The sequence below is a fragment of the Stenotrophomonas sp. YJH_SMC_94-11 genome, from assembly GCF_059370435.1.
Genome location: NZ_JCAFTR010000004.1, coordinates 170279 through 225302 on the forward strand (window position 1 = coordinate 170279; position 55024 = coordinate 225302).

General features: G+C 64.1%; 58 protein-coding genes and 1 pseudogene (2 of these 59 cut by a window edge). 36 read left to right on the forward strand and 23 right to left on the reverse strand.

All coding sequences use genetic code 11. The annotated features are described in order from the left end of the window. Positions 1-153, reverse strand: the beginning of a protein-coding gene (locus AC5P74_RS09625) for a 1-phosphofructokinase family hexose kinase (protein ID WP_206620273.1). Its footprint begins 804 nt before the window's first position; only the first 153 of its 957 coding nucleotides appear in the window; its start codon is at positions 151-153; its stop codon lies off the left edge, out of view. Beyond that, positions 150-2663 carry a phosphoenolpyruvate--protein phosphotransferase gene (gene ptsP / locus AC5P74_RS09630; protein ID WP_495204888.1) on the reverse strand — a complete coding sequence of 838 codons (2514 nt, stop codon included), beginning with the start codon at positions 2661-2663 and terminating at the stop codon, positions 150-152. Before ptsP ends, AC5P74_RS09625 begins: the two co-directional genes overlap by 4 nt. Before the next feature lie 157 nt (positions 2664-2820). Between ptsP and AC5P74_RS09635 the strand changes: the two genes are divergently transcribed. The 4 genes from AC5P74_RS09635 (at position 2821) to AC5P74_RS09650 (ending at position 5424) form a co-directional block, all read left to right on the forward strand. Then, entirely contained in the window at positions 2821-3804 is a 984-nt protein-coding gene (locus tag AC5P74_RS09635) for a LacI family DNA-binding transcriptional regulator (RefSeq protein ID WP_053496588.1), read from the forward strand. Between the two features lie 126 nt (positions 3805-3930). Then, on the forward strand, positions 3931-4551 hold the full coding sequence (locus AC5P74_RS09640; protein WP_306672574.1) for a hypothetical protein: 621 nt from the start codon (positions 3931-3933) through the stop codon (positions 4549-4551). Positions 4552-4596: 45 nt separating this feature from the next. Then, positions 4597-5043, forward strand: a complete 447-nt coding sequence (locus tag AC5P74_RS09645; protein ID WP_306672585.1) for a Rap1a/Tai family immunity protein — start codon at positions 4597-4599, stop codon at positions 5041-5043. 147 nt (positions 5044-5190) lie between these two features. Further along, a complete protein-coding gene (locus tag AC5P74_RS09650; protein WP_005416583.1) occupies positions 5191-5424 on the forward strand; it encodes a metallothionein in 234 nt (77 codons plus the stop codon). Positions 5425-5439: 15 nt separating this feature from the next. Here the strand turns inward: AC5P74_RS09650 and AC5P74_RS09655 are convergent, their stop codons facing one another. The 3 genes from AC5P74_RS09655 to AC5P74_RS09665 all read right to left on the reverse strand — a co-directional run bounded on the left by AC5P74_RS09655 (position 5440) and on the right by AC5P74_RS09665 (position 6921). Then, positions 5440-5991: a cysteine hydrolase family protein gene (locus AC5P74_RS09655; RefSeq protein WP_346607235.1), complete on the reverse strand. Its 552-nt coding sequence runs from the start codon at positions 5989-5991 to the stop codon at positions 5440-5442. A 3-nt stretch (positions 5992-5994) separates the two neighbouring features. Further along, positions 5995-6633 carry a DUF6766 family protein gene (locus AC5P74_RS09660; protein ID WP_346607234.1) on the reverse strand — a complete coding sequence of 213 codons (639 nt, stop codon included), beginning with the start codon at positions 6631-6633 and terminating at the stop codon, positions 5995-5997. 99 nt (positions 6634-6732) lie between these two features. Further along, a complete protein-coding gene (locus tag AC5P74_RS09665) occupies positions 6733-6921 on the reverse strand; it encodes a hypothetical protein (RefSeq protein ID WP_053496592.1) in 189 nt (62 codons plus the stop codon). A gap of 148 nt (positions 6922-7069) precedes the next feature. Between AC5P74_RS09665 and AC5P74_RS09670 the strand changes: the two genes are divergently transcribed. The 7 genes from AC5P74_RS09670 (at position 7070) to AC5P74_RS09700 (ending at position 12415) form a co-directional block, all read left to right on the forward strand. Next, complete coding sequence (locus AC5P74_RS09670) at positions 7070-8233, forward strand: zinc-dependent alcohol dehydrogenase (RefSeq protein WP_346607293.1); 1164 nt, start codon at positions 7070-7072, stop codon at positions 8231-8233. A gap of 10 nt (positions 8234-8243) precedes the next feature. Continuing rightward, positions 8244-8741 carry a hypothetical protein gene (locus tag AC5P74_RS09675; protein ID WP_053496594.1) on the forward strand — a complete coding sequence of 166 codons (498 nt, stop codon included), beginning with the start codon at positions 8244-8246 and terminating at the stop codon, positions 8739-8741. A gap of 109 nt (positions 8742-8850) precedes the next feature. Next, positions 8851-9792 carry an acyl-CoA dehydrogenase gene (locus AC5P74_RS09680; protein WP_053496595.1) on the forward strand — a complete coding sequence of 314 codons (942 nt, stop codon included), beginning with the start codon at positions 8851-8853 and terminating at the stop codon, positions 9790-9792. Beyond that, positions 9780-10538, forward strand: a complete 759-nt coding sequence (locus AC5P74_RS09685) for a PIG-L deacetylase family protein (RefSeq protein WP_346607233.1) — start codon at positions 9780-9782, stop codon at positions 10536-10538. Before AC5P74_RS09680 ends, AC5P74_RS09685 begins: the two co-directional genes overlap by 13 nt. Then, positions 10535-11122, forward strand: coding sequence for a class I SAM-dependent DNA methyltransferase (locus tag AC5P74_RS09690; protein ID WP_070489180.1), 588 nt, complete (start codon positions 10535-10537; stop codon positions 11120-11122). The genes AC5P74_RS09685 and AC5P74_RS09690 overlap by 4 nt, the downstream gene beginning before the upstream one ends. Further along, entirely contained in the window at positions 11119-11808 is a 690-nt protein-coding gene (locus AC5P74_RS09695; RefSeq protein WP_070489184.1) for a glycosyltransferase family 2 protein, read from the forward strand. Before AC5P74_RS09690 ends, AC5P74_RS09695 begins: the two co-directional genes overlap by 4 nt. A 178-nt stretch (positions 11809-11986) precedes the next feature. Further along, entirely contained in the window at positions 11987-12415 is a 429-nt protein-coding gene (locus tag AC5P74_RS09700; protein ID WP_070489187.1) for a BLUF domain-containing protein, read from the forward strand. Positions 12416-12430: 15 nt separating this feature from the next. Here the strand turns inward: AC5P74_RS09700 and AC5P74_RS09705 are convergent, their stop codons facing one another. Continuing rightward, the gene (locus tag AC5P74_RS09705; RefSeq protein WP_053496599.1) at positions 12431-12808 is read right to left on the reverse strand and encodes a response regulator; all 378 of its coding nucleotides are present in this window, start codon (positions 12806-12808) and stop codon (positions 12431-12433) included. Positions 12809-12974: 166 nt separating this feature from the next. Between AC5P74_RS09705 and AC5P74_RS09710 the strand changes: the two genes are divergently transcribed. The 4 genes from AC5P74_RS09710 (at position 12975) to AC5P74_RS09725 (ending at position 15591) form a co-directional block, all read left to right on the forward strand. After that, positions 12975-13355 (forward strand): hypothetical protein, encoded by a 381-nt coding sequence (locus AC5P74_RS09710; protein WP_229765966.1) that lies wholly within the window; start codon positions 12975-12977, stop codon positions 13353-13355. A 277-nt stretch (positions 13356-13632) separates the two neighbouring features. Next, positions 13633-14100, forward strand: a complete 468-nt coding sequence (locus AC5P74_RS09715) for a BLUF domain-containing protein (protein WP_346607292.1) — start codon at positions 13633-13635, stop codon at positions 14098-14100. After that, the gene (locus AC5P74_RS09720) at positions 14097-14864 is read left to right on the forward strand and encodes a DUF72 domain-containing protein (RefSeq protein WP_346607232.1); all 768 of its coding nucleotides are present in this window, start codon (positions 14097-14099) and stop codon (positions 14862-14864) included. Before AC5P74_RS09715 ends, AC5P74_RS09720 begins: the two co-directional genes overlap by 4 nt. Beyond that, on the forward strand, positions 14857-15591 hold the full coding sequence (locus AC5P74_RS09725; RefSeq protein ID WP_346607231.1) for a DNA-formamidopyrimidine glycosylase family protein: 735 nt from the start codon (positions 14857-14859) through the stop codon (positions 15589-15591). Before AC5P74_RS09720 ends, AC5P74_RS09725 begins: the two co-directional genes overlap by 8 nt. Positions 15592-15630: 39 nt before the next feature. On the opposite strand, the gene AC5P74_RS09730 is transcribed toward AC5P74_RS09725, so the two are convergent. From AC5P74_RS09730 to AC5P74_RS09740, 3 genes and pseudogenes are all read right to left on the reverse strand, one after another. After that, positions 15631-16128 carry a YciE/YciF ferroxidase family protein gene (locus tag AC5P74_RS09730; protein ID WP_005416567.1) on the reverse strand — a complete coding sequence of 166 codons (498 nt, stop codon included), beginning with the start codon at positions 16126-16128 and terminating at the stop codon, positions 15631-15633. 112 nt (positions 16129-16240) lie between these two features. Then, positions 16241-16658: pseudogene (locus AC5P74_RS09735) on the reverse strand (low affinity iron permease family protein). Further along, positions 16655-16909 (reverse strand): hypothetical protein, encoded by a 255-nt coding sequence (locus AC5P74_RS09740; RefSeq protein WP_053496604.1) that lies wholly within the window; start codon positions 16907-16909, stop codon positions 16655-16657. The pseudogene AC5P74_RS09735 and the gene AC5P74_RS09740 overlap by 4 nt, the downstream one beginning before the upstream one ends. Before the next feature lie 271 nt (positions 16910-17180). Here AC5P74_RS09740 and AC5P74_RS09745 point away from each other — a divergent pair, with 271 nt between their 5' ends. Then, entirely contained in the window at positions 17181-19829 is a 2649-nt protein-coding gene (locus AC5P74_RS09745; RefSeq protein ID WP_495204889.1) for an excinuclease ABC subunit UvrA, read from the forward strand. Positions 19830-19935: 106 nt separating this feature from the next. Here AC5P74_RS09745 and AC5P74_RS09750 read toward each other — a convergent pair whose 3' ends face one another. Continuing rightward, positions 19936-20889 (reverse strand): alpha/beta fold hydrolase, encoded by a 954-nt coding sequence (locus AC5P74_RS09750; RefSeq protein ID WP_372486413.1) that lies wholly within the window; start codon positions 20887-20889, stop codon positions 19936-19938. Positions 20890-21370: 481 nt separating this feature from the next. On the opposite strand from AC5P74_RS09750, the gene AC5P74_RS09755 reads away from it, so the two are divergent. Then, positions 21371-22291 (forward strand): MBL fold metallo-hydrolase, encoded by a 921-nt coding sequence (locus AC5P74_RS09755; RefSeq protein WP_346607228.1) that lies wholly within the window; start codon positions 21371-21373, stop codon positions 22289-22291. Positions 22292-22400: 109 nt separating this feature from the next. Here the strand turns inward: AC5P74_RS09755 and AC5P74_RS09760 are convergent, their stop codons facing one another. The 3 genes from AC5P74_RS09760 to AC5P74_RS09770 all read right to left on the reverse strand — a co-directional run bounded on the left by AC5P74_RS09760 (position 22401) and on the right by AC5P74_RS09770 (position 24297). Next, positions 22401-23282: an RNA polymerase sigma-70 factor gene (locus AC5P74_RS09760; RefSeq protein ID WP_053496607.1), complete on the reverse strand. Its 882-nt coding sequence runs from the start codon at positions 23280-23282 to the stop codon at positions 22401-22403. A 75-nt stretch (positions 23283-23357) separates the two neighbouring features. Then, positions 23358-23762, reverse strand: coding sequence for a cupin domain-containing protein (locus tag AC5P74_RS09765; protein WP_206620261.1), 405 nt, complete (start codon positions 23760-23762; stop codon positions 23358-23360). 55 nt (positions 23763-23817) lie between these two features. Further along, positions 23818-24297, reverse strand: a complete 480-nt coding sequence (locus tag AC5P74_RS09770) for a carboxymuconolactone decarboxylase family protein (protein ID WP_053496609.1) — start codon at positions 24295-24297, stop codon at positions 23818-23820. 89 nt (positions 24298-24386) lie between these two features. Here AC5P74_RS09770 and AC5P74_RS09775 point away from each other — a divergent pair, with 89 nt between their 5' ends. The 11 genes from AC5P74_RS09775 to AC5P74_RS09825 all read left to right on the forward strand — a co-directional run bounded on the left by AC5P74_RS09775 (position 24387) and on the right by AC5P74_RS09825 (position 34414). Further along, positions 24387-24695: a sigma factor-like helix-turn-helix DNA-binding protein gene (locus AC5P74_RS09775; protein ID WP_053496610.1), complete on the forward strand. Its 309-nt coding sequence runs from the start codon at positions 24387-24389 to the stop codon at positions 24693-24695. Continuing rightward, positions 24692-25723, forward strand: coding sequence for a LysR family transcriptional regulator (locus tag AC5P74_RS09780; RefSeq protein WP_206620259.1), 1032 nt, complete (start codon positions 24692-24694; stop codon positions 25721-25723). Before AC5P74_RS09775 ends, AC5P74_RS09780 begins: the two co-directional genes overlap by 4 nt. 127 nt (positions 25724-25850) lie before the next feature. Continuing rightward, the gene (locus tag AC5P74_RS09785) at positions 25851-26618 is read left to right on the forward strand and encodes an SDR family oxidoreductase (protein WP_070489204.1); all 768 of its coding nucleotides are present in this window, start codon (positions 25851-25853) and stop codon (positions 26616-26618) included. A 47-nt stretch (positions 26619-26665) separates the two neighbouring features. After that, positions 26666-27181: an OsmC family protein gene (locus AC5P74_RS09790; protein ID WP_206620258.1), complete on the forward strand. Its 516-nt coding sequence runs from the start codon at positions 26666-26668 to the stop codon at positions 27179-27181. Between the two features lie 127 nt (positions 27182-27308). Further along, the gene (locus AC5P74_RS09795; RefSeq protein WP_346607226.1) at positions 27309-28040 is read left to right on the forward strand and encodes a hypothetical protein; all 732 of its coding nucleotides are present in this window, start codon (positions 27309-27311) and stop codon (positions 28038-28040) included. 88 nt (positions 28041-28128) lie between these two features. Continuing rightward, complete coding sequence (locus tag AC5P74_RS09800) at positions 28129-28647, forward strand: SEL1-like repeat protein (protein WP_206620256.1); 519 nt, start codon at positions 28129-28131, stop codon at positions 28645-28647. 253 nt (positions 28648-28900) lie between these two features. Continuing rightward, on the forward strand, positions 28901-29548 hold the full coding sequence (gene paoA / locus AC5P74_RS09805) for an aldehyde dehydrogenase iron-sulfur subunit PaoA (protein WP_241885109.1): 648 nt from the start codon (positions 28901-28903) through the stop codon (positions 29546-29548). Continuing rightward, a complete protein-coding gene (locus AC5P74_RS09810) occupies positions 29545-30495 on the forward strand; it encodes an FAD binding domain-containing protein (protein ID WP_188247413.1) in 951 nt (316 codons plus the stop codon). Before paoA ends, AC5P74_RS09810 begins: the two co-directional genes overlap by 4 nt. After that, positions 30495-32699: an aldehyde oxidoreductase molybdenum-binding subunit PaoC gene (gene paoC, locus AC5P74_RS09815; protein WP_495204890.1), complete on the forward strand. Its 2205-nt coding sequence runs from the start codon at positions 30495-30497 to the stop codon at positions 32697-32699. The genes AC5P74_RS09810 and paoC overlap by 1 nt, the downstream gene beginning before the upstream one ends. Positions 32700-32708: 9 nt before the next feature. Further along, a complete protein-coding gene (locus tag AC5P74_RS09820) occupies positions 32709-33770 on the forward strand; it encodes an XdhC family protein (protein ID WP_495204891.1) in 1062 nt (353 codons plus the stop codon). Then, entirely contained in the window at positions 33746-34414 is a 669-nt protein-coding gene (locus tag AC5P74_RS09825; protein ID WP_495204892.1) for a nucleotidyltransferase family protein, read from the forward strand. The genes AC5P74_RS09820 and AC5P74_RS09825 overlap by 25 nt, the downstream gene beginning before the upstream one ends. 61 nt (positions 34415-34475) lie before the next feature. On the opposite strand, the gene AC5P74_RS09830 is transcribed toward AC5P74_RS09825, so the two are convergent. From AC5P74_RS09830 to AC5P74_RS09840, 3 genes are all read right to left on the reverse strand, one after another. Next, the gene (locus AC5P74_RS09830; protein ID WP_495204893.1) at positions 34476-34946 is read right to left on the reverse strand and encodes a hypothetical protein; all 471 of its coding nucleotides are present in this window, start codon (positions 34944-34946) and stop codon (positions 34476-34478) included. Further along, positions 34947-35303 (reverse strand): hypothetical protein, encoded by a 357-nt coding sequence (locus tag AC5P74_RS09835; protein ID WP_154330576.1) that lies wholly within the window; start codon positions 35301-35303, stop codon positions 34947-34949. 458 nt (positions 35304-35761) lie between these two features. Beyond that, on the reverse strand, positions 35762-36517 hold the full coding sequence (locus AC5P74_RS09840) for a tetratricopeptide repeat protein (protein ID WP_495204894.1): 756 nt from the start codon (positions 36515-36517) through the stop codon (positions 35762-35764). A 165-nt stretch (positions 36518-36682) separates the two neighbouring features. On the opposite strand from AC5P74_RS09840, the gene AC5P74_RS09845 reads away from it, so the two are divergent. Further along, the gene (locus AC5P74_RS09845) at positions 36683-37393 is read left to right on the forward strand and encodes a hypothetical protein (protein ID WP_495204895.1); all 711 of its coding nucleotides are present in this window, start codon (positions 36683-36685) and stop codon (positions 37391-37393) included. A gap of 264 nt (positions 37394-37657) precedes the next feature. Here AC5P74_RS09845 and AC5P74_RS09850 read toward each other — a convergent pair whose 3' ends face one another. Together AC5P74_RS09850 and AC5P74_RS09855 are read right to left on the reverse strand one after the other, a co-directional pair. After that, on the reverse strand, positions 37658-38317 hold the full coding sequence (locus AC5P74_RS09850; RefSeq protein WP_495204896.1) for a DUF6988 family protein: 660 nt from the start codon (positions 38315-38317) through the stop codon (positions 37658-37660). A 549-nt stretch (positions 38318-38866) separates the two neighbouring features. Next, positions 38867-39151 (reverse strand): hypothetical protein, encoded by a 285-nt coding sequence (locus AC5P74_RS09855; protein WP_346473295.1) that lies wholly within the window; start codon positions 39149-39151, stop codon positions 38867-38869. Positions 39152-39230: 79 nt separating this feature from the next. On the opposite strand from AC5P74_RS09855, the gene AC5P74_RS09860 reads away from it, so the two are divergent. Next, positions 39231-40145 (forward strand): hypothetical protein, encoded by a 915-nt coding sequence (locus tag AC5P74_RS09860; protein WP_495204897.1) that lies wholly within the window; start codon positions 39231-39233, stop codon positions 40143-40145. Positions 40146-40630: 485 nt separating this feature from the next. On the opposite strand, the gene AC5P74_RS09865 is transcribed toward AC5P74_RS09860, so the two are convergent. Beyond that, entirely contained in the window at positions 40631-41623 is a 993-nt protein-coding gene (locus AC5P74_RS09865) for an HNH endonuclease (RefSeq protein WP_495204898.1), read from the reverse strand. Between the two features lie 899 nt (positions 41624-42522). Between AC5P74_RS09865 and AC5P74_RS09870 the strand changes: the two genes are divergently transcribed. After that, complete coding sequence (locus tag AC5P74_RS09870) at positions 42523-43125, forward strand: DUF6680 family protein (protein ID WP_495204899.1); 603 nt, start codon at positions 42523-42525, stop codon at positions 43123-43125. A 609-nt stretch (positions 43126-43734) separates the two neighbouring features. On the opposite strand, the gene AC5P74_RS09875 is transcribed toward AC5P74_RS09870, so the two are convergent. From AC5P74_RS09875 to AC5P74_RS09890, 4 genes are all read right to left on the reverse strand, one after another. Then, the gene (locus AC5P74_RS09875) at positions 43735-43953 is read right to left on the reverse strand and encodes a hypothetical protein (protein ID WP_495222485.1); all 219 of its coding nucleotides are present in this window, start codon (positions 43951-43953) and stop codon (positions 43735-43737) included. A 1624-nt stretch (positions 43954-45577) separates the two neighbouring features. Next, entirely contained in the window at positions 45578-46543 is a 966-nt protein-coding gene (locus AC5P74_RS09880; protein ID WP_372486405.1) for a hypothetical protein, read from the reverse strand. Further along, positions 46540-48189, reverse strand: a complete 1650-nt coding sequence (locus AC5P74_RS09885) for a hypothetical protein (protein ID WP_372486404.1) — start codon at positions 48187-48189, stop codon at positions 46540-46542. The genes AC5P74_RS09880 and AC5P74_RS09885 overlap by 4 nt, the downstream gene beginning before the upstream one ends. A gap of 236 nt (positions 48190-48425) precedes the next feature. Continuing rightward, complete coding sequence (locus AC5P74_RS09890) at positions 48426-48998, reverse strand: hypothetical protein (protein ID WP_372486403.1); 573 nt, start codon at positions 48996-48998, stop codon at positions 48426-48428. 1684 nt (positions 48999-50682) lie between these two features. Between AC5P74_RS09890 and AC5P74_RS09895 the strand changes: the two genes are divergently transcribed. The 5 genes from AC5P74_RS09895 to AC5P74_RS09915 all read left to right on the forward strand — a co-directional run. Continuing rightward, the gene (locus AC5P74_RS09895; protein ID WP_495204900.1) at positions 50683-51297 is read left to right on the forward strand and encodes a hypothetical protein; all 615 of its coding nucleotides are present in this window, start codon (positions 50683-50685) and stop codon (positions 51295-51297) included. 538 nt (positions 51298-51835) lie between these two features. Further along, positions 51836-52504, forward strand: a complete 669-nt coding sequence (locus AC5P74_RS09900; RefSeq protein ID WP_133050540.1) for a hypothetical protein — start codon at positions 51836-51838, stop codon at positions 52502-52504. Between the two features lie 114 nt (positions 52505-52618). Continuing rightward, positions 52619-53278 carry a thermostable hemolysin gene (locus AC5P74_RS09905; RefSeq protein ID WP_288415804.1) on the forward strand — a complete coding sequence of 220 codons (660 nt, stop codon included), beginning with the start codon at positions 52619-52621 and terminating at the stop codon, positions 53276-53278. Next, positions 53275-54765, forward strand: a complete 1491-nt coding sequence (locus AC5P74_RS09910; RefSeq protein ID WP_423170811.1) for an AMP-binding protein — start codon at positions 53275-53277, stop codon at positions 54763-54765. The genes AC5P74_RS09905 and AC5P74_RS09910 overlap by 4 nt, the downstream gene beginning before the upstream one ends. Then, positions 54762-55024 carry the start of an iron-containing redox enzyme family protein gene (locus tag AC5P74_RS09915; RefSeq protein WP_133050543.1) on the forward strand. It continues 412 nt past the right edge of the window, so 263 of the gene's 675 nt are visible here — the first part of the coding sequence; its start codon is at positions 54762-54764; its stop codon lies off the right edge, out of view. The genes AC5P74_RS09910 and AC5P74_RS09915 overlap by 4 nt, the downstream gene beginning before the upstream one ends.

The following is a 55024-nucleotide window of genomic DNA, read 5'->3' on the forward strand; positions in this document are numbered from 1 at the left end:
GTCGGCCAGGCAGGCCGCCACGTTGATGCCCTTGCCGCCTGCGTCGTCGCGGGAGCTGCCGGCGCGATGCACGCGGCCTGGCTGCAGGCGGGCCAGGCGCACGGTCTGGTCGATGGCCGGGTTCAGGGTCACGGTGACGGCGCGGGCAGTCATGCGCGCGCTCCATCGAGGCCGCGCACCTGCTCGGCGGTTTCGCACCCCAGTGCGGTGCTCGCCAGCGCTTGCAGTTCGGTCATCGCGGTGCCACGCAGGCGCGCCTTCACCGCCGGGATGTCGTTCGGAGTCATCGACAGTTCGTCCACGCCCAGGCCAGCCAGCAACATGGCGCCGAAGGGATCGCCGGCCAGGCCGCCACAGACGCCGACCCAGCGCCCATGCAGCCGTGCGCCTTCAACCGTGGCGCGGACCGCGCGCAGCACCGCCGGATGCAGGCTGTCGGCCTCGGCGGCGAGTTCCGGGTTCTGGCGGTCGATCGCCAGCACGTACTGGGTCAGATCATTGGTGCCGATCGAGAAGAAGTCGGCATGGCGCGCCAGTACGTCGCTCTGAGCGGCCGCGGCCGGCACTTCGATCATGATGCCGATCGGCACCACCGGCGCCTCCAGCTCGGCACGCAGGCGCTCACAGATGGCGCGCAGTGCGACCAGCTCGGTCACCGACGTGATCATCGGGAACATGATGGACAGGCGTGCACCGTCCTTGGCGGCGCGATACAGCGCACGCAGTTGCGGCTCCAGCAGGTCAGGGCGGCGCAGCAGCAGGCGCGCGCCGCGCACGCCGAGGAATGGATTCTCCTCGCGTGGCAGCTCCAGGTGCGCCACCTGCTTGTCGCCGCCGATGTCGAGCGCGCGCACGATCAGCGGGCGGCCGTCGAGTGCCTTGGCCATGGCCAGATAGGTGGTGTACTGCTCCTCCTCGCTGGGCGTACTGCCACGTTCGAGGAACAGGAACTCGGTGCGCATCAGGCCGACGCCTTCCGCACCCTGTTCCAGTGCCAGTGGCACCTGGTCGGGCAGGTTGACGTTGGCGCCGATGTCGATGCGGTGGCCGTCGGGGGTCTGGGCCGGTTGCGCGCGTTGCGCGGCTTCGCGCTCGCGGATCTGCTGCTGTTCGGCGATCCATTCGCGTGCCGAGGCGAGATCGGCATCGGAGGGTGACAGGTAGAGCCGCCCACTGCTGCCGTCCATGATCGCTTCGCGGCCTGGCTGGATCGCCAACAGCCCGGCGCCGCCGGCCACCAGCGCCGGCAGGCCCAGCGTGCGCGAGAGGATGGCGGTGTGCGAGGTCGGCCCGCCCTGCGCGGTGGCCAGGCCGAGCACGCGACCGGTGTCGAGATTGGCGGTATCCGAAGGCGACAGATCTGTGGCGATCAGGATGCACGGTTGCGACGGCAGATCCGCCAGGCCACCACCTTCAGCAGAAGGGTCAAGCTGCGCCAGCACGCGCCGGCCGACATCACGCAGGTCCGCCGCGCGCCCGGCCAGCACCGGATTGCCCAGCGCCGCCAGCCCGGAGGCGATCTGCTCGATGGCCTGGTGCCATGACCACGCCACACCATGGCCTTCAACCATCAGCTGGCAGGTGCGGGTGATCAGGTCGGTGTCGTCGAGCAGCGCGGCCTGCGCCTTGAAGATCGCCGCATCCGAAGCGCCAAGGCGGCGCTGGGTGTCGTCCTGCAGGGCGGCCAGCTGCTGGCGGGTGCGGCCGAGTGCATCCTGCAGGCGTGCGCCGCCCTCGCCAAGCGGGGTAGGACGGTCGATGACTTCCGCCTGCGTGCTGGCCAGCACATGCACCGGGCCGATCGCCAATCCGGGGCTGGCGCCGATGCCAATGATCGTTGCCTGCGCTTCGGGCGGTTTCCACCCGGCGACAGGTGCTGCTGCCTTGCGCTGGGCTGCACGCTCGGCATCAGCCCTTTCCTGTGCGACCAATCCATCCATGACCTTGCGCAGCGCAGCCAGCAGCGCGGGGGCATCGGCGCCCTCGGCAGAAACACGCACGGCATCGCCCTCACGCAGCCCGAGCTGAAGCAGCGCTACCAGACTCTTGGCATCGGCCGCCTGATCGCCTGCGCGGACCTGCGCGCGGGCTGCGAAGCCGCGCGCCGTCTCGGCCCAACGCGTCGCAGGACGTGCGTGCAGTCCGTTGGGGTACGCGACGGTCCATTCGAAGCGCTCGGCCAGATCTACCGCTGGCGCGTGGGTGGCGGCAATCGCAACATCGCCGGCCAGCGCGTTCACGATCTCGCCCGCCTCGGTGGTGATGAACAGCCGCTGCAGCGTGGACTCGTCCTGGATCAGCCGGGTCAAGCGGCGCAGCACCGTGATGTGGGTATCCGACTGGGCAGCGATGCCGACCACCAGACGGGTGACCTGTCCCGGGTTCCATTCCACGCCTTGCGGCAACTGCAGCACGGCGATGCCATCGCGGTGCACCAGATGGCGGTCCTCGCCAAGCCCGTGCGGGATTGCTACGCCGTGTCCAAGGAAGGTGTTCGCCAGCGTTTCGCGCCGCCCCATGCTGGCTTCGTACCCCGGCGCCACGCAGCCGGCCGCGACCAGCATCTGGGCGACCTGCGCAATGGCATCGGTCTTGTCCTGCGCCCGCGCGTCCAGGCGGATCAGTTCCCGGCTGGCCGGGGAAGGGGAGGTCTGGGGCGACAAAGGGGGCTCCGCGGAAGGGGTGGCTGAGACGTATTGGGAACGTTCCCACTCGCCATTTCAATGTGCAGTGCACAAAAATCCAATAGTCCTTTGGCGTTAACATGGTCCTGGACGGCCGTCCGGCCCAGAAAAGCGCTCGATTCCGGGAACGTTACCAGTGAGCATCAGCATCAATGACGTCGCACGCGTGGCGGGGGTATCCAAGTCCACGGTGTCGCGGGTGCTCGGCGGCGGCCCGGTCAGCGAGGCCGTGCGCGGCCGGGTGGAGGCGGCGATCCGCCAGACCGGATATCACCCCAACCTGCAGGCAAGACGCCTGCGCGCCCGGCATACCGGCATCATCGGCCTGATCGTGGCCGATATCCGCAACCCGTTCTTCACCGCGCTGATCCGCGCCGTGGAGGAAGTCGCATACCGGGAAGGCCTTCGCGTCACCCTCTGCAACACCGATGAGGACCCCGAGCGCGAGGCGCTGTATCTGCAGTTGATGCATGAGGAACGCATCAGTGGGCTGATTTTTGCGCCCACCCGGACCACGGTGGGGCGGCTGGACCGGCTCACGCTGGATTACCCTACGGTCCTGGTCGACCGTGCCGCACCGGGTGGCACGATCGACAGCGTGGTCCTCGACAACGCAGCGGCGATGTCACGCCTGGTCGAGCACCTGGCCGAGCGCGGTTATCGCCGCATCGGTGGCCTGTTCGGCAGCACCAGTACCACGGCGTCCGAACGCCGCGACGGCTATATCGCTGCAATGCGCAGGCACGGGCTGGAACCGGACTACCGGGAGGTAGAGCCCACGGCCGAGGCCGCCATCGCAACGGTCGAGCAGTGGTTGACCAGTCCTTCGCGTCCCGATGCGCTGGTCGCCAGCAACAGCCTGCTGCTCATGGGCGCATTGAAAGCGGCCCGCAGCGCTGGGCTTGCGATTCCAGGAGAGCTGGCGCTGGCGGGCTTCGACAACGAGCGATGGACCGAGCTGGTCGAACCGGGTATTACCGTGGTCGAGCAGCCGGTTGAAGAGATGGGGCGAGCTGCGATGTCGCTGTTGCTGGAGCGCCTGCGCATGCCGGAGCTGCCGGTACGCAGACTGGTGATGACGGGGAGGTGCGTGGTGAGAGGGTCAACGGCTGCGCGATAGTCCGGCGCCGCGCCTGCGGCAGTAGCAGTCGCAGGCGCAGTCCATGAGGCTGGCACTGGGGTGTTGGCGGGTCGCGCGTTGTCTGCTAAAAGCCATCTGGACACGCAGACCGGATGGATCATCGCCTTGTCAGAGCCTTATTCAGCGCTGTTCCGCCTGCAGTTGCGCCACGAAGATCTCTCCAGGTGGCTGGCGGCGCCCCTGCCTTCGCCATCCCGATGGTCCGACTGGCGATGCATCGCCGGGCCGTGGCGCTTGCGCAACGGTGAATGCCTGGCGTCTTCAAGCGACGAGGCGTTGGATGAACTGCTCATAGACTGCCAGGCCCTGCTGGCCCGCTACCCCGACAATCGCGCCGCATTGAAGGCCTTCCTTGCATCCGCGCAGGCCGAGAATATCCAGGTTGCCGCCTATGACCGCACTGGTACGCACTTTGTCGCGGGATCGCTGACGTATTCGGAAAGCCTCTACGATCTCATCGCGTTTCTGACTGTGGCACGGGGCGCGGCCGATTTCCTGAAGGCAGGCGACCACGGGGTGGCACTGGTCCACGACTATCTCTGGGCAGAGGAAGGTGAGCGCGAGACCGTTGCCGCGATTGCCCTGGCCGGCCAGGGGGAATCCGGATTCCTTTCTTCCACGGACCTGGATGCCGCTGCCGCGCCCTTCGACGCCTTGGTGGATGCCATGCTGGACGCTGAGGACGACCCGGCGTTTCAACCACGCAACCAGCTTGATCAACTCTGACCGGCGCCGCGTGGAATCCAGAAAAACGACAGCCAGGAGCCCGATATGAAAGGACATCACGCCCGTCGCGCGCACCGCCGCATGCGTTGGCTCCTGACACTGGGCCTCGGCGCCCTGGTGGGACCCGCCGTGGCAGGCACAACGCAACCGGAACGCACCTGGCTTGTCAGCGGGGCGGAGCTCATCACGCTGCTGCAGGGCAAAGGCGCTGACGGGTTCTGCGATGGCGAACAGTGCCGGGGGCTGTCCAGCGCCCGGGCCAGCAGCTACATTCTGGGTGTTGCCGATGCCAGCCGCGGGCAGTGGTGTGGGCAGGGCCGGATCCTTCCGCATGAACTGGTCGATCAGGTGTCTTCCCATCTCCGGCAGCTGCCCCGCGAGCGATTGCAACAGGATGCGTCTGCCCTGGTTGTCGAAGGGCTGCGCGCGGCGTTTCCCTGTGGTCGCGGCACATCGCCTGCTGGCAGTGCCGAGCCCGGCAAGGCACGCTGAGACGCGTGGGCTGGGCGTTGGCAACGCGGGCTGCAGCCTGCGTAATGAACACATCGGTGTTCTGCACGCTGGCGACACGATGCATTCACGACCGCCGACACCCGCGCCCGCGACACTGCATGCTCCTTCCTCCGCATGAGGTGCCCCATGGCTACCTGTGATGTCTGCGGCAATGACTACGACAAGAGCTTCACCCTCCAGCAGGGTGGACGCAGCGGCACCTTCGATTCGTTCGAGTGCGCCATCCACGCGTTCGCACCGCGCTGCGCACATTGCGACTGCGCGATCATCGGCCATGGCGTTGAAGGAAGCGGTCAGATCTTCTGCTGCGCACATTGCGCCGGTCATGCCGGTGTAAAGGGAATCGCAGACCGGGCCTGAGCCCGCTCCGGCCTGTCATGCCGGGACTAGCGAGGCGAGCCGTGCGACCCGGGCTGCACCCGAATCGGCGAGCAGCGCCATCGCACGCTGTTTCCGGGCCGGCGTCCCCGCCACGGCCTCCCGTGCCACCACTACGTCGAATTCCCTGGCGTTGGCGTCCAGCGCAGTGGCCAGGACACACGAATCGGCCGTCATCCCAGCGAGCCAAAGGCTGCGCACGCCAAGCTTGGCCAGCAGAATCGGCAACGGGCTGGCCAGGAACGCCGAATGCTTGGGCTTGAGCACGAAGTAGTGGCCGGGCAGGGGAGAGAGGAGGTCGGCAATCCGCCCGGCCGGTCCTCTGTCCCGCTGGCACTGTGCTACCTGCTGGCGGAAGTCACGCTTCCAGTCGGAAAAATTGTCATTGGCGTAGATGACCGGCCATCCGTGGTCATCGAAGTGGTCTCTCAAGCGCCGGATCTGTCTGGCCGCCCGCTCCGCAGCCGGTGCCAGCGCCTGCGCACCCGGGAAGTCGAAGCGACTGAACATATCGATGATCAGCAAGGCCGTTGACGGAGCATTTCCCATGGCTCAATCACCTGTCTGCGCGTGCGGAGCTTCGACCGGCTTGGATTGCGGTGAGTCCTTCTGCCGCAGGAAGATCGTGAGCACGACCAGGGACAGCACGGCAAGGAATTCGCTCTGCCAGTTCTGCATCGATTCGAACCAGAACGTGCTGCTGCCCAGATGCTCCAGGAAACCCGGTACCGGCAATTCCTGCAACTGTTGCTCGACCTGCTCGGCGCGCCAGCTACCCAATGCATGCAACGTAAAACTGAGCAGGAACAACAGCCCGAAGGCAATCGCAAGCGAGTGAGCGTAGAGCACCTTCCATGCGCCACCGCGGCGAACCGGCCACGGCGCAGGGCCCGGCTCGACGCGGTTCTGCTCCTGCGCGGGGTCCAGCGGCCGGGATTCGGCTGAGCCACGCTGGCGCAGGCTGACGGTCAGAAGAACGTACATCCCCATCTGCAGGAACTCGCTCTCCCAGTTTTCGAATGTAGCGCTGACAAAATGCCCGGTCGCCAGGTAGTGCCACAAGTCGACCGGCGCGCGTCCGTGCTGCGTCAACGTCTGGTTGTGCACGTGATGTCCCGCAACTGCCTGCCCGACAATGAAGACGACAGTGAGTGCAAGCAGCACCAGCGAGAGACCGTTGCGTTTCCACATGCAACACCTCGTTCAGGCTGACCGGAAACCGTGCATGCAGCTTGCGCCGGTAGCGCACCATGACGCGTGAATCCGGCGCATCCAGGATGTGAGGCGGCCTCAACGCTTGCCCGTCGGATCGGGGTCGGGACGTTCGTAGTCCTCAGGTACGGCCTTGGGGCCATCGCCGTCGTCCGGCATGTCGTGCGCCTTCCACTTCGCTCGATCATTGCGCCGCTTGTCCGGGGTGTGCGCCTTCGATTGATCGTCCACGTCTGTTGTTGGATTGAAAGGCAGCTTGTCGTTCATGCTGGGCTCCTGTGGCGGGTGTTCGCAGCGTGACCCGGTCGGGGTTAACGCTACGACGCCGCGGAATGAACGCTGTGCACACCTGGATGTCACCGGGGCGGGAGGACGTCCCTGCGATGCTGTCGTTCAGATCTTCTGGAGAAGCACGATGCAGGCATTGACCTATCACGGCCGCAAGGATGTGCGCGTCGAGACCGTGCCGGACCCGGTGCTGGCGGCTGAGGACGATCTGATCCTGAGGGTTACCGCCACCGCCATCTGTGGTTCGGACCTGCACCTGTATCGGGGCAAGATTCCCGATCTGCACGACGGCGATGTGCTGGGCCACGAATTCATGGGCGTGGTGGAAGAGGTCGGCAGCGGCGTAACGCAGGTGAGGCCGGGTGATCGTGTGGTGATCCCCTTCGTGATCGCCTGTGGCGAGTGCTTCCACTGCCGGCTGGCCGAGTATGCCGCCTGCGAGACCACCAACACGGGCAAGGGCGCTGCGCTGAACCAGAAGGGCCTTCTGCCTCCGGCGGCGTTGTTCGGATACAGCCATCTGTATGGCGGCGTGGCAGGCGGACAGGCCGAATTCGTGCGCGTGCCCAAGGCGAATGTGGGCCCACTGCGCATCCCGGAAGGCGTGGCCGACGAACAGGTTCTGTTCCTGTCGGACATTCTGCCCACCGGCTATCAGGCCGCGCTGAACGCAGGGGTCAAGCCGGGCTCGACAGTGGCGATCTTCGGTGCCGGTCCGGTTGGGCTCATGAGCGCGGCCTGCTGCCGGCTGCTGGGGGCGGAGACCATCTTCATGGTCGACCATCTTCGCTACCGCCTGGACTACGCGCGCCGTGCCTATGGTGTGACGCCGATCGACTTCAAGGAGATCGAGGACCCAGCCGACTACATCCTGACCCAGACCAGTGGGCGCGGCGTGGATGCCTGCATCGAGGCCGTCGGTTTCGAGGCCGAGGGCAGTGCCCTGGAGTCAGCGCTGACCGCCGTGAAACTGGAAGGCAGCAGCGGCGTGGCCGTTCGTCAGTGCATCGCAGCCGCCCGCCGCGGCGGCGTGGTCAGCATTCCCGGTGTCTATGCCGGTTTCATCCACGGGTTCCTGCTGGGCGATGCGTTCGACAAGGGCCTGACATTCAAGATGGGGCAGACCCACGTGCAGGGACTGATGCCGGAACTGCTGGACGCAATCATCGAAGGAAAGCTGGATCCGGGGGACATCATCTCGCACCGGATGCGCCTGGCCGACGCAGCGCAAGGTTATGCGATGTTCGATGCCAAGGACGACGACTGCCGCAAGATCGTATTGACCCCCTGAGCAGGCCGTCATGAGCGCGATTGTCATGGCCGGTGTCTACGCAGTCTGGCTGGCCGCCGGTGCGCTGGACTTCCACTTTCACCGGCGTACCGACCTGCCGCACACGTCCGCGATGCGCGAGAGCCTGCTGCATGGGCTGCAGCTGCTGCTTATCGGCAGCGGCGTGCTGGCGTGGCTCGTGCTGGAAAGCACGTGGTTGCTCGTCGCGCTGCTGGCAGTCCTGGTCATCGCGCATGCAATCGCCGGCTACCTCGACACCGTCAGCGCGGACGGGCGGCGACGCATCAGCCCGGCCGAGCAGCACGTGCACAGTGTGCTCGACGCCGCTCCCTGGGTGCTGCTGGGCGGGGTGGGGTGGCAGGCCGAGCCTCGTTGGGCAGTCAATGTGGCACCGGCAGCACCGGCGCTGTGGGGGTTTGTATTGCTGCCGGCGCTTGGGCTGGTGGTGTTGCCATGGCTATGGGAACTGCGCCAGTGCGTGCGTGCAAGCGAACAGCGCCAGCGGTGACCGCGTGAGGAACACTGCGCCGGGTATTCATGTGGCCGCCACATCGCCAAGACAGTGATGTGACCGCAGGGCGCCTACGTTCATGACCTATCTTCATTGCAGACCGGCCATGCAGGATGTGACGTCGCCTTCTTCGCTGTTCAACCGCGCGCGCCAGGTTCTCGCCCAGCAGCCCGCACTGCCTTTGCCCGGAAGTGGCCACACGCTGCAGCGTTGGCGGGCGCTGGCGGCGTGGGGGGCAGAGGACCTCTGCTTGGCCAAGGTACTGGAAGCGCATTACGACGCCCAGGCGATCATTGCCGAGCTGAACGCGCCTAGGGTTGCTGAAGGGCAGCTGCTGGCGGTGTGGGCCGCAGAAGGCCCAGCCAACACCCTGCGCATCGACGCCGGCGGTGGGCTGTATGGTGACAAGCCCTGGTGTTCAGGCAGCGCGTGGGTGGATGCGGCACTGGTAACCGTGCGGAACACACACGGCGTGTGTCTGTGCCATGTGGCGGCGGAGCATTGGTGCACGCTTTCGGGTGAGCCCTGGCCGGCGGCTGGCATGGCCGGCATTCCGTCCACGACGGTGCGCTTCGACGGCGCACCGATGACGATTCTGGGGCCGCGCGACGCCTACCTGCAACGGCCGGGCTTCTGGCATGGCGGAGCCGGTATCGCGGCGGTCTGGTTTGGCGCAGCGGTGGCACTGGCTGAACGCATGCGGCCGGCCTGCAGCGACGGCAACCGCGCACGGCTGCTGGGTGCAGCGGACCTTGTGCTGGGGCCGGCTGCGGCGCTGCTTCGCGAAGTGGCCGCGCGCATCGACGACGCGCCCCAATCGGCGCATCGGGGAGACGTAGTGCGGCTGCGCTGCGTGGTCGAGCGGGCGGCGACGCGCGTCCTGGACCTTGCAGGTCGCGCGCTCGGTCCGGCGCCGATGTGCCTGGAAGACGGTCACGCCCGCCGCTGGGCGGACCTGACGGTGTTCCTCAGGCAGTGCCATGCCGATCGCGATTGGCAGTGGCTGGGTGAGCAGCGGGCAGCCGAGGAGACCGCATGGGCGCTGTAGCCAGCACACCCCTGCAAGGAGGGGGAACTCAGGAACAGGCCTGGCTGCGCTGCGATTGGCTCTGGCAGCAACCGTCCACGTCCGCCCGTTCACTGTGCGCCGACCATGACCGCCTTGTGGTCGTCGCGCCGCATCCCGACGACGAGATTCTTGGCTGTGGCGGGCTGCTCCATCATGCCGCGGCACAGGGCATGGAGGTTGGCGTCATTGCCGTGACCGATGGTGAAGCGTGTTATCCGGGTGAACCGTGGTGGACACCGGAGCGCCTGCGGTCGGCGCGTCGGGCAGAGCTTGCAGCGGCATTGGCGGAACTTGGGATTGCGGCCGACGCGACGTTTCATCTCGGCATCGGCGATGGCGCGGTCAGCAAGCACGAACAGGGCCTGCAGGACTGGCTGCAGCAGCACCTGCAGCCGGGCGATCTGGTACTGGCGCCCTGGCGCTTCGATGGGCATCCCGATCACGAAGCGGCAGGGCGTGCAGCCTGCCGCGCCGCGCGCGCAGTGGGTTGCCGTCGCCTGGAGTACCCGGTGTGGGGCTGGCACTGGCTGGATCCGGCCTGCGCGCATATGGCGTGGGAGTCCCCGCAGCTTGTCGACATTTCCGCAGTGACGTCGGTGAAACGAAGTGCGATCGCCCGGTTCCGGACGCAGACGGGCAACGTGCCGGGCCTGAACAGCCCGCCGGTGCTGCCTTCCCATGTACTGGCCCGATTTTTCCGCGATTACGAGGTATTTCTGGCATGAGCGCGCAACCGTACTTCGATGAACTGCATGAGCAGGAAGACCCTTTTGGCTACCGCAGTCGGTGGTATGAAGAACGCAAGCGTGCGTTGCTGCTGGCCAGCCTGAGCCAGCGCCAGTTCAATCGTGGCTGGGAGCTGGGATGCTCCAACGGCGTGCTGACCGAGGCCCTGGCGGCCCGCTGTGAGCGCCTGCTGGCCACCGATATCAGCCCGCGCGCAGCGTTCCGGGCCCGCCGCAACCTGGCCCACCTGCCGCACGTGCAGGTCCACTGCGCCAGCCACCCCGAGCAATGGCCGCCGGGGCGCTTCGACCTGATCGTCTGCGGTGAGATGGGCTACTACCTCGGGACGAGCGCCCTTCGCGAGCTGCGTGCCGGAATCGATCAAGCACTTCGTGACGACGGATTGCTGGTCGCCTGCCATTGGTTGCCCTCGTTCCCCGGGCGGATGAGCCGGACCGAAGTCGTGCATCGGTGCCTGGGCCACGGCCTGCACGAAGCCTTCCACTATCGCGATGCGGACTTCGTGCTGCAGGGCTGGACGCGCGGCACGCTCTCACTGGCCCGCAACGAGGGCCTGCGGTGATAGGCGTTCTGGTCCCCGCGCACAACGAGGCAGCCAGCATGGCGCGCTGCCTGCAATCGATCCGAAGGGCGGCCCTGCACCCGGGCCTGGGCGGCGAAGCGGTCGAAGTGGTGGTTGCACTGGACGCTTGCTCGGATGCGACGGCGTCCATCTGCCACCAACAGCGCGTCGGCATTGTGCGGCTGGATGCACGCTGCGTGGGGATTGCCCGCGCAGCGGCCGCCGTCGAGCTGCTGGGTCGCGGCGCCACGTGGTTGGCCAGCACCGACGCTGATAGCGAGGTCCCTGGCGACTGGTTGGTTGGACAACTGGAGCAGCCGTGTGACGCCTTCTGCGGACTGGTGGACATTGCGGCGCGCTGCCCGTCCGAACATCGCCTGCGCAGGGTATTCCAGGGGCGGCAGCAGTGGGGGGAAGGTCACGGGCGCATCCATGGTGCCAACCTGGGTGTCTCTGCCCATTTCTATCGTGCGGTCGGCGGTTTTCCTGCCTTGCGCTGCGGGGAAGACGTTCAAATGGTGAGGGCGCTGCAGGCCTGCGGCGCGGATGTACGCTGGGCCGGTGCTCCCGTCGTCTTCACCAGTGCGCGTCTGGAAGGGCGCGCCGCAGGGGGATTTTCAGCCTATCTGGCGGAAATGGGGGCGGCGGGTGCCCCTGCCGTGCTGACCGGGCCGGCCATTGCGTAAACACCGGCCATTTCGCCGCACCGCAGCAGGCGGTCGCGCCGTCAGGCGTCTCCGATTCAGGCCGAATCCCATGAAACCCGGGCACATCGGCCAATATGTGACGCGCTCCCTGTACGCGTTTACGGCGCGTGAACGCTGCCGACCATAGATTGATCGGCTGGGAAAGCAGGAGCGGCCGATGCCGAACAGCGCGATTGTCTACGCCAGCCGGGCTGCCCCCGGGTTCACGCCGGAACGCCTGGCTGCACTGATGGAAGATGCGGCCCGCTTCAATCGATCAGCGGGCGTGACCGGGGTCCTGTTGTTTGACGGGCAGCGCTTCCTGCAATACATGGAAGGCCCCGCGGACGGGCTGGATGTTGCCTTCTCCCGCGTAAGCGGGGCCCGCAGCCACACCGAACTGACCGAACTCGGGCGTGGCCGGGTCGGGCAGCGGCGGTTGCCGTTCTGGCCGATGCGCTGCCTGTCGGTCAGCGCGAGCGAGCTGCAGAGGATCGCCCTTGCCGACTGGTGCCGTTTCATCCAGCGGGCAGTAACCAGCCAGGACGAAGCCGAAGCGATGGAGAAGCTGCTTGCAGTCGTTGAGCCCTACGCGAACGCCGCCTGAAGTGCGGGACGGGTGCTAGCGTGTTGTGCAGCTGATCACACGCCGCACAGTGTCCTGCAACTGATCGATGTGGAATGGCTTGGCCACGAAGGCAGCCCGGCGGTGGCGCTGTGGCACCAGCTGGTCATAGACCGCAGAGACGAACAGAAAGGGGATGCCAAGTTCCGCCAGGCGATCAGCGACTGGAAATACCACGCCGTCTCGAAGCTCGACGTCCAGCACGGCGCCGTCGAACCGCTGGGTATCCAGCAGTCCCAGCGCGTCGAACACGCTGTAGGCGTGTGTCACCTGGTCGCCAGCGTCCTCAAGTGCATGTTCCATCAGTGCTGCCAGGTCGAGCTGGTCTTCCACCAGCAGCAGGTTGCATCTGCGCTGGCTCAATCCGGATTGCATGTGTGCAGCCTGTGTTGCTTCGGGAACGCCAGTCTGTGCTGTGTAGCATCAATACGGTGCGTGCGGCTTGTCAGCCCGGCGCGAAGCCCGTGAAGCGCGCTTCCAGCACCGTATAGGCAGCGTGCAGGGCCGGATGGAGTTTGTTGACGGCGCCTTGGCACGTGCCATGGATACTGCCGCCGTCCCCCGCATCGGAGCTTTTCTCATGCCGCTATCCGGAACCGATTCTGCTTCCCCCCGCGTGCTGCGTGTCGAGTGCATGCCGCTGGACTGCGGTGGCACAGCCGTCGTGGTGGAACTGGACCGCATGCCTGAACGGACATGGATGAAGTCGCTCAAGCGGGCGCTGCAGGCCGACGATGTCCTGGAGGACGCGCACGCCAAGTTCGATGGGCGCTTCGTGTATGTCGTGGGCGTGGAAGGCGGCGCTCACCGTATGCAACATCGTGTGGTACAGGCGCTGGTGGCAGCGGACGCTCCGCGCGCTCCGGCTGGCAGCCTGCGAAGTCGAGCCGGCGGCACGGCACTGTCCAGCCCGATGCCCTGATCGCAGACCACGAAGTCCGTGGATGCTATCGCTGCATCAGGGCTGCGTGCAGCGCACACCTTGGGCGGTTCACACCTCCCGACGAGGCGGTCGCCTGCTGAAGTGGCTGCGTACCGGGCGCGCCTGACATTGCGGCGGTCTGCGGCTTGTGCCCGACCAGCGCGTCAACGCTATGGGGAAGGGCTACGCAACAGTTCGACGCAGCCTCCACACCGGACTCACCGCGCGTACGACCGGCATCGCTAAGGTAAAGCGGTCCGCAACCATCGGTGGTGCCATGCCTCTTCGTGCGATTGCCTACGTGAGTGAAGCCTCCCGCAACCTGACCGCAGCGCGGCTGCAGCAGCTTGTGGCCGAAGCGGTGCAGTTCAACGAATCCGTCGATGTCACCGGCACGCTGCTGTTCGATGGCTCGCGCTTCCTGCAGTATCTGGAGGGCCCGGAGGCCGGGATCAATGCGGCGTACACGCGCATTCTCGCGGCCGGCAGCCACAGTGGGATCGTCGAGCTGAACCGGGGCAGGGTGGGGCGTCGACAGTTTCCGCACTGGCGGATGCGCAGCGTGCGGGTAGACGAACTGGCGCTGGGAAAGATCGCCATCTCCGACTGGACCGGCTTCGTACGCAGCGCGTCGGCGCTCGACTCGGGAAGCAGTGCGCTGGATCGTCTGCTGTCGGTTTCGCCGTTGCAGACGGATGCAGGTGCGGGAGAGACCCTGGAACCGGACTGGCAGTCGGTACGATGAAGGCCACAGCCGCCCCGGTTGCGTCCGACCCACCACGCGTCGGTTGTGCGGGATGGTCGCTGCCGCGGGCGGATCAGAAAGCGTTCGGCGCGGGCGACAGCCTACTGCAGCGCTACGCCACACGCCTGCCGATGGTGGAGATCAACTCTTCCTTCTATCGCCCGCACCAGCGCAGGACTTACGCGCGATGGGCCGCGAGCGTGCCGGAGGGCTTCCGGTTCACGGTGAAACTGCCGCGCGAGATCAGCCATGAGCGTCGGCTGCGCGATGCGATGCAGCCGCTCGAACAGTTCCTTGAAGGCGTGCTGGAGCTGGGTGGAAAGCTGGGGCCGCTACTGCTGCAGTTGCCGCCAAGCCTGGTGTACGACGCGGCCACGACCAGGGAGTTCCTGCGGGGCCTGCGTTCACGCACCCAGGCCGATGTGGCGTGCGAGCCGCGCCACCGGAGCTGGTTCACACCGGAAGTGGATGTACTTCTGAGTGCGCATGGCGTGGCACGGGTCGCTGCGGATCCGGCACGTGTGGCGGCGGCAGCGATTCCCGGCGGTGACCGCACGTGGAGCTACTGGCGCTGGCACGGTCAACCGCAGATCTATCGCAGTGCGTACAGCGAACAGGCCCTGGCGGAGCTGGCGGAACGACTGCGGCGCGAATCCGGCGCGCAACGACCCGCCTGGTTCGTACTGGACAATACCGCACTGGGCCTTGCCACCGGCAACGCCCTGCGCCTGCAGGCACTTCTGCAGGAGAATGCACATGCCTGAAGGCCCTTCGATCGTGCTGCTGCGCGAAGCAGCGAGCCACTTCAAGGGGCACGTGGTCCGCGCCGTATCCGCTAACAGCCGCATCGACCTGTCACCGCTGCAGGGCCGCAGGGTCAAGGCGGTCCGCAGTTGGGGCAAGCACTTCCTGCTGGAATTCAGCCGCCACACGCTGCGCATCCACCTGATGATGTTCGGCAGCTGGCGCATTGACGAACGGAAACCGACCCCGGCGCGGGTATCGCTGGTGTTCGACAACGGTGAGCTGAACTTCTGTGCGTGTTCCGTGCGCTTGATTGACCAGCCTCTGGACGACATCTACGACTGGCGGGCGGACGTGATGAATGATGCCTGGGATCCGAAGCTGGCCCGGCGCAAGCTGAAATCCATGCCGGACGTCCTGGTCTGCGATGCGCTTCTGGACCAGAGCGTCTTCGCCGGCGTGGGCAACATCATCAAGAACGAGGTGCTGTTCCGGATAGGCGTGCATCCGGCCACCCGGCTGGGCGACCTGCCGCCACGCAGGCTTACCGCCATGATCGAGCAGGCCCGCGCCTACAGCTTCGATTTCCTGGAATGGAAGCGTCGCTTCGAGTTGAAGAAGCACTGGCAGGTTCACACCAGGAAGGCCTGTCCCCTGTGCGGTGGCCCGATCAGCAAGCTCTACATGGGGACCGCGCGGCGACGCACGTTCTTCTGCCCCAATGATCAGGTGCTGTACCAGCCCTGAGGCTGCCATCCGTGGCAGCCGGCTTCCGGGGCGCGTCGATCAGGCGGCCTGCGCGGCCTTGGCGTTGCCGCCGCCCTTGGCCAGCAGGGTCAGCTTTTCGTCAGTTGCCTTCTCTTCCTCAAGCGTCTCCAGCAGCAGCGGCAGGGCATCCTTGTAGCCCAGCTGCTTGGCCAGCGCGGCGATGGTGCCGTAGGAAGCAATCTCGTAGTGCTCCACCTTCTGCGCGCCACCGATCAAGGCCGCATCCCGCACCGGCCCCTTGTCGATGCTGTCGATCACTTCCTTGCCTTCCTCCACCAGGCCCTCCATCGCCGCACACTTGATGCGCTTCAGGCGAATGCCGAGCACCTCCACCACCTGATCGATGCGTTCGATCTGGCCCTGCGTTTCTTCCAGGTGCGTTTCGAACGCTGCGGCCAAGTCCGGGTTCTCGGCCGCACGGGCCAGGCGCGGGAGGGCCTTGGTCAGCTGCTTCTCGGCACTGTAGATATCCGAGAGTTCGTGGATGAACAGGTCTTCCGCCGTCTTGATAGCCATACTGGGCTCCGCAGTGAGTGGAGTGCCCAGCGTAGGTCCTGCCCGGTTGCGATCGGGCAGGGGCCAGGTGAAGGCGGCATGCGAGCACCCGCAGGATTACTGCGCACGGTCTTTACGAGAGTGCGCCCGAACCACACGGCATGCAGCGCTCCTTCTTGGACTGGATGTCTGCAGCGGTCTTCGCCAGTGCCTCGTAGCGCTGGCGAATCTCCTCAAGATGCGCCGGCTCCATCGACTCCAGGTTCAACAGCTCCTGGTTGGCGTCCTTGCTGACCCGGATCAGTTCATCCAGCTTGATGTGCAGCGCGGCCGTATCGGCGTTCTGCGTGTGCTGGATCAGGAACACCATCAGGAAGGTCACGATGGTCGTTCCCGTATTCACCACCAGCTGCCACGTGTCATTGAAGTGGAAGGCCGGCCCGCTCGCGGCCCAGGTGATGATCACACCCAGCGCCGCGACGAATGCCCCCCAGGCTGCCGGACAATCGCGCCGTCGCGGCCGCGACACGGGCGAAGCTGTGCCGCATCACGCGTCACCTCCCGCGGCCTCCTCATCCGTGCGGCGATCTGGCAGCCTGACCCGCTCACCCAGGCGCTTGGCCTGCTCGTCCGGCGTGGGCGCAGCGACGAAGGGAGAGATCGGATCACTGGCTGGGAAGGTTTCCTGCAGCGCTTCGTCATGATTGCGGTGGTTGTGCAGCTTTGCCTGCAGCGGGCTGACAGGATCGGGGCGCTGCACTTCCGTGTCCGGATGGGGGAGGTCTTTCTGATCACGTTGCATGGGGTATCTCCAGGTTGATCACCACCTCGCAGGTGGCGGGCCCAGCATAGGAATGCGTTGTGAGCGGCCCCATCAAGGGTGGGGCAAGGTGGCGTCAATCCTTCAGGCAACGCGCGTTAACAATCGGCGGGGCGGCGCGGACTGCGTCGGCCATGGCGTTCTGATTCGGCACGTGGCTGCGCGCCCCCTCACGCCATTCACCCCGCAGCAGCGAGAATGGCCTACCGGGCGCACCATGCTCGATCCGCCCACCGAATGCAGGAATGCTGAGATGTCCAACACCCCCTTTGGCGAGTCGTCATGTGCTGCCGCAGCCAGCGGCTGCATCGAGGTCCGCGGTGCGCGCGAGCACAACCTGAAGAATGTCGACGTCTCCATTCCACGCAATGCGCTGGTGGTGTTCTCCGGCGTGTCCGGGTCCGGCAAGTCCTCGCTGGCCTTCGGCACGGTCTTCGCCGAAGCGCAGCGGCGCTACTTCGAATCCGTTGCACCCTACGCGCGTCGCCTGATCGATCAGGCCGGCGTGCCCGACGTGGATGCCATTGACGGGCTGCCACCGGCGGTCGCCCTGCAGCAGCAACGCGGTGCCAGCAATGCGCGCTCATCGGTGGGCAGCGTGACGACGTTGTCCAGCCTGGTGCGCATGATGTACTCGCGGGCAGGGGCCTACCCGGCCCACCAGCCCATGCTGTACGCCGAAGACTTCTCGCCCAACACCCCACAGGGTGCCTGCAGCACCTGCCACGGTCTGGGGCACGTCTATGAGGTGACCGAAGCGCTGATGGTGCCGGACCCGTCGTTGAGCATCCGCGAGCGCGCCATCGCCTCCTGGCCACCGGCATGGCATGGCCAGAACCTGCGCGACATCCTGGTCACGCTGGGCTATGACGTCGATGTGCCGTGGAAGAAGCTGCCGAAGAAGGACCGGGACTGGATCCTGTTCACCGAGGAAACGCCCACGGTGCCGGTCTATGCCGGCTTCACGCCGGCCGAGACCCGCGCCGCGCTCAAGCGCAAGCTGGAGCCCAGCTACATGGGCACGTACACCGGCGCACGCCGCTACGTGCTGCACACCTTTGCCAACACCCAGAGCGCGCTGATGCGCAAGCGTGTTTCCCGCTACATGGAAGGTCGCCTGTGCCCCGCGTGCCAGGGAAAGCGCCTGAAGCCGGAAGCGCTTTCGGTCACCTTCGCCGGCGTGGACATCGGCGAGTTCCTGCGGCTGCCGCTGGACCAGCTGGCGGCCTTGCTCGAGCCCATCGCGCAGGGCGACTTCAGTGCACACAGCCACGGTGCGCGTACCAGCAGGCGTGCAACGCCCCGCGATCGCGCCAAGCGGGCAGCAAGTGGCCGCGTGACCCACGAAGGCGCCCCCGACGTGCGCCTGACCTCAGCCCTGTCAGAGGAAAAGCGCCTGGCGGCGCAACGGCTCGCGGGCGGGGTCATGGCGCGGGTACGGCAACTTCGCGAGCTCGGCCTGGGCTATCTCTCGCTGGATCGCGCCACGCCCACGCTGTCGGCCGGCGAACTGCAGCGCCTGCGCCTGGCCACGCAGCTCAGCTCGCTGCTGTTCGGCGTGCTGTACGTGCTCGACGAACCGTCGGCCGGCCTGCATCCGGCCGACAGCCAGGCGCTGTACGACGCGCTGGAACGGCTGCGCGACGGCGGTAACTCGGTGTTCGTTGTTGAACACGATCTGGAGCTGATGCGCCGCGCGCAGTGGCTGGTGGATGTGGGCCCGCAGGCAGGGGAACATGGCGGACGCGTTCTCTACAGTGGCGAGCCCGACGGCCTGCGCAACGTTCAGGATTCGCGCACGGCGCAGTACCTGTTCGACCGGGTGCCCGCGCCGGCCAGCCGGCAGCGCAGTGCCAACAGCTGGCTGGCGCTGAAAGGCATTCACCGCCACAACCTGCACGGTGTGGATGCGCAGGTGCCGTTGGGGTTGCTGACTGCAGTGACCGGCATTTCCGGATCGGGCAAATCCAGCCTGATGGCGCAAGCGCTGCCCGAGCTGATGCTGCTGCACCTCGGGTATGAGACGGCAGACGACAGCGCCGACAGCGCACCTGCCGAAGGACCCACCGTAATCGAAGCAACGCGGGGCCAGCTGGCCGGCGACGTGGACGCCATCCAGCGCGTGGTGCAGGTGGACCAGAAGCCCATCGGCCGCACGCCACGCTCCAACCTGGCTACCTACACGGGCCTGTTCGACCACGTGCGCAAGCTGTTCGCCGCGACACCCGACGCGCGCCGTCGCCGATTCGATGCGGGCCGCTTTTCGTTCAACGTAGCCAAGGGGCGATGCGAGACCTGCGAAGGCGAGGGTTTCGTCAGCGTCGAACTGCTGTTCATGCCCAGCGTCTATGCGCCGTGCCCCACCTGTCACGGCGCCCGCTACAACGAGGCCACGCTGAAGGTGCAGTGGAACGGCCGCAACATTGCCGAGGTGCTGCAGATGACGGTGGACCAGGCCCATGCGTTCTTCGCCGAAGAAGAGGCCATCGCCCGCCCGCTGCAGTTGCTGCAGGAGATCGGCCTGGGCTACCTGCGGCTGGGCCAGCCGGCCACGGAGCTTTCAGGGGGTGAGGCGCAACGCATCAAGCTGGCCACAGAACTGCAGCGCAGCCAGCGTGGGCGCACGCTGTACGTACTGGACGAGCCCACCACCGGCCTGCATGCATCAGACGCGGACAGGCTGCTGGTGCAGCTTCAGCGGCTGGTGGACGCAGGCAACACGGTAGTGATGATCGAGCACGACATGCGTTCTGTCGCACAGGCGGACTGGGTGATCGACGTCGGCCCGGGCGCAGGCAGCGCGGGCGGCACCATCGTGGCGGCGGGGCCACCGCATCAGGTGGCCCGCGCCAAGGGCAGCAGGACGGCACCGTTCCTTGCGCGCGAGCTGGCTCCACTGTAGAGCCGAGCCATGCTCGGCTATCGATCTCCAGCGCCGGAAGTCCAGCATCCAGGCCGCGCCTTTCAACAGAAAGCGGGCTCCGGCGCCTTGCCGAAGCCCGCGTTGCTCACTTCTCCTGCAGGAACGTCAGCAGGTCCTGGTTGACCTTGTCCTTGTGGGTGTCGGTCAGGCCGTGCGGCGCACCCGGGTAGACAATCAGCTTTGCGCCCTTGATGAGCTTTGCCGATTGGCGGCCTGAGATGTCGATCGGCACGATCTGGTCGTCGTCACCGTGAATGATCAGGGTGGGCACATCGAATTTCTTCAGGTCTGCGCGGAAATCGGTGGCCGAGAACGCAGCGATCGAGTCGTAGGTGTTCTTGTGGCCGCCCTGCATGCCCTGCGCCCACCACGCATCGATCAGCCCCTGCGACACCTTCGCGCCCGGGCGGTTGAAGCCGTAGAAGGGGCCCGACGGGATGTCCTTGTACAGCTGCGCGCGGTTATCCATCTGTGCCTTGCGGATGCCATCGAACACTTCGATCGGCAGGCCGTTCGGGTTGTCGGCGGTCTTCAGCATGAACGGCGGTACCGAGCTGATCAGCACGGCCTTCTTCACCCGCCCGGTGCCATGCCGTCCGATGTAGCGCGCCACTTCGCCGCCACCGGTGGAGAAGCCCACCAGGGTCACATCGTGCAGGTCCAGCGTATTGATCACCGTGGCCAGGTCATCAGCGTAGTGATCCATGTCGTTGCCATCCCACGGCTGGCTGGAACGGCCGTGGCCGCGACGGTCATGGGCAATGACGCGGTAGCCGTGGTTGGCCAGGAAGATCATCTGCGATTCCCAGCTGTCCGAGTTCAACGGCCAGCCGTGGCTGAAGGTCACGACCGGGCCGTTCTTCGGGCCCCAGTCCTTGTAGTACAGCTGCACGCCATCGGCGGTGGTGATGTAGCTGGCGGTGCGCGCGATGCTGGTGACTGCCGCCGGCGTGGCCGGTTCGGCGGCCTGCGCGGACAGGCCGGCCTGGACCGAGAGGGCGAGGGTGGCAACGGCCAGGGTACGGGCGAAGGTGTTCATGCGGGAACTCTCATGGGTGGGTGGTGAGACGTACTTTGCGCCTGCAATCAGGCATCTGGGATATGACAAGTCCGAATTTCTTGATAGATCGTCCTGATTGCACGGACCCACAGTGGGGTCGACTGGATGATCATCCGAAGCTGCCCGACCTGGGCCTGCGCACTACCGAACGAGCCAGAGGCGCTTGCAATGGTGACATTGCAGCCGGTTCCGCATTGCTTCCCGGAACGCAACATGACGTACCCCTTCACGGCGCTACCGCACCTGCGGCGTGCTGCCTAGGCTGATCCCACACGGTACCTGCCGTGTTCCGGGCCCATTGCCCGCGCAGTGGCCCGTCTTCCCATGAACTCCGCAGCGCTGGCCTGCCAGGCAACCGTGCCCTGGCAATGCCACTGCCTGCGCCATGGGCAAGTGCCCGGATTCGTTCGCGCCAGCCTTGCATTGCTGCCCGCCCAACGCCTCTTCGTGGAGATCCCTCATGTTCAGTATGGAAAACACCGCCGCGCCCATTGCTCCCGCCCTCGATGAACTGGTGCCCTCGCGCTACGCCCTGAAAGTGGGCGAGGTCGAAGTGCTGGTGATCAGCGATGGCGTCCTGCCGTTGCCCACCCAGATGCTCGGCCACAACGTACCGGCGGCCGACCGTGCCCAATGGTTCGAAGAGATGTACCTGCCGCAGGATGCCTTCGACTGGGCATTGAACGTGATGGTGGTGCACAGCGGTGATCGCACCATCCTCATCGATGCCGGCCTGGGCATGGACCCGGACCTGCAGCTGCCGCGCGCCGGCCAGCTGATCCGTCGCCTTGGTGCTGCCGGTATCAACCTGGGCGAGATCACCGATGTGGTGATCACCCACATGCACATGGACCACGTCGGCGGCCTGCTGGTCGAAGGCGTAAAGGAACAGCTGCGCCCGGACCTGAAGATCCACGTCGCAGCCGCGGAAGTGGAGTTCTGGAAGTCGCCGGACTTCAGCCGTACCAACATGCCGCAGGGCTTCCCCGATGCACTGCGCGCCACGGCCAAGCACTTCTGGGCCGAGTACAGCAGCTATGTGTACACCTTCCAGGACGAACAGCAGATCGCGCCGGGCGTGACGGCCCGCCGTACCGGCGGGCATACCCCGGGCCACTGCGTGGTGCGCGTAGCGTCCGCGGGGCAGGCCCTGACCTTTGCCGGTGACGCGGTGTTCGCGGTCGGCTTCGACCAGCCGAACTGGCACAACGGTTTTGAGCACGATCCGGAGGAATCCGCACGCGTTCGCATCGCTCTGCTGAAGGAACTGGCCGGCACCGGCGAAATGCTGGTGGCCACGCATCTTCCGTTCCCGTCAGTGGGCCGGGTGTCGCTGGACGGCGAGACGTTCCGCTGGGTGCCGGTGTTCTGGGACTTCTGATCGGATCCTGCGGATACAGCGCAAGCAGGAGTTTTCGACGGGGCGCATCGGCGCCCCGCTCGAATCCCGCAAGGGCGGCCGACAACAGACCCCATCCCTACCCGGGGAACTACTGGATGGCGGTAGGGCGAGCCAACCGCTGCAGCTTGTGCGGGTTGCGCTGCACCAGGACCTGCGTGATCCGCTCGCCATCGGTCTCGAAGGCCATCGCCGCCTCCAGCACGCCATCGAAATAGCGCAGCAGTCCCAACCGTCCATTGAGCATGGCCGGTACCATCCGCAATTGCGCGCTGCGCCGCAGGTGCGGGGCATACAGCAGCTGGGCAATGCGCGCGCCGCCGAGCATCGGCCCGGGGAAGCTGGTGACGATACCGCCGCCGTCACCCACCAGCTCGGCCGATTCGGCCATCAACGCCTTCATCGTGCGGAAATCTCCACTGGATGCAGCCTCGGCGAAGCGGCGCAGCAGTTTCTGGTGCGCGTCCTGCGGGACGTTGTAGCGCGGGCGCTCCTGCCTGAGCTGACGGCGCGCGCGATGCACGATCTGCCGGCAGGCGGCTTCCGTCTTGTCCAGTGTGCGCGCGACCACCGCGTAATCCTGATCGAACACATCGTGCAGCAGGAAGGCCGCACGCGCATCCGGGGCCAACCGTTCCAGCACACTGAGGAAAGCGACCGACAGATCGCTGGCGGTTTCCAGCACGTACTCAGGCGTGGCGGTGTCATCGGTCAGCAGCGGCTCGGGCAACCACATGCCCACATAGTGTTCGCGCGCATGCCGGGCCAGGCGCAGGCCATCAATGGCGCGACGGGTGGTGGTCGCCACCAGCCAGGCTTCCGGATTCTCGATCTGTGACTGGTCGGCGCCATGCCAGCGCAGCCAGACATCCTGCACCACGTCTTCGGCTTCGTGCGAAGACCCGAGCATGCGGTAGGCCACGCCGAACAGGCGTGGGCGGAGGCGTGAGAACAGCGCAGTGGATTCGTCCATGCCAGCGTAGACGGGACAGGTCCCCGGATTGTGACACCCGGGAACCTGTCGTTGGTGCCAGCGCCGGACGTGCAATCAGTGCGGCGGCAGCACCGCCGGCTTGCCGATGTCCTTGATCAGGAACACCACGAATTTCGCCGGCTCGGTAGCGCTGGCGTTGCGGCCTACGGTGTGCAGATCGGCCGGGCCTTCATGGAAGGCCTCGCCCGGGCCAAGGGTGACCTCCTTGCCGCCGGCCACACCCATCACGATCCGTCCTTCCAGGACGTAGACGAAGCCATGGGCATCGTGGCGGTGGACAGGATCAGCACCACCGGGCGGGTACTCCACGGTAAGGATCAGCGCTTCCTTGCCGGGCTGCTCCGGCAGGGCGCGGCTCATCACCTCGCGCACCAGGGGCTCGGGCGCAGCAGGGGGCGGGGTGGCGGCAGCGCCGCACAGTGGCAGCAGCGCAAACAGGGCCAGAACAGAACGACGCATGGCAGGTCTCCAGGGCGGTAGACGAGGGCCGCGGCATGGGGCAGCGGCGGGAGGGTCAGGCCAGACCGGCCTTGTCCAGGCCGAAGGCCGCGTCCAGCGTGCCGGGCGTGGTACGGAAGGCAACGTTGGCGCGGTTCCATGCGTTGATCGCCATCACCGCGTGGGTGAGGTCGACAATTTCCTGATCGGACAGCTGGCCGCGCACACGCGCGTACAGCTCGTCGGGCACACCCTGCGCCGGCAGCTGGGTCAGTACTTCGGTCCAGGCCAGGCAGGCGCGCTCGCGCGGGCTGAACAGCGTCGATTCACGCCATGCCGCCAGGTGATGCAGGCGCAGTGGGCGCTCACCACGCAGGGTGGCCTCCTTCACGTGCATGTCCAGGCAGAAGCCACAGCCGTTGAGCTGCGATGCACGGATGTTGGCCAGATCGATGATGGCCGCTTCGATCGAGGCGGTGTGGGCGGCATGCGAGTACAGGCCGAGCTTCTTGAACAGTTCGGGGGATTGCGCGGCGTAATCCAGGCGTGCGGTCATGGTGTGTTCCTGTAGCGTGTGAAGGGCACAGCGAGGCTAGGCCTGCATTCGCAATGCCGGTAGGCGGGGGCCGGGCCGCACGCTGTTGCATGAAAATCACCAATGTCCTGTCACAGCGGTCGATGCTAGGCCGTCTGCCGGGCATGGACACCTCATCGCACCTGCGCACCGCATCGCGCCCTGCCAGCGAACAGGTCTGGCAGGCCTTCCTCACCGCATTGCGCGAATTGCCGCCCGATGCACGTGCGGTACTGTTGCTGCACGACGTGCTGGGCGCCGGATTCGAGGACATCGTGCCCCTGCTGGCGCTCGATCTTGCCGCGTGCAGGCAACGGTTGGCGCTGGCGCGGAGCCACCTGCACGCACAACGTGCCCGCCTGGAGCCAGGCCACCCATGAACGCCGCAACGACCCGCCCGGCCAGCGACGGCCACGATGCGCTCAATGCGTCCTTCTCCACCAGCTACGCCGGCGTGCTGGCCTTCATTGCAGTGGCGTCCGAGGGCAGCTTCGCGCGCGCGGCCGACCGCCTCGGCATCGGCCGCTCGGCCGTCAGCCGCAGCGTGCAGAAGCTGGAAAGCCAGCTCGGCGTGCGGTTGTTCCTGCGCACCACGCGCTCGACCACGCTCACCCGCGAAGGCGAGCTGTTCCTGGAAGGCTGCAACCCAGGCGTGACCTGCATCCTGCAGGCACTTGAGGAAATGCGCGACCTGCGCGAGGGCCCGCCGCGCGGGCACCTGCGTATCAGTGCCAGCCACGGCTTCGGCCGGCGGGTGATTGCCCCCCTGCTGGCAGCCTTCCGCGCCGAGTACCCGCAGGTCTCTGTAGAACTGCTGCTGGACGAGCAGGCCCCCGACCTGGCCGGTGACCGCATCGACGTGGCGTTTCGCGACGGCCTGCTGGAAGACAGCCAGGTGATCGCCAAGCAGCTTGTGCCGATGCAGCTGGTCGTATGTGCATCGACGGCGTACATGCAGGCGCACGGTCTACCGGTGTCGGTGGATGCGCTGTCCACACATGCCTGCATCGGGCGGCGCCTGCCGGGCGGACGCATGCAGCCCTGGGAATTCCGTGTCGACGGTGCCGAAGTGCACCTGCAGCCGCCGACCGCACTGGTGTTCAACGATGCCGACCTGGCCCTGCAGGCCGTCATCGACGGGCTGGGCATCGCCCAGCTGCCCAGCTATCAGGTGCGTGAAGCGCTGTGGGCGGGCAGGGTGGTGACCTGCCTGGATCGGCATGCGCCGCTCGATCGCGGCCACTACCTGTGCTACCTCAGCCGCCGCCAGCTGCCCAAGCGCGTGCGGGCCTTCATCGACTTCAGCACGCAGCGGGTGCGTGCGCTCGAACTGGATGTGATCTCGCACTGGGAAGCACGCCAGCAGGCCACCCCTCTGAAGCCAAGCGCACAGCCTGCCTGGGCCTGAGCGCACTGGTGCGTGCCGGGCAACAGTGCGCGGCCCGTCACGGACCTACTGCCTCGCGCCCGCGCCACCTACGATGCCTGCGCCCGGCCACACCCCGGTAGCCCCTTCACATTCCAGGAGACACGCAATGAAGTTCCTCGTCATCGGTGGTACCGGCCGCATCGGCAGCAAGGTGGTGGAGCGCCTGCGCGTAGCCGGGCATGCGGTCGTGGTGGCAGCGCCATCCACCGGGGTGGATGTGCTGACCGGCGAGGGCCTGGATGCCGCCATGGAGGGCGCCGACGTGGTGGTGGACCTGGCCAACTCGCCCTCGTTCGAAGATGCGGCTGTGCTTTCGTTCTTCGTAACCGCCGGCCATAACATCCTTTCCGCCGCCGCCCGTGCCGGCGTGCGCCACCAAGTCGCGCTTTCTGTTGTGGGCACCGACCAGCTGGCAGCCAGTGGCTATTTCCGCGGCAAGATTGCCCAGGAGCGGCTGATCCGCGACTCGGGCCTGCCGTACACCATCATCCATTCCACGCAGTTCTTCGAGTTCCTGCCGGGCATCATCCAGTCCGCCGGCGACGGTAGGGCCGTGCGGCTGCCGGCCGCCGACGTGCAGCCGATTGCCGCCGAGGATGTTGCCGAGGCGGTGGCACGCATCGCCCAGCGGCCGCCGGCCAATGGCGTGCTGGAAATCGCCGGGCCGCAGCGCAGCGCGATGGCGGATCTGGCCAGGCGATATCTGCAACTGACGGGTGATCCCCGGCAGGTCGTTGCGGATACCGAGGCGCTGTACTTCGGTGCGCCGCTGCAGATCGACACGCTGGTGCCGGTCGGACACGCGTGGCTGGGGCAGGTCGATTTCGAAGCCTGGCTGCAGCAGTCGGGCCTGTTGCAGCGGCAGCCTGCCTGAGCGGCGAATTGATCGCCTGCCGCAGCAGCGCTTGATGGAGCCGCGCAATGACCGAGCTGAAACCGCCTTCGCCCGCCATGCTGGACCGTTACCAGGGCGACGACGTGAAGCCGCTGTACACCGGCCGCGTGCGGGTGAGCGGAGGCCAGGCCCAGCACGGGCGGGCGTCCGGCGTCGTGCGATCGGACGACGGTGCACTGGCGGTGAACCTGCGCCTGCCGCCGGAACTCGGTGGGCCGGGCGGCGGCGCCAATCCCGAGCAGCTGCTGGCTGCGAGCTATGCCGGCTGCTTCCACGGTGCCCTGGTGCTGGTGGCCGCGCGTGCCGGCCTGCTGCTACACAATCCCAGCATCGAGGTGGCGGTCACCTTCGCCCGTGATCCGGCAGATGGGCTGTACCTGCTGTCGGCCGAGATCGTGGTACATCTTCCCGGCATGGATGAGAACCTCGCCTGCGAACTGGTGCGCAACACCGAACGCGTCTGCCCATACGCCAAGATGTTCCATCGTGGCATCAGCCATGCGGTGCATGTTCGGGTCGGCCCGCAGGCTCCGCCTCTGTAGAATCGAGCCATGCTCGACTCCGGGAAGGTCCTGGCCTGACGATTACACGGCTAGGCCGTATTCCGCCACAACCCAGCTCGGCTACGATGGTGGCGCCGGCAACCTGGCCGGCGGGGCAGGGGGCGCAATGGACATGCAGGCACGGGGCGGATTCGAACCGCCAGCAAAGACCGATTCGCAGGAACTCACGTTCCACTGGCTCTACCAGCGGGTGCAGGGGCTGGTTGAGCACAACATCTACCCCAAGGCGGGCAGGGTGGAGACGTGGGCGTTCCGCATCGGCGTGGGTGCGGCGATCATCGGCATTCTCATTGGTCAGCTTCCGGATCGATGGCTGCCTGTTGGCGCAGTGCTCCAGGTGGTGGTTGCCTGCCTGGCAATCGAAATCGGAGGGTTCATTGTCGGTGGCGTCCTGGCCGCCCGCAGGGGCATTCGCCAGTTCAGCCAGCCGCGGCTCTGGCACGCCCAGGAGATGGATGAGGACTTTGCCCACTGGCAAGCAGTGGTGAGCGAGCTTCGCGACTTCCCGCGCGTCCAGCGCGAGCGGCGACTCAAGTTCGTCAGCACCTTGCGCACGAACATGATTGAACGCATGGGCATGATGTATGGCGGCCTGCAGCGGCTGGGACCATTCCCGCTGTTGATTGCCCTCTACCTGCAGTTCCGTGGATGGAAATGGGGCGACTGGGCGGGCGCTTTCGATGTTGGATTGCTAGGCGCTCTGCTTATCTTCGCCATGGTGCTGCTGTACCTGCTGGGCTGGATGCTGATCGGCCTTCGCACCAGGCTCGATACCTACGTTGCCTTGTTGGAGGGCTCCATCCACGAGCCCGAGCCCTCCCAGTCAACGCCCTTGTAGCGTCGGGCCATCGACAGAACACCCGAATGGAATGGCACTGGAGTCTTCCTGAAGAGCGGGTGACCTTCATGAACGAGGGCAGCGTCAAATGACCATATTCAAGAAAACCGGTCTTCTCTTGTGCCTGGCGGGCGCAGGGTGGGTCAATGCGCAGGTGCCCCCTCAACCGGACAGGCCGAAAGTTGAGCTTGACGGGTCGATCGCAACGGATGGTGGCGCGGAGCTTGATGACGAGCAGTTACGCACGTTGATTGGGCGCGCAGATGCAGGCGACGCCGAGGCGGCGTTTCGACTTTCGCGCCACTTTGAGGGCAAAGGCGTGGCCGGCAACTCCCATATGTGGCTTGCCTATGCCGCAGCGCTGGGGCACCCGATTGCACAGTACAACGTGTTCTTCATGTTGAGGGACAAACAGGACTGTGAGTCATCCAGTGAGGCATACGCATGGCTCAAGAGTGCCGCGCTGAAGGGAGTGAAGGCCGCGCATTCCGAACTTGAGCAGGCGGCACGCATGGCGTCTCTGCGATGTGCCAGCAAGCGAGAGGAAGAGAGAAGCCATCTACCTACGAGGGAAGCGAGCGTGGCAACTCAGTCAAGCCCGCCGTAGTTGGCCTGCAGGCTGGGAATGAGTCCGGGTGTCCTTGAAAGAGCTCGATGCAGTCGATTTCTTCGGACCTACTACAACACGTTCTTCTAGGCACGCAGGCTGACTGCCTTGGTAGGGTCGTACATTTCGCCGACTTCACAGATCTGTACCCCGCAGATGGGCATAGTGGCCCTTCGGTAGTGTGAGCGCGTCCATCCAGCCACGGGGTTTCCCCGAACGCCAGGAGGTCACTGTGCCAAGTTGTGATGAAGGAATGAAGTTGACGCGTCGCCAGGTGATCGCTGGCGGCGTCACGACCGTGGCGATGTCCGCCGCACCGGGGGCATCATCGCTCGCCGCCGAACTGGCGGCGCCCCCGCCGCCCAGGCCGCCGGTCATCAGCACGGTGGCCTTGACCGTCAACGGCGAGCGGCGGGAGCTCGAGCTCGACACCCGGACCACGCTGCTTGATGCCCTGCGCGAACATCTGAAGCTGACTGGAACGAAAAAGGGCTGCGACCACGGTCAATGCGGCGCCTGTACCGTGCTGGTCAACGGTGAGCGCATCAATGCCTGCCTCAGCCTGGCGGTACAGCACCAGGGCGATGCCATCACCACCATCGAAGGCCTCGGAACTCCCGATGACCTGCATCCGATGCAGGCCGCCTTCATCAAGCATGATGGCTACCAGTGCGGGTATTGCACGCCGGGGCAGATCTGTTCGGCGGTGGCGGTACTGGACGAGATCAAGCGGGGTGTCCCCAGCCATGTACAGGCGGACGTCAGCGCACGTCCCCGCGCCACCAACATGGAAATGCGCGAACGCATGAGCGGCAACCTCTGCCGCTGCGGCGCCTATTCCAATATTGCCGAGGCGATGGCAGAGGTCGCTGGCGTGACCTCTGCAGGGAGGCGCGCATGAGGGCCTTCAGTTATGAACGCGCCAAATCCCCGGCCGAGGCCGCCAGGGCCGTCGCCGGTACCGAGGGCGCGAAATTCCTGGCGGGAGGGACCAATCTGCTCGACCTGATGAAGCTGGAGGTCGAGACGCCAGCGCACCTGGTCGATGTGCAGGACATCGGCCTGGACAGGATCGAACCCACCGACGAAGGCGGCCTGCGCATCGGCGCGCTGGTCACCAATACCGCACTGGCGTCGCATGAGCGCGTGCGCCGCGACTACGCGGTGCTGACCCGCGCGATCGTGGCAGGTGCCTCCGGGCAGTTGCGCAACAAAGCCACCACCGGCGGCAACCTGCTGCAGCGCACGCGTTGCCCGTATTTCTACGATCCCAATCTGCCCTGCAACAAGCGCCTGCCCGGATCCGGCTGCGGCGCACTCGAGGGGTTCTCCCGGCAGATGGGCGTGATCGGCACCTCGGACAGCTGCATCGCGACCTATCCGGGCGACATGGCGGTGGCCCTGCGGGTGCTGGACGCCTCGATCCAGACCGTCAGGGGTGACGGCAGTACGCGCAGCATCCCGATTGCCGATTTCCATCGTTCCCCCGGCGACAAGCCGCAGCAGGACAACGTGCTGCAGCGCGGTGAGCTGATCACCCACGTCACGCTGCCACAACCCCTGGGCGGTCGGCACGTGTACCACAAGGTACGTGACCGCGCGTCCTATGCGTTCGCACTGGTGTCCGTCGCCGCGGTCGTGCAGCGTGACGGCTCGGCGCGGTTCGCCTTCGGTGGGGTCGCGCCGAAGCCGTGGCGCGTCGAGGCAGCCGAACCGCTGCTGCGCGACGGCGTAAAGGCCGCGACCCGGCAGGTGTTCGCCGGTGCCCGCCCGACGCGGGAGAATGCATTCAAGATCGCGCTCGCCGAGCGCACCCTCGCGGCGGTGCTGGTGGAAGGAGAGCGCTGATGCCCCTTGAATTCAACGCCCCCGCCGGCGACAACCTGTTCGACAAGGCCAAGGTCGTCGGCAAGTCGACGCCGCGCATCGACGGCCCACGCAAGACCACCGGTACCGCCCCCTATGCCTACGAGCGCCATGACGTGGCGCCGAACCAGGCCTACGGCTACATCGTCGGTGCGGGCATCGGCAAGGGGCGCATCATTTCGATGGATGCCTCCCGCGCACGTGCCGCGCCCGGCGTACTGGCGGTCATCACCGCACCGGAAACCAAGCCGGTCGGCAAATCGAACTGGAACAATGCACCGTTGTTCGGCGGAGCCGAGGTGGCCCACTACCACCAGGCCATCGCCTGCGTGGTGGCAGAGACCTTCGAGCAGGCCCGCGCCGCCGCGGCGCTGATCCGCACCCGCTACGAGCGCAGCAAGGGCCGCTTCGATTTCCCGGCCCTGGCACCGTCCGCGCCGCTGGCAAAGGGGCGTGACGGCAAGCCCGACCGGCAGGCGCTGGGCGATTTCGACACTGCCTACGCGAGCGCCGCGGTCAAGCTCGACGAGACTTACCACACCTCCGACGAAAGTCATTCGATGATGGAGCCGCACGCCACCATCGCCGCCTGGGAGGGTGACACGCTCACGCTGTGGACGGCGAACCAGATGATCGACTGGGCCAGGCAGGGCATGGCGGCGATCCTCGGCATCGATCCTGCCAAGGTGCGCGTGGACTCGCCCTATATCGGCGGCGGCTTCGGCGGCAAGCTGTTCATCCGTGCCGACGCGGTACTGGCCGCGCTGGCGGCCAAGCAGGTCGGGCGTCCGGTGAAGATCGCGCTGCAACGCCCGTTGATGCCCAACAACACCACGCACCGGCACGCCACCCTCCAGCGCGTGCGGATCGGCTGCGGAAAGGATGGCCGGATCTCCGCCATCGCCCACGAGAACTGGTCGGGCAACATCAACGGCGAGGACGGCGAAAACGGCACCCTGCAGACGCCCAAGCTCTATGCGGGCGCCAACCGCCTGGTGGCCAACTACATCGCCACGCTCGACATGCCCGAAGGCAATGCGATGCGCGCACCAGGCGAAGCACCGGGCCACATGGCGCTGGAAGTGGCGATGGACGAAATGGCCGAGAAGCTGGGCCTCGACCCGATCGCGTTCCGCATCCTCAACGAGCCCGAGGTGGTACCCGGCGATCCGTCCAGGAAGTTCTCCGACCGCAACCTGGTGCGCTGCCTGCGCGAAGGCGCGGAGCGCTTCAACTGGAACAAGCGCAACCCCAGGCCGGCGCAGGTCAGGGAAGGGGACTGGCTGGTCGGCATGGGCGTGTCTGCGGGCTATCGCGGCGCACCGACGATGAAGTCGGCAGCGCGGGTCCGGCTTGACGGCCAGGGCGGGGTGATTGTGGAGACCGACATGACCGACATCGGCACCGGCTCCTACACGATCATCGCGCAGACGGCAGCCGAGACCATGGGCGTGCCGCTGGATCGGGTCCAGGTAACCCTCGGCGACTCCCGTCATCCCGCCTCCGCCGGTTCCGGCGGCCAGTGGGGCGCGGCAAGCTCCACCGCAGGCGTGTACGCGGCGTGCGTCAGCCTGCGCCGCAAGGTGGGCGAGAAACTGGGCTTCGACGGCGACACCGCAGACTTCGCCAATGGCCACATCCAGGCGGGTGGGCGGACCATCAAGCTGGCGGAGGCGGGGACACTGTCGGCGGAGGACGGCATTGCCTTCGGCGACTTCAAGCAAGGCTACGACGTCGGCACCTATGCAGGGCATTTCTGCGAGGTCGCCGTGCATGCCTACACGGGAGAGACGCGCATCCGCCGCATGCTTGCCGTATGCGATGGCGGCCGGATTCTCAATCCGCTGTCCGCACGCAGCCAGGTCATCGGCGGAATGGTGATGGGTGCGGGCGCGACCCTGATGGAGGAGCTGGTGGTCGACAATCGGCTGGGCTTGTTCATCAACCATGACCTGGCCGGCTACGAGGTTCCCGTGCACGCCGACATCCCGTACCAGGAAGTGGTCTTCCTCGACACGCTGGATCCGGTGATCTCGCCGATGAAGGCCAAGGGTGTGGGTGAACTGGGCATCTGCGGGGTCGGCGCCGCGATCGCCAATGCGGTCTACAACGCAACCGGCGTGCGCGTGCGCAACTATCCCATTACCTTGGACAAGCTGCTGCCCGGCTTGCCCGACGTGGGCTGACCCTTGCGCATGGACCGACCCGCAGCCTCGCCCACTCTGGAGGCCTCCGCCGCAGGCGGAGGGGAGCCCTGCGATCTTGCCGAGCACCTGTCGGCAGCGCCGGGCTTCCTCGCCGAAGGCAGCCCGCGCGGCGTGCTCGAGACGGCCTTGACGCGCGTGCGCGCGGGCGAGCACGCCGTGCTCGCGCTGGTGCTGGAAACCGATGGCTCCACCTACGCCGGTGCCGGCGACATGGTGCTGTTCTGCAACGGCGGCCAGGTCGGCTGGCTGAGCGGCGGATGCCTGGAGCCCGAGCTCGCGCGACGCGCGGAGCAGGTGAGCGCGGCAGGGCGGGTCGACTGGATCGAGATCGACACCCGCAGTGACGACGACCTGTTGAGTGGGTCCGCGCTCGGCTGCCGCGGCCGGCTGCGGATTGCGCTCCTGCCATTGCGTGCCATGGCAGGCATCGACGACGTCATCGAGGCTTGGTTGCGCGAGGGTGTGTCACTCCAGCGCGACCTTCGTACGTCGGGGCAGGTCATTTTCCGTGCCGGCCATCACGAGCAGGCATGGCAGCTGCATCCGATGGACGGGGCGCAGCCCTTTGGCGAGGGTGCGTGGCGTTTGCCGTTGCCCCGGCTTCCGCGGGCCCTGGTGTTGGGGGGCGGTCCCGAAACGCCCTTGCTGGTTCCGTTGCTGCGGGGCCTGGGGTGGCGGGTCAGCGTGGCCGAACGGCGAGCGCGCTGGGCCTCAGCCGGGCAGTGCGCAGATGCGCATCTTCAGACCAGCCCGGCCGAGGCCCTTCATGGCGACCCGTGCGACGCGGTACTGGTGATGCATCACGATTTCGAACTGGACCGGGAGGCGCTGGTGGCCCTGGCCGATACCAAAGTCGCGTTCATTGGACTGCTGGGTCCGCGGCGAAGGCGCGAGGACCTGTTCAAGCTGCTGACACCGGATCAGCGCCAACGCCTGTCCCCGAGACTTCGATCACCGGTCGGCCTGGACATCGGCGGCCGAGGGCCAGAGGCGATTTCGCTCAGCATCGCCGCGCAGCTGCAGCAATGGCGAAGCGCGCACGGCAGGTGACTGACGCGCATGCGGTCGTCGTGCTGGCTGCCGGCGGGAGCACCCGACTTGGCCAGCCCAAGCAGCTTCTCACCCGGCAGGGCGAAACCCTGGTACATCGCGTGGTGCGGTTGGCGCGCGAGGTCGCGCCAGCGCAGGTGCTGGTCGTGGTCGGCGCGAACGCACAGGCCGTGACATCCAGCATTGCCGGGCTGGACGCCACTCCGGTAACCAACCACCATTGGGAACGCGGCCTGGCGAGCAGCCTGCAGGTTGCCAGCGCACACCTGCTGCCCACGGTGACTGCGGTGATGGTCGTGGCATGCGACCAGCCCGCAATCGAGTGCTCCCATCTGCAGGCGCTGCTTTCGGGGGCCCGCGTCTCGGCGTCAGGGTGCGCGGGTACCCGTCATGGAGACGCGCTTGGCATTCCTGCAGTTGTGCCGCGTGCATGGTTCAACGCTGCGGGTGCAACCGGTGACCGCGGCTTTGGAGCGCGCCTGCGGCAACTTCCTGTCGATACGGTGCATGTCCTACAGGCACCGGAACTGGGCCTGGATATCGATACGCCAGAAGATCTTGCGCGTGCGCGCGATGCGGGCTGGATCGATGCCCAGGTCGAGTCGCACGATCACGGTGCCAACGCCCGTCAAGCAGATGACTAGCGGCAGAGCCGGAGCCCGAACCCTCGCTGCCCGCAGCCCTGTAGAGTCGAGCCACGCTCGACTACGGCACGCCACATCGCGCCCCATCAGGCACATCACTGGCAAGAATCTGCAGCAACCGATCCAACAGAACAGGTTCCGGCACGCCAGCCAGTACCTGCTCGAGGTAATCCAACGGCTCCAACTGCCATTCGAGGAACGCCCGCAACCGCATAACGGCAGGCGCCCGCTGCTTCGCGTCCAGTGAGACCTGCAACAGCAGATGTTGCGAGCGCCTCTCCAGCCACAGCACGGGTATGCCTCGGCAATGAACCTGGAACTCGGCATCTCGATGCCGCTCAACGAACTGGAAGCCCTGTCGTGGCCGAGCCTCCACGAACTGCATGGCTTGGCGGCGCAACTGCAGAAAGCGATCGCCGGGGATGCTGTGGAAACCGATAGGCGAGGGCTTGGGCGGTGCCAGCCACTGCGTCTGTGCCGCAACCACCACCACAAGACAGAGCGCGGTGGCCGCCCAGCGCCACCAGGCCACTCAGCCCTCCGGATGCAGTCGGGTACTGGCGTGTGCGGTAAGGCCGATTCCGGCCATGATCAGGCCCTCCATCACGCGCGGGCCGACGTATTGCTCCAGTTCGCCGTTCTCGCGGGCGCGCTGCGCGGCCAGCAGGATCTCCAGCACCACCCGAAGACCCGCCAGCGAGCAGTCGGTGTCCGCCAGGGCGATGCGTCGGCCGGGCATCTGATGGCGTTCCGGCCAGGGCTGGCCATCGGAGGCGGCGCCCGAGCCGATGCTGTGCAGCAGGGCGATGAGCGTGTTCGGGTCCAGTGCAGGGCCGTTGGCGGGCGCGTCGTGGATCGGGTGCGGGGTAGGGGAGTGGGGCTGGTTCATGGCAGGGCTCCTTGCGCGCATGCAGAAGCCGCCACCGATAAAGGTGGCGGACGGTGCGTGGTTCGAAACCCCGTGTGTGGATGACCGGGCAGGCGCAAGGCCTCCACGCACCGCCCGCCATAGCCGACTGACGGATTGCCAGCCGGCACCGCGCGAAGCAGTGCCGGCTGGCAAGTGCGAGCAACATCCACACAACCGGGGTTTCGAATCCCGACCACCGATGCACGGTGGCAGGGCAAGGAATACGCGGACCTATGCGTGATGCCAATGCAGTAGGGCTGATGACGTCACTACTTTCAACATTTTCAGAATCGTTGCATACGACGCAACCAAGCTGGAGCCTTGCGCTGCAACGCTATCGGCGATGTCGGTGGTGCAAGCCTAGCGAGTGTCGGCATCCGCCCGGCGAGGCTGTGAGCGAGGCGAATGCGACAGAATTGGCAACGGCTGCTAGGTCGTCACCAGCTCTTCAACGCGACCTTGGTCCGCTCCAACCAGGTGGCATTGTGGCTGCGCGCGTGGCGCGACCAGTGCCGGGCATCATCGATGATGCTGGCGAACAGACTGCGGGCCTGCTCGCGATCGTCGGGTTGCGGCTGCGCCATCAGCCATTCGGCGTAGAGGCAGCGAGCGGCCGCATCGTTTCCGCATTCCACGGCGCGCTCGAATGCGGCGCGGGCTCCGGGTGCTTGGGCGGCAGCCAGTGCCTGCGCGTAAAGCAGCGTCTGTTCCGGCTTGCGGCGCACGTCCGGATGGCGGGCGAACAGTCCGTCCAGCGTCTCCACCGCAAGCGCGGGCTGCCCGGAATCGAGGCGGGCACGCGCCAGACCGGTCAGGATGTAGGGATCGTCGCCCAGCGGCGAACTGGCTGCCTGCTCAAGCAGGGCTCTGGCCTCCTCGGCCTGGCCGGCATCCAGCAGCGTCATGCCCAGCCGAACCCGGTTCTGCACGGTCGGCGTGCGCGCCAGTTCGGTACGGGCGTTGCGAAGGTCCTGGCCCGGGTCCATGAGCTGCTTGGCGGAACGGACGACCTGCCGGGCGCCGCGCGAGTGACGGACTTCCGGAAAGTAGATCGCCAGGAAGTAGACGACGCTGCCGAGTAGCGGGAACGAGAACAGCAGGATAAGCCAATAGAGGCTCTGGCCCGAGCGGATGGCGTGCACCGCGAAGTAGATGGCTGCCAGTACGTGGAGTCCGATTCCGATATAGGGCATATGCGCCGCCTCGTCCTTGTGAGGGGTGGAACTATAGTGGGGGAGGGATGGGGCGCCAATGGGCGGGGTGATCGGGCGTGACGCGTCACGTTAATAGAGTGGATTCTGCAGAGCGGAGCGCAGCATGCCACTATGTGGCGGGGCTGCATCGATGGAAGGGGATACATGGAACGTACGCAGAAGACGCTAACGATGGCTGATGTTGCTGGATGGGGTTCGGCGCTCGTCACCTTTGGATTGATTCAAGGGGCTTTGTACCTAAAGGAGTATTGGGGGCACTTCGGCCTGGATCCCTTTCAGTTTGTTGCGGTGAGTGAGCTTGCACTGGCAGGGCTTGCTGGGATCGGCATGGTGTTATTTCTCATGCTGCTGGCCTCGCTGTTTGGCGGCTGGGTGGAGATGAAGGTCACGAGCGGCAGCTCCAAAAGCAAGCTGTTCGCATGGCTGTTTCCAGTGCTTTTCTTCACTGTCCTGGGGCTGCTGCTTTGGTGGTCAAACACGTGGCCTCTTCTGATAGGGGTTCTTCTAACGGTCATCTGTGCGTTGATCGTGCATCTTTCGCCGGTGGTGCCCACCGCAGTGAAAGATTCCCCTTGGCTGATCTACGCCTTGGTGATGCTGGTCTACGTCTCGATAGCGTCAAGCATGCTTGGCTCCCAGCGTGCCGAGAAGATTTCCTCTGGTGGCGGCAAGCACGTGACGGCTGTGACTGTTGATGGAAAGGTGCAGGGCGACCTAAGCCTGATTGGTCGTCTTGGTGACAGCTATGTGCTGTGGGACCCGGCGCGGAAGGCTACAGTGCTTGTGCCAGTTGGCGATGTTGGGAGGTTGGAGATTCTGCGAAAGGGTGTGATTCCTGTTCCGGCAGCCCAATAGGGTTGGATCTCGGCAAGCGCCAAGCTGAGAGTGGCAGTGCACGTCAGTACAGGGATAGCGATAAGGGATGTTTATCGAGGGTAGGGAAGATCAGGCGCTAGTAGTAGTCGAGGCGGGGCTGCAGGGCCGCCAGCAGGCGCTGCTGGACCGCGGCGTGGCGGCGCTCAAGGATGTTGAGCACGTGAGTCAGTACCTCGACCTAGCGCATGACTGCCCCACGCGAAGCGTTGTGAGGCGTGCTGCACGCGCAGCTGGCCTAAGCGTCTATCGACCGTGAACCGGAGCAACAGAGCCAGGTTGCGGATGGAAGGCAACCGCCAGCTCATCCAAGACATGCGTCGCTAGGTCCGGCTCGAACTCCCCGCAGATCATGCACATCACATGGACTGCGGTGACCGCGGCACCCTCGACGTGGGCCAGCATGTTGATGATGTCCTGTTCGGGGAAGGCTGCGCCGATCCCATCGCCCAAGGTGTAGGCACCCACAAGCTGGCCGCCACCATGGGTGAAGCTGTTGAAGCGACTCCAGGCGTTGTCATAAAGCATGGTGAAGATCGGATATTGGTCGAAGGGCGGATGCGCCTCTATTTCGGCGGCCAAGTTGCGCCGTGGCACATCATCCTTTGCGATGAAGGCTTGGACTTCCGCATCGCTGGCGCAGAAACCAAACCAGGTGCCGCGCTTGAACTTCTCGTTCATGGGGCGGAGAAGGGTGAACGCTGGCCCCGCCATTTCAACCCCATGGCCCTGCAACAGATAAGCGATGGCGCAGGCGTCGTCGAACGAGGCGCGAAGCAAGGCCCAGGCGATCCGGAAGCGATCAGGCGTCGCTGCCGGCATTTGAAGCCGTGAAGCCAGCGCGCCAGCCGTATTGAGGGAATGTAGGACCTGGTTGGCCTTGACCTGGATGGGTGTCATGTTCATGCGGTGGCTCGCTAGTTGCGGTTGTAGCCGGTCATGCGGCTTTGCAGGATTTCTTTCCAGTGGGTTTCCCTGCGCTCAATCTCCCCTGGCGCCGATTTTAGCTCGGCGATTTCCAGCAGGGAGAATCGCAGATCGTGCTGCCGTTCGCCGGCCTCACGCCCAAGCTCCTGGACAACGCCTTGTTGTTGCCGTGGCCCGTGGCGGCATACTGGCACCACCGGTCCCAGATGCCCGTCTCGCCGTCGGCCTTGCCGACATAGGCCTTGCCGTCTTGGTGTCGGTGATGAGATAGATCCCTTTTACGCTAGCAAGAGCGGTGCGCCACGATGCAGTGTTGTGCCGGACAGGCAGGTCCAGGTCGGCCTTGCTGATGTTGAGCTGCTTGTAGCCGGGGAACTGACCGACGCTTAGCCTCCCCGGAAGCAGTTCATAGATCTCCATATCTTCGATCAGGGTTTCCCCGCGCAGGCAGGACATGCGGCTGGTCTAGTTGCCCGTCACGAACAGCCGGCCTTCCAGCTCCGCCGTGCTGTCGTATCGTTGCAGATCCTAATAGTAGTGCGCCCGATGCTCGACGCTCCGGTCTATGGTGAGGCCCTTAGAGTGGAACAGGCCGGCGAACATCCAGCGATAGGTCCTCGGCACCTGCACTAGGGCTACGACAAGATTGCGCTCGAAGTTGGGCTTGGTCTGCCACCGCTGCCATTCGTCGAAACGGCCCTGTTGCCAGACATTGATCGGCCGCTCCATCCCGTTCGACCTGGCTAGGTGGACCTTGGCCTTGGCCGGATCAAACAACGGCTCGCGCAGGCCGAGCAGATCGTATAGACGCATCCATATTCCCCTGGTTGTCCCTTGGGCGGCATTGTCGCACCATCATGGAAACCGGCGCACCAGCGCCCAGGGGAGAGGCATGGCATTCGACTGGACGACCAACCCGCTGGCAAATACGCCCTGGCGCATCCAGGTCGTGGCGGACATCGTCCCAATCCTGATTCGACGGGCCAAGGAAGGACACCCGATCACTTATGGTGACCTCTCCATCGCTCTGTACAACGAGTTCGGCCACGAGCCCAAGGCACGCAAGACACTTTACGGACCGCCTGTGGGCGCGGTAGGCCAGGTCATCCAGTTGCTTGGCGAGAAATGGGGCGAGGTCATTCCTCCGATCAATACGATTGTGGTTGAAGCCGATACCAAGCTTCCCAGCACCGGTGCCGACGAGATCGCGCACTACTTTTTCGAGGACAACGGCGCCGGCATGGGGCAGGACCGCCGCGCCTACATCGAAGCGGCCATGAAGGCCGTCTTCGACTACGGCCACCGATGGGATCGCGTAGCCGATGCCCTGGGCGCTCCCACCTTGGAAACGGCCAGCGGGGTCATTGACAAAGGCGACCCGATCGAGCTTCCGAAGCTGCCGCGGGCCTATGGCGTCGAGAGCCCAGCGCACAAGGCGTTGAAGGCCTGGATCGTTGCCAAGCCCGACTGGCTTTCCGAATATGGCCCATTCAAGACCCAGCACGGCGAGAACGAGCACTGCATCAGCTCAGGCGATCGCCTCGACGCCTACTTCAACAACGGGCGGCTGCAGCTGGCCGTGGAGGTCAAGGCCAGCAACGCCTGCGACGACGAACTGATGCGCGGCGTCTACCAGTGCATCAAATACCGCGCCGTGCTGCGCGCCGAACAACTCGCGCTTCGCCGTGCGCCCAATGGGGATGCGGTCCTGGTCAGCACGAAAGTACCAGGGAAGAAGGTGCGGGCCCTGATGAAGCGGCTGTTGGTGGGTTTCGTGCTAGCGCCGATGGAAGCCGAGCAAGGTTGATCGCCTTGCCCATGATGGCAGGGCAGTGCCACTTACCCCTTGCATTGTCGCTGCACCATGACTCGATACCCCGCCGGTGCAGGCGGGTGCTTTCGCCTGTGAAGTGGCTGGTTGCAGTGCGCACAGGCGGCGATGTTGCCTTCGGCATCCCTCCCACTGTCCTGCTACGCCAGGAGATGTTCGGCCGTGCATTGCAGGCGTCGAATCGCCCTAGGTCGCAGCACATGAACGCTCAGCTCGTCGGGGTGGGGGGGGGGGGTAGCCGCTTGGGCAGGCCGCAGTGGACGCAGTGGCGTCGCTGGGCATCAAAGGCTTGGTTGCGCATTCGTTGGAGTTTGGGCAACGCCCCCCACCTGGACCGACCAGCTTTTCGTGGACACGAGGCCTTTCCTACTGGCGGGAAGCGGATAACCCGGCGTGGCAGGAGGATTTGGAAGATTTATCGAGGGTAGGGCGGGGCACTAGGGGCGATAGCCATCCTCGGATCACGCCTTGTAGATTTCGCGGCGATGATAGTCTAGGAACAATTTCTCGCTAGCAGTAGGGACCCGGGTAAGCCGCAGCCCGTTGACCCTCAGCGTTTGGTCCTGAAGCCTCGGACTCACAGTTACGTCCCCATTATTCGCGAAGGTAATGAGGCCAGCGTCGAAGAGAGCATCTAGTGTTGCGACGAGCGGCAACCCATTGGCCGGGTCAAGACGTTCCTCGTTCGTGCACGAACGCCAAGGCTTGCAGTGCGAAGCGCGAATCACAGTCAACGTTCTACTGCCTGTCACAGCGCAGGCGTTCTGCCAGCGCTCCAATACCTGGGAACGGAATTTTCCTTGACCAAGTCTGGCAGAAATGAGCCGCTGCTTCTCGGTAGCAGTAATGATCTGGGCGAGAACATCTTCAATATCTTTATGGGCCTCCAAGATGTCGGACTCGTCAGCCCCTAAGGGGACTTCAACCCGCCTATCAACCGCCGGTTCCTCAGGTGTGGCTCTAGCGGGAAGGCCGCGCGTGAACTCAAATGTGCTGGTCATCGGGTCCCAATACGAGAGATGCCAAACCTCGGGATCCAGCATGCGCCTAGCGACTCGTGAAGAATCCTCACTACTTGATTCTGCCCGACTTCCCTCAACGATTCCCACGCGCACCAAACTGCCAATTTTCAAATCCGATACGTGCTTTAGGAAGTTGTCGGCTCTCTTGGCTGTCATCGGACGCTTTTTTTCTAGCTCAGCGATGACGCCGCGCCAATCTTGGCGATACCGGATTTGGCCATCGTGTTCAGTCATGTCTTCATGCCATAGCATGAATATGTTCTGATTAGTTTTCTGATCGCCATATGACCATGCATACGCGCGCCCGTTGACCGCCGGATTCTTGTTCGGACCGCCACCCCTATTGATCGCCCACTCGTTCAGATCAAAGCCTAGCTCCTCGAGGACGTCGTAGACGGAATGTTTGGCGTATGGGCGGAGTTTATCGAGCATCATTGTTTGCGGAGAAGTGATGACTGGTGATGAAGGTTAGATGATCAAAGATCAGAGGGCAGCATGCAGTCCCGGAGGCCTCTCCCATTTCATTCCGGCCCGCTCCTGCAATCGACAACAGTTCATGGTGGTGGGGGGGGGGGGGGCTAGGAGGGCCTATCAGGGGTTGCAAGCGTGCCTAGTGCCGATCCTAAGCCAGCATCTTGCGCTGCTCCAATCAAGGCCATTGCCCGGTCGTCGCGACACTCTGCTATGCCTGACGAATTTTGATGCGAGCCGGATCCGGCTTATGCCTTCCCAACTTTAGGGCCCAAGGAAGGCCGATTCTGAGTGCACGAAGCGACGCGCGTTGCAGGCGGTACGGCGATTGAGCTGGACTACCGTGCTCGGCCTCACATCTCGAGATTGGTCCCGTTGCTCCCCCTGCCTATGAGCCAGGAGGGAGATCGTGCTGGACATGGCGGCCAATGCCAGGGCGAGGCACGCCGGGTGGTACGGCCAGCGCGACATCGTGGAGTTTCGCGCGTCAGGCGGAGCGAACCGAGTTTGGCGTGCTACTCAGCGCTAGGGGGCACGAGATTATCGCCACGACTTGGCCCGCGGACCCATTCGGCGAGCAGTCCGATGCTACGACCGCCCGCATAGAGGCTGCGGCGGGGCCGCCTGTGACGAGCGCGAGCGAGACACAGCCGACCACCGCCGCGGCGAACAGGAGCTCCCTAATTGCAGTTGGGAAGCGCCCCTTGGGCACGTTCCCAGAGACGCCGCCATATCCGGCCAGCTTCTAATTATCGTGACGCATCACGGGGAGGCCACACCACTCTGGTTACACGCGCACGGGCAGATGGTAGGACTACAATCGATTCAGCGGCGATTCCTGAATCCAGCAAGGGGGATATATGGCAGTTCAAGTGGTCACGGTGACCATCAGCGACATTCTGATCATTGTCGCGACACTCTTGGGGCCGGTAGTGGCGGTGCAGGTTCAAAAGTACCTGGAATGGCGTGGCGCATCAAAGGCCAGGAAGCAGGCTGTATTTGAGGCCCTCATGACGACGCGAAATTCGGCGATGTCCATCGAACATGTTCGTGCCTTGAACATGATAGAAATCAGCTTCTATGGCAGAGGGCCGGGTCGACGTAAGCGAACCGAAGATGCGGTCCTCTCGGCTTGGAGCTACTACTTGGCCTTCCTCAATGATGTTGGGACCCGGATTAGCTCTGCCCCTATTGCGGAGAAATTCATTACTCCAGCAGAGGTTGACCGCCGCGTTGACTTGTTCGTTGAGTTGCTGTCAGCAATCGCATCTGATCTCAACTACAACTTCGAACGTGCCACCTTCAAGCCGACGCGAGCTTACATGCCTCAGGCTCATGGTGACGCTGAGGCACGGGCTGAGGCTATATCTGCCGCTGCACTCGATGTTCTTACCGGTCGCACTGCGATCACTACAAAGATTCAGCTGCCGCCTGACGATGAGTTTCCCCGGCATTCGCTGTGAGCCCTTCAAGGCTCCAAGGCATGCAGGGCTATGCCAATTGCACCCGGAGGAAAGCGCTCCTACGAGGTGCAGGGGCTCAGCCAATTAGTCATCGGCCTTTTCGATGTACTATCGCGCCATTGACGGTGGGGGGGGGATATGGACGTTCGAATCTCTGCTATGTGCGTATGCGTTCTTTTGATCTTCCCTTCGCTCGGGTCTTCACAGCAAATCCGAGCTGCTGCTGGGCCTGCACCAAAGTCAATTCCTGCTGCGCCCAAAGCGGCCCACAACTCGATGGCAAAGACCACCACGCCCTTCAATTGCCAAGAATTGGCGTGGCCGAATCACCCACATCCAGGCATGAAGGCCTACTGCGAGCGTCTTGAGGCCCGTACGCTTTCAGATGAGGCGCGTCGCGCCGGTCGCCCCGAGCCTTCCGACAGCGTGATCAGCCTTCCGTCGCTTGGTTCTGAGGATTCCAAACGCTCCGGATCTGCCTGCATTGGCGGCCAAGCTTTCCGCAAGATTCCCAACGGCTGGGCCCAGATTTCGTCACCAGCCGGTGGTTGGCAGCGCTGCCGGGAGCAATGACCCGGGGTGTAGGGGCAGGGCCCCTACGGAAGCGCCTCACACACGCTGGCGAGGCCTCGGCCCCGGTATCGGCAGGACTACTGATGGTGGTTCGGCGTCTGGGCCGGCCATCGCCATCGCAGAACGCTGTTTGCGCTGGCTCACCACGTCCCGCAGATTGACCACAGTGGCGGGATGATGGCGAATGCCGGCGTCACGATTACGCGCATTTCTGGAACTGTTGATCGACAGCGCCGAGCGCGCAGCTTCCATCATCCGCCGCCATTCCTGTGCTTGGCAGGCGGTGAGCGACAGCCAGGCCAGATCTTCGGGAAGCAGCTTGTTCGTCGCAGAGATTTGACGGCAAGGTAAGCCACTGATTCTTTTGGGTATAACTCTACCGAAGCGCCACCAGCTCCAAGATCCAACGCAGATCATTCTGGGCCTATGAGGCCAATCGCAGACATTCCTTCCAGTGGAATGACACATGCAGACAATGCCGCCCCCTGGAGATGCAATGCAGACAATTCTGCATCTCAACCAATTTAGTGAATGGCTGTCCACGCTTGGCAGGGAAGGGCCCTCGATCAACTACATCTGACCGCCGCCTCTGTCTCGCACCTTGCCGGCGCAGCCCAGCCACGCCAAAGTCAGAAACGACGAGCTCCTTCTATGTCTGATCATGACCACTGGACGGATCAGTGCGGCCTCATCATCAGTAACAGAGCCGTCAAGTCGGCCCAGCAAGTGAAGGGCGGAGCACGCGAAGCCGCGCGCCAGTACCCGCTCGTATGCCCGCGCGAGAGCATCGATCGCAGGGCTGTCAGACGCGAGTGCGGACGTTGCGCCGGCGATTTCCCTTAGGGCCGCCTGTGTGGGCCGACCTAGTACGCGGCCATCCAGGAATAGCTGCTTGCGGACCCGGTAGGCTGGGAGCAAGACAATCGAGGCCCGGGAGAATGGCTGCCCACCTTCAGAGGCCTCAGGCAAGCCCAGGCAGGCTCGCTCACGTGCCGAGAAGCTAGACTCACGGAACTTCGCCGCAACTGAAGCCGTCACCCGCGCCATCGGTTTTTCAAACGCCTGAGGAAGCTCAAGAAAGAAGTCACGCCCCGGCCCCATCGACGGGGCGAGGCGCGCGAACTCGGCCGTATGGGAGCGAGCTTTGACGGATTCGCCGTGACGTACGTTAGACGTTCTGATGAGCACATCCGATGAAACGTGCTGCGATCGGTACCAAGGGTATGCCCTGCCGCGGAACAGGACTGTGGCCTCCTCGGCAGACGTCAAATCATCCGCCAGCCCGATAAGCATTCGGCGACCTCGGCTGGCTCCGGCCCAGCGCAGGTATCGCTTGATCCAGCTGGCGCGAAGTGCCTCGATCCTACCTTCATCGTCGATGGTGTTCCGGCTCGAAACCGGGTCATGCCCGCATGGACAGAGCAGGGGAGGGGCATCGGAGCGAAAGCCGTTCCATAGCGGTCTGGAGCAATGCTCGCACTCGGATCTGAGGGGGTGCGAGTGCCAGGGACACCGGTTGACCCAAGGCATCTGGAACAACATCGAGTGATACCCAGTTTTCATGCACTCAGTACACCCCGACAGATACGGACGCCAGTGCGTCGCAGAACCGCTGAAGACTTGCCAAACAGTTGGCTGCCACAGCGGTGCGAGGACAGACGCAGCAGGAACTCTTGCCGCAATCGAAGTTCTGGTCTTTGCGGAGAGACAGAGCTGACGACACAGATCCTCGCTGTACCTTGGACGGATGCCGAACGCACCATGCCCATCACTGCAATAAAGGCTATTGAATCTCAGTGTCTGAACGACGAATCCGAACGGGGATATGCCCGCGCTCCACGCTGGTGGTAGGTGGGCTACAGTTCTGATTTCGCCTTCGCTATCCATTGAAGCCTCCATCTGCCGTGAAAGTCAGCGCTCCAGATTCGCCATCAAATGCAGCAAGATCTGAGAAGGCGACCGACATTTCAATGTCATTGGATGTGACCTCCTTGAAGCCACCTTTGCAGATCACTCTGGTCGCCAAGTAGTACGCAATCAGGCGCATAGCCTTTACAGGCCACTCATCTTGACTAGAGTGCCCGGCTGCAGCACGACAGCTGCAACCGGCATTCCAGATCTGCTCACTGAAATGCCGCAAGCGAAACTTTCCGTCGTAGAGCTCTGGTGCGAGGCTCCTGGGCAAGGTGACCCCGGCCCCGGGGCTCGCCTCTACCTCGTCCTCGAAGCGCTCCAAGAACGTCTCAACGTCCAGAGCCCCTCGAATGCCATGCAGGCGGTGGTAACGGGTCAAGAACCGTCCACGGACCTGAGGCGTTACCGTGATTCTATTGATCTCTTCGCGCCGACTTGAGGTGTGATTGTCCTGAAACAAGAAGATCACAAAGAGCGAGATGCCCCTCTTCTCCAGCGCGTTGTCTACTGTGATGAAGTGTTGAAAGGCAGCTTGCTCCAGCAGATTTGCATCATCGGCGATGAAGAATAGCGATCCTCCGCCGGCGGCCCTGAGCATCAGATCAATGGTGTTCACGATCCTCTCGATCTTTCGATCTGCAGATTGCTGGGAGATCACCTGAGAACCGATCTGTGAAATGAACCAGTCCAGGAATGCGGACTCACCAGGGCCAAGCACCCGGAGGTTTGCCTGCTTGGCCACGTACTTACATTCGGTCCATTCAGTGTTGGCGCAGATGAACTGCGCGAGCGTACTTTTGCCAAACCGTGTCAGCGAATGGAAGCCGATACCTCGGTAGTCGACCTCAAGTGCGGAGATGATTTTGGTCAGGGCATCCTCCATGCCGCGGGTCGGGATGATGGGCTCTCCCTTGTAGTTGAACGTGGTCATTGCTTTGCCCCTTTCCTGCCCAAATTGACCCGGCCGGTGATGGGCACGAATAGGTCCTCTGTGGGGACTGGCGGTAGGGCGATCTCGGCCACAGGTAGCCTCACTTCCTGAGCCATCGGTCCAGTCTCAGGTGGCGCATCGAGATCCCTACGGTGTCGCGTTGCAGCAAGTGCAGTGGCGTGCTCTGAGCTGAAGTTCTTCCTTACATGCTCCCTGTACGCGGCGACCGCGTCTTCTGCGCCGCTGATCTCGAATCCATCCGCTCGACTTCGGCGATGGATCAACCGTCTAAGCGCGATGCTATGCGGTGAACGGCCCCAAGGCCGGAGCGCCCTCAGGACTACGAAAAGCTCTCCTGACGAGGTGTAGAGGTACAGGAACCTTCCATCGTGGATGTCGACCTCTGCCGCGAATGTCTGGCCTAAAAGGTCCCACCTGTTCTTCATGGAGGCGGATCGATATATTGCGTGTTCATGTCGCGCATAGGGTTGACGCCCTCTACTTCGATCGCCTCGAATGGTTACGGTGAAATTGTGCTTGGAAAGTGACCGAGCGCGGTTCTCGTGATCCTTGGTAGCAAACAGCCACCCGCCAGACGCCGCAAAAGACTGAATTGCCTGCACTGGCGTACGGTTCTGGAGCGTGTTGATCGGCGATACGTTAGAAGCCGATATCGTGACATCCATGAGATCTTCGAGCGCAGTTGGCTGCAATGGGAAATTCTCGAAATTAAAGCCATTCGTTTTGGTCGCGTCTGACAACTGACCCGCTGGCCGGAACCCGCCTGGCAGCTTTCTGATCACCGCTTCTTCCATCCGCTTGTTCCAAGCCTCCAGATGGCCACGCGTCTCAGGAACACGGCTATGCCCAAAATGGATGACACCCATCAGCTCGGACGCCATCCGAGCCCTATTGACCTGCAACTTGTGAGCCATTGCATTGTCCACACTCGTAATTGCCCCCGTAGCTACAAAACCGATGGCGGGGAGGGATCCGATGCACGCCCCTGGCGCATAGTCCATTGAGGGCGCGACGAGGTCACGAGCAAGCCATTCCCGCAAGCTATCTGCACATGCCGCGTTGAACTCGGTCCCATTGTAGTTGGTGGAGAAGGAGAGCCTCCAACTGCTGCAGAGCCTCAGTAGCGCGAAGTAGCCGACTATCAACCAGGTCTTCGGGATCTTTTGGAAGAACGGGTTTCCATCAGCGTCCTCACCTTCAACACAGAACTTCGTGTCCAACGCGTGTCCATCGAACTGCACCCAGTCCCCCATCTGTAGCGCAAATACCTCGTTCAGCTGGCTGGCGAGGGTTGCATCCTCTATGTCGAAGCCATCATCTACAAACAGAGAGCCTTGACGCAGTCGTTTCAGGTACTGCAGGATGCTTCTCCTCGCGCACGATTTATCGTTCGCTGGATAGCGATCTGCCGGAACCAAATTGTGCACAGTCTTCTTCAGTGATTTGAAGAAGCGATCAAACTTGGGGCTGCGCGCATTTCTCGAAGGCAGTGGGCCAGCGTAGCTGATAAGCAACTCTTTGAACTCCGGGAGTTTTCTTAGGAACGCATTGAATGCTCCCGGTCCCGCAGCAACAGGAAAGTCTTCGGCAGCCCTTTCGCTGGCATTCCGTACCTTGTAGGGCAAGCAGGCGCGCCAACCCCACGGCCGCCCATCCGGGGAAGTCTGCTGTGCATTTCGAATTGTCAATGCAAGCGTCTTCGCGTTGAGTCCGTGACGTTTCGCAGCTGAGGCAACTGACGACCCGGCGGCGACGGCGTGAACTGCCTCAACGCGAGTCTCGTAGGACTTCAGCTGTCCTGACGTCAACCCTCTAGGACTAACAACATCCCAGGACAGTAAGTCTTCGCGACTCACCCCGCTCATTGGGGTGCTCCCAGCGAAACTTGGGACGAGGTCCGGAGCCTCTCATTGAAGTTGATCTCAAGATCGCCACGATGCACAAGAAGACATGTCGCACTGCGAATATCACGCCAGTCGAACGTTGTTCGAAGGCTTGTCTCGATTGCATGGAATGAGCTCACGGGGTTCTTTCTCATGTGTGCCATCACCGCTTCAACAAAGACAGTGACTCCTCGCGAGCGTCTCGCTGCCTGGACGTAAGGCAACAGTTCCAGTCGCGTTGCATTGGCCACTCGCGACGCCAGAATGGACTGGACCTTCCGGATCACCAGGTTCAGACCCGCACGCTGTGAAGCTTCCAATAGCTCAGAGCAGAACTGCTGCTCGGCGCGAAGTGCCGGAACGCTCGCGACGGCCTGCCTCCGGAATACGATGAAGCTCTCGGCGCCAGATTTCCTGGAGACCCAGAAGCAGAGCTCAATCATGCGGTCACGCACCAATAGAGTACGAGGGCGCTCGACATAAGCTGCGACGCTGGGGTCAAATTCCAGGTCCAGCGCCAAGGCCAAGCGACACGGCTCGACGACGGTCACTAGCCGGTGATCATTCCTTGGTGAGTGGTAGTTGTACGTGTCCAGTCTCGTGGATTCAGCACGTGCAAGCGGACGGGGCGCATACGCCTGCGTGCTCAGTAAGGGCGAGCCACCCAATTCAGGAGCTGACAGGCTGGGGGGGCTATTCATGACGCTCCTCCCGCTGAGTGGGCGGCTGGCGGTCAGCATGGGACCCAGCAGCCGAAGAAGCGACACAGGTTCTGCACCTCGAATGATCGTTAGTGGGCGCGCACTGGGCGCTGCGATGAATGCCATCGCTCGCGACAGTCACCACCGAATGTTGGCGCGAGATGCAGCTCGGAATGATAACGAGCCAATTTCGATGGCTACAGCAAGCAGTCCCAGAAATGCTGGTGCGGCGTGGGCTGCGATAGTTGCCCCGGGTGGTGTCGAGAGCTCCCGGGTAGGTTGCTCCTGAGGACATTGTTTTCTCCGGCTGAAGTGCTCTTTGGAGCCATGCCGCGAAGAAAGGGGCCGATCAGGTCGCAACCTTCCCGCACGCCGGCGGCTGCCGCCGTGTGTGAAGCAATGACCGTCTGGCCGTCCATCACTGGCGGCTTGACTTTGCGGAGGAAATGCCGGAGCCTAAACTCACTGACGTTTAGTGCTTTCAACCTCTCGCTCTATCGAGAGGCAAATGCCCCCGCTGGAACGGGGGCATTTCCATTTCCGGGGTTCAGAGAGGCGGTGTCAGCTCATATTTGGGTAAACCTGATGGGTTGAAGGGCAATTAGCCCCCGGATGATGCCTTCGCGGAACCGACGAAGGCCGCTACATCGACAGTGTCAGCGAACCATCCACGTCGCCTGGGCAACAGAAACATCTGGAAGGGCAGAGACCCCCGTGCACGCGCCTTAGCTAAGGACGCAGTGTTCTTGTAACCCAGAAGCCGGGCCGTCTGAGCAGCAGAGAGGACGGCACCGAAGGTGCGCAGGTATTTCGTCTCGAGCGAGTCTTCGGACATGTGCCGTGCTCAGTCGCGGTCAGGGGCGCACTGTCGCGCACCGTCGACTCTACCTGTGCGCGCCATCGCCTGCAATAGGCCTAAAGCATTGATTGCAATAGAATAAATTGCGAAAAATTTGCCATGTAGATACTTTGTAATTGCCCTTACACAGACTTAGAAATTGCACTAACTCGGCTTTTCGATGGCACTGCTCATCCATTGACCTCATCAAGCAGCGACCAACAGCCACAGCCTGCAATGAAGAGGACGTAACGGCCGTGGGTGTTCCACGATGCCAGGGCGAATGCGCATTTTTAGGACTGCGCCATCCTTCAACGTGCCGATAAGCGTGCGTTATCGAGGCTGCGAACTTTGGCCGGGTCCTCACAGATCTCCGATTTGCTCAGTGAGAAGTGCTATTGCCTGTGAAAAGCCCTCCATGAACATGGGCTTGGTCCCATCTGCATGGGTTTCGAGGATGCTGGGGAGTAGCTTCTCCCATGCGCGTCCGAGCTGATCAGGATCAGGGTGTGTGATGATCATGATCCTGAGGCCATACTCGAACGCTTTTAGCTAGCCGCGATGCGCCTCCAGTGTGCACTTGCAGGCTGAGAGTCGCTGTAGCATATCTTCCATTGTGGTGATCATTCTCGAAGTAGGAATCGACAAAGGGACGGGGCTTCAGCCATATTTCGCGAAGACCTTTGGACTAGCCTGATGAGCATCCTCAACGTTCTGTTGCGTTCTGACCAGCTCCTGGTTGCCGTGGACACCCTGGCCGAAGACGCCAGAACTGGCGTGACATCGGCTGGCGCGAAGGCACTCCTTATCCCTCAGCACAACCTGGTTCTGGCAACGCGCGGATCAACTCAGTTCTTCATTCGAGTCTTCGAGCTCACTCTCCAGGCCAGTTACCGCTCGGATTTTAGGCTGGAACAACTCTTCGCTGAGATGGGGGCCGTGATTGATCGCCTGTGGCCCAGCTATGAAGAAGCGGCTGCGGCGGCTGGTCTTCCCATCGGCCAGCTTGGCTCTGAGATCTTGGTCGGCGGCTGGTCGCCCCAACATAGCCGAATGATGGCCACCGCTTATGCCAAGAGCAGCAACGACCGACCAGCGATAGTCCAGCCAATTGACGGCGGATTGGCGTCCCCTGGAGAGCCCTTGGTTGGCAGACCGGATAGCTTTGATCCTGCCGATGTACTGGCATCTGGCAAGATTCAAGCGGCCTGGCTCAATGGGCAAGTAGGACGCAAGGTGGCGGGCGGCCGACTTTTGGCGACTGTTCTGCGCGAGAACCAGGCGGTGATTCAGGATCTAGGTCAAATCTAGATCTTCGGGCGTCAACCCCGCCAGCGCCAAGATCCTGTCTCTTTTCATCTGCTTCCCCCAGAGGTTCCAGGCTCTGTCGGTAGACAATGTCTCTGTCACCTTACAGGCTGGGCAAGTCAGTTCGACGCCACCTTCTACATCGGCAAGTCCGCATCCCCGAAACATGCGTGACTCGTCCCCACATGCGCCGCACTTGGCCTGAAGCGTCTCGACGCGCTCGATCGTTCCGTTGAGGCGCAACAAAGGACGGATCCTCAGGATCCGAAAAGCAGCTGGATAGGTCATGTGTCGTGCCGGTCAGGGGCTAGACACGGAGGCGAAGGATTCGCGCCCAAGAGGAGCCAAGTGCGGCCAGCGTACAGCATAAACTGTTAAGAATCCTCAAATTGACTTCACCCGTTGGTGCCGGTGCGAATGTCCTGGCGGGGACTCGACTCAGCAAGGCTTAACGCAATGGTTTGGCCGACAGCTGAACTCCATTCGTCCCCGGGCGGCAGGGAGAGTAAGCTCACCTTCAACCATTTGACCCGGGGCTCTTATGGATCTCATCAGACTGCTGCGATCGCTTGAAGAGTTCCTCTATGAACTCGTAGGGTGGCTGGTGTTCTACCCGCGGACCCTGTGGAGGGTGCTGGTGCAGCCGGGCGAGGTAGCGCACTACACGCGCCGAGAGTTCTCCAAAGATCCGGAACAACGATTCGCCGATGCCATCAGCCCTGTGCTGATGTTGATTCTGTCAGTGGTGCTGGCGCACGCATTGGAAATGTCTACGCGCACCGCCCCCCTCGCGGTATCAGGACCCGTAGGCAAGCTGCTGTTTGGGAGTGAGCAGGGGCTGCTGCTCACCCGTTCGGCTGCCTTCTGCATCTTCGCCCTGGGGGCGGCGCTAAGCACGCTGTGGCGACAGCGCCTGCCCATCAACCGCGACACGCTGCGGGAACCTTTTTCCATACAGGCGTTCATTGCGTGTCCATTTGTGATTCTGCTTGCAGTTTCGCAGGCAGCTGGCTCTGCAGGTGGAGAGATTGCGCATCGCTTGGGTGTGGGGATCGGAGCGCTGGCAGTTGCATGGTATTTGTGGGCGCGAACGCGCACCTTCGTAGCACTGAACGGCACCGGGCCACTCCAAGCATTTGGCTTCGTACTCGGCTCGTTTCTGCTGACGCTGGCACTGGTCGTCGCACTGACGCTCGCCTTGGTTCTCTAGTCCAAGAGACCTGTATTGAAACCGAGCCTGGGAACGAAATCCGATCAAATGCCTAACGATCGGCTAACAAGGGCCTAATTTCGCCTTAATCGGCGCGCTTCAGGATCGTGCCCCATGGACATGATCCCTCAGCCGATTCCAATGGTCCCGCATCCGGGCAGATTCGCGGAAGCCAACCTCGTCGGGCCTGATCATCCGCTACGTGGACAGGTGCAGTCCTTCATCGCCGACACCTATCGTCAGCGCTTCGATGCCGAAGTCCGTGACTTCATGCCACAGTTGCTGGCCTACCGCGATACGCAGGGGGCACTAGTGGCGGCAGTCGGGCTTCGACACGCAGACAGTGGCCCGCTGTTTGTGGAGCACTATCTGGATGCGCCCGTCGAGGCCGTGCTGGCGCAGCACCTTTCCAGTGCACCTCGGCGAGCGCAGATTGCCGAAGTGGGCCACTTTGCCGCGTCGACGGCGGGCATCGCACGCGAGCTGATCGTGCAGCTGGCCTGGGTCCTGCGCGCCGCCGAAGTGGATTGGGTGATGTTCGTAGCGACCCAACAGCTGCGCAACGCGTTCGTCCGTCTGCATCTGGCACCGCTCGAACTTGTGCCCGCGCGTGCCGAGCGCATGGGCGACAGCGCGGGCGACTGGGGCCGCTACTATGAATCGCAACCGCGCGTGATGTGCGGCGATATCCGCGAAGGCATCGCCTTTCTTGGCGGAAAGGCCTGCTCGATAGACCCAATGGATACGGCCAGTTCCGTGGGGGTGGCCGGATGAGTGTTGATGCACAGCACGTCCTGCGCCTGCTGCAGCAGCATAGCCAGCCAGTGCTGACCGCTCAGGAGACGCTGAGTGCGTCCGAGCTGCGGTCTCGCGTAATGGAACTGACACAGTGGCTGCAGCGGACAGGTATCACCTGCGTTGCCAGTCGCCTGGACAACGGCCCCGACTGGGTGGTGCTCGACCTGGCCCTTCGCATTGCCGAAGTGGTGCACGTACCGTTGCCCACCTTCTTCTCGGATGAACAAGTGCAGCACGCACTGCAGACCAGCGGTGCCCAGCTGCTGGTGCTGGCGGAGGGCGCGCCGCCGCCGTGCGGGATCACGGCCGCACCAATGGCGTTGCCGACACTGAGTGCGCACGGCTTAGGCCTGGACGCTCCTGCTGGCAGTACGCTGCCGCTTGGCACGGCCTGCGTGACCTACACCTCGGGCAGCACAGGGCGCCCGCGCGGCGTATGCCTCTCTGCCGGAACGTTGATGGCCACCGCCGCGTCATTGGCAGGTGCCGCAGGTGACATCGCACCACGCCGACATCTGTGCCTGATGCCGCTGTCGACGCTCCTGGAGAACGTCGCGGGATTGTATGCGGCGTTGTTGTCGGGCGCCGAGATCGCGCTGCCGTCCCTGCAGGAGATCGGTTACACCGGCGCAGCAGGGCTGGATATGCCGGTGCTGCTGAGTTGCCTCAATCGTTACCGCCCCGAGAGCATCATCCTCGTGCCCCAACTGCTTCTGGCCCTGGTCATGGCGGCAGAGCAGGGCGCTGAACTGCCAGCATCACTGCGATACCTGGCCGTTGGGGGAGGCCGGGTTTCTCCCGGTCTTCTGTCGCGGGCACGGCACCTGGGGTTGCCGGTGTTCGAAGGCTACGGCCTGACCGAGTGTGGGTCGGTGGTGTGCCTGAATCGTCCTGGTGCCCAGCGCGATGGCACGGTGGGGCGGCCCCTTCCACACGTGAGGGTGCAGATCGTGGACGGAGAAATCGTGGTGTCCGGTGCGCGTGCACTGGGTTATCTGGGCGACGAGTCGCTGCCGGAGGGGCCGATCCACACCGGTGATCTGGGACACATCGATGCCGACGGCTTCGTGCATGTGACTGGGCGGCGCAAGAACGTCTTCATCACTGCATTTGGCCGCAACGTGTCGCCCGAATGGGTGGAGAGCGAACTGCTTTCGCACCCGGCCATCGCGCAGGCCCTGGTCTGGGGGGAAGGGCAGGCCGACAACCTGGCATTGCTGGTTCCGCGCATCGCGCAGCAGGGCTCCGGCGCGCTCGACGCGGCGCTGTCCACCATCAACGCCGGCCTGCCCGACTACGCGCGCATCGCGCGCTACGTCACCGTCGCGCCATTCAGTGCGAACGCCGGCCTGTTGACCGCCAATGGTCGCATTCGTCGCGAGGCCATCCTCGCCCACTACCAGGCAGAGATCGACGCCGCCTACCGGCGCCCTGCGTTCAGCACCATCGGAGACCCTGCATGAGCTTCCACGATCACCTTCTTGCCCAGACCGCCAGCGAGCGCCAGTCGCTGCTGGAGATTCCCATCATCGGCGATGCACTGGCGGGCCGCATCGACCGCGACGACTATTTGGCGTTCCTGCAGCAGGCGTACCACCACGTGCGCCACACGGTACCGCTGCTGATGGCCTGTGGCTCGCGCCTGCCTGCGCGCCTGGAATGGCTGCGGACCGCGATCGGTGAGTACATCGAAGAAGAGATGGGCCACCAGGAATGGGTACT

Coding starts and splice junctions, on each gene's coding strand:
- AC5P74_RS09855 (WP_346473295.1), bottom strand. CDS start 39,151: ATGCGTCTATACGATCTGCTCGGCCTGCGCGAGCCGTTGTTTGATCCG.
- AC5P74_RS09760 (WP_053496607.1), bottom strand. CDS start 23,282: ATGGACGAATCCACTGCGCTGTTCTCACGCCTCCGCCCACGCCTGTTC.
- AC5P74_RS09905 (WP_288415804.1), top strand. CDS start 52,619: ATGGACATGATCCCTCAGCCGATTCCAATGGTCCCGCATCCGGGCAGA.
- AC5P74_RS09865 (WP_495204898.1), bottom strand. CDS start 41,623: ATGCTCGATAAACTCCGCCCATACGCCAAACATTCCGTCTACGACGTC.
- AC5P74_RS09705 (WP_053496599.1), bottom strand. CDS start 12,808: ATGCAATCCGGATTGAGCCAGCGCAGATGCAACCTGCTGCTGGTGGAA.
- AC5P74_RS09680 (WP_053496595.1), top strand. CDS start 8,851: ATGCAGGATGTGACGTCGCCTTCTTCGCTGTTCAACCGCGCGCGCCAG.
- AC5P74_RS09880 (WP_372486405.1), bottom strand. CDS start 46,543: ATGACCACGTTCAACTACAAGGGAGAGCCCATCATCCCGACCCGCGGC.
- AC5P74_RS09810 (WP_188247413.1), top strand. CDS start 29,545: ATGAGGGCCTTCAGTTATGAACGCGCCAAATCCCCGGCCGAGGCCGCC.
- AC5P74_RS09790 (WP_206620258.1), top strand. CDS start 26,666: ATGACCGAGCTGAAACCGCCTTCGCCCGCCATGCTGGACCGTTACCAG.
- AC5P74_RS09850 (WP_495204896.1), bottom strand. CDS start 38,317: ATGAACATGACACCCATCCAGGTCAAGGCCAACCAGGTCCTACATTCC.
- AC5P74_RS09820 (WP_495204891.1), top strand. CDS start 32,709: ATGGACCGACCCGCAGCCTCGCCCACTCTGGAGGCCTCCGCCGCAGGC.
- AC5P74_RS09730 (WP_005416567.1), bottom strand. CDS start 16,128: ATGGCTATCAAGACGGCGGAAGACCTGTTCATCCACGAACTCTCGGAT.
- AC5P74_RS09775 (WP_053496610.1), top strand. CDS start 24,387: ATGAAAATCACCAATGTCCTGTCACAGCGGTCGATGCTAGGCCGTCTG.
- AC5P74_RS09800 (WP_206620256.1), top strand. CDS start 28,129: ATGACCATATTCAAGAAAACCGGTCTTCTCTTGTGCCTGGCGGGCGCA.
- AC5P74_RS09900 (WP_133050540.1), top strand. CDS start 51,836: ATGGATCTCATCAGACTGCTGCGATCGCTTGAAGAGTTCCTCTATGAA.
- AC5P74_RS09770 (WP_053496609.1), bottom strand. CDS start 24,297: ATGACCGCACGCCTGGATTACGCCGCGCAATCCCCCGAACTGTTCAAG.
- AC5P74_RS09745 (WP_495204889.1), top strand. CDS start 17,181: ATGTCCAACACCCCCTTTGGCGAGTCGTCATGTGCTGCCGCAGCCAGC.
- AC5P74_RS09910 (WP_423170811.1), top strand. CDS start 53,275: ATGAGTGTTGATGCACAGCACGTCCTGCGCCTGCTGCAGCAGCATAGC.
- AC5P74_RS09660 (WP_346607234.1), bottom strand. CDS start 6,633: ATGTGGAAACGCAACGGTCTCTCGCTGGTGCTGCTTGCACTCACTGTC.
- AC5P74_RS09685 (WP_346607233.1), top strand. CDS start 9,780: ATGGGCGCTGTAGCCAGCACACCCCTGCAAGGAGGGGGAACTCAGGAA.
- AC5P74_RS09795 (WP_346607226.1), top strand. CDS start 27,309: ATGGACATGCAGGCACGGGGCGGATTCGAACCGCCAGCAAAGACCGAT.
- AC5P74_RS09825 (WP_495204892.1), top strand. CDS start 33,746: ATGGCGAAGCGCGCACGGCAGGTGACTGACGCGCATGCGGTCGTCGTG.
- AC5P74_RS09840 (WP_495204894.1), bottom strand. CDS start 36,517: ATGCCCTATATCGGAATCGGACTCCACGTACTGGCAGCCATCTACTTC.
- AC5P74_RS09710 (WP_229765966.1), top strand. CDS start 12,975: ATGGATACTGCCGCCGTCCCCCGCATCGGAGCTTTTCTCATGCCGCTA.
- AC5P74_RS09780 (WP_206620259.1), top strand. CDS start 24,692: ATGAACGCCGCAACGACCCGCCCGGCCAGCGACGGCCACGATGCGCTC.
- AC5P74_RS09750 (WP_372486413.1), bottom strand. CDS start 20,889: ATGAACACCTTCGCCCGTACCCTGGCCGTTGCCACCCTCGCCCTCTCG.
- AC5P74_RS09895 (WP_495204900.1), top strand. CDS start 50,683: ATGAGCATCCTCAACGTTCTGTTGCGTTCTGACCAGCTCCTGGTTGCC.
- AC5P74_RS09785 (WP_070489204.1), top strand. CDS start 25,851: ATGAAGTTCCTCGTCATCGGTGGTACCGGCCGCATCGGCAGCAAGGTG.
- AC5P74_RS09675 (WP_053496594.1), top strand. CDS start 8,244: ATGAGCGCGATTGTCATGGCCGGTGTCTACGCAGTCTGGCTGGCCGCC.
- AC5P74_RS09870 (WP_495204899.1), top strand. CDS start 42,523: ATGGCAGTTCAAGTGGTCACGGTGACCATCAGCGACATTCTGATCATT.
- AC5P74_RS09740 (WP_053496604.1), bottom strand. CDS start 16,909: ATGCAACGTGATCAGAAAGACCTCCCCCATCCGGACACGGAAGTGCAG.
- AC5P74_RS09755 (WP_346607228.1), top strand. CDS start 21,371: ATGTTCAGTATGGAAAACACCGCCGCGCCCATTGCTCCCGCCCTCGAT.
- AC5P74_RS09875 (WP_495222485.1), bottom strand. CDS start 43,953: ATGATGGAAGCTGCGCGCTCGGCGCTGTCGATCAACAGTTCCAGAAAT.
- paoA (WP_241885109.1), top strand. CDS start 28,901: ATGAAGTTGACGCGTCGCCAGGTGATCGCTGGCGGCGTCACGACCGTG.
- AC5P74_RS09725 (WP_346607231.1), top strand. CDS start 14,857: ATGCCTGAAGGCCCTTCGATCGTGCTGCTGCGCGAAGCAGCGAGCCAC.
- AC5P74_RS09845 (WP_495204895.1), top strand. CDS start 36,683: ATGGAACGTACGCAGAAGACGCTAACGATGGCTGATGTTGCTGGATGG.
- AC5P74_RS09700 (WP_070489187.1), top strand. CDS start 11,987: ATGCCGAACAGCGCGATTGTCTACGCCAGCCGGGCTGCCCCCGGGTTC.
- AC5P74_RS09670 (WP_346607293.1), top strand. CDS start 7,070: ATGCAGGCATTGACCTATCACGGCCGCAAGGATGTGCGCGTCGAGACC.
- AC5P74_RS09860 (WP_495204897.1), top strand. CDS start 39,231: ATGGCATTCGACTGGACGACCAACCCGCTGGCAAATACGCCCTGGCGC.
- AC5P74_RS09690 (WP_070489180.1), top strand. CDS start 10,535: ATGAGCGCGCAACCGTACTTCGATGAACTGCATGAGCAGGAAGACCCT.
- AC5P74_RS09650 (WP_005416583.1), top strand. CDS start 5,191: ATGGCTACCTGTGATGTCTGCGGCAATGACTACGACAAGAGCTTCACC.
- AC5P74_RS09655 (WP_346607235.1), bottom strand. CDS start 5,991: ATGGGAAATGCTCCGTCAACGGCCTTGCTGATCATCGATATGTTCAGT.
- paoC (WP_495204890.1), top strand. CDS start 30,495: ATGCCCCTTGAATTCAACGCCCCCGCCGGCGACAACCTGTTCGACAAG.
- AC5P74_RS09665 (WP_053496592.1), bottom strand. CDS start 6,921: ATGAACGACAAGCTGCCTTTCAATCCAACAACAGACGTGGACGATCAA.
- AC5P74_RS09645 (WP_306672585.1), top strand. CDS start 4,597: ATGAAAGGACATCACGCCCGTCGCGCGCACCGCCGCATGCGTTGGCTC.
- AC5P74_RS09720 (WP_346607232.1), top strand. CDS start 14,097: ATGAAGGCCACAGCCGCCCCGGTTGCGTCCGACCCACCACGCGTCGGT.
- AC5P74_RS09715 (WP_346607292.1), top strand. CDS start 13,633: ATGCCTCTTCGTGCGATTGCCTACGTGAGTGAAGCCTCCCGCAACCTG.
- AC5P74_RS09765 (WP_206620261.1), bottom strand. CDS start 23,762: ATGCGTCGTTCTGTTCTGGCCCTGTTTGCGCTGCTGCCACTGTGCGGC.
- AC5P74_RS09835 (WP_154330576.1), bottom strand. CDS start 35,303: ATGAACCAGCCCCACTCCCCTACCCCGCACCCGATCCACGACGCGCCC.